36 protein-coding genes are annotated in these 43,418 nt (G+C 63.4%); 17 read left to right on the top strand and 19 right to left on the bottom strand.

Annotated elements, in window-relative coordinates; genetic code table 11:
- Positions 1-766 (bottom strand): T6SS effector BTH_I2691 family protein (locus DM807_RS09970; protein ID WP_280526543.1); only part of this gene is annotated, 766 nt, incomplete at its 3' end.
- 308 nt (positions 767-1,074) lie between these two features.
- Positions 1,075-1,365 (bottom strand): hypothetical protein, encoded by a 291-nt coding sequence (locus DM807_RS09965; protein WP_012271947.1) that lies wholly within the window; start codon positions 1,363-1,365, stop codon positions 1,075-1,077.
- A 164-nt stretch (positions 1,366-1,529) separates the two neighbouring features.
- Between DM807_RS09965 and DM807_RS09960 the strand changes: the two genes are divergently transcribed.
- Positions 1,530-1,958 carry a DUF2231 domain-containing protein gene (locus DM807_RS09960; protein WP_060515304.1) on the top strand — a complete coding sequence of 143 codons (429 nt, stop codon included), beginning with the start codon at positions 1,530-1,532 and terminating at the stop codon, positions 1,956-1,958.
- On the top strand, positions 1,955-3,247 hold the full coding sequence (locus DM807_RS09955; protein ID WP_012271949.1) for a PQQ-dependent sugar dehydrogenase: 1,293 nt from the start codon (positions 1,955-1,957) through the stop codon (positions 3,245-3,247). The genes DM807_RS09960 and DM807_RS09955 overlap by 4 nt, the downstream gene beginning before the upstream one ends.
- A gap of 67 nt (positions 3,248-3,314) precedes the next feature.
- On the opposite strand, the gene DM807_RS09950 is transcribed toward DM807_RS09955, so the two are convergent.
- A complete protein-coding gene (locus DM807_RS09950; RefSeq protein WP_012271950.1) occupies positions 3,315-5,447 on the bottom strand; it encodes a TonB-dependent receptor in 2,133 nt (710 codons plus the stop codon).
- Between the two features lie 225 nt (positions 5,448-5,672).
- Here DM807_RS09950 and DM807_RS09945 point away from each other — a divergent pair, with 225 nt between their 5' ends.
- On the top strand, positions 5,673-6,254 hold the full coding sequence (locus DM807_RS09945; RefSeq protein ID WP_012271951.1) for a hypothetical protein: 582 nt from the start codon (positions 5,673-5,675) through the stop codon (positions 6,252-6,254).
- Positions 6,255-6,258: 4 nt separating this feature from the next.
- Here DM807_RS09945 and DM807_RS09940 read toward each other — a convergent pair whose 3' ends face one another.
- Positions 6,259-7,023: a hypothetical protein gene (locus tag DM807_RS09940; protein ID WP_179027332.1), complete on the bottom strand. Its 765-nt coding sequence runs from the start codon at positions 7,021-7,023 to the stop codon at positions 6,259-6,261.
- Positions 7,024-7,225: 202 nt separating this feature from the next.
- Here DM807_RS09940 and DM807_RS09935 point away from each other — a divergent pair, with 202 nt between their 5' ends.
- A complete protein-coding gene (locus DM807_RS09935) occupies positions 7,226-7,744 on the top strand; it encodes a DMT family transporter (protein ID WP_012271953.1) in 519 nt (172 codons plus the stop codon).
- Here the strand turns inward: DM807_RS09935 and DM807_RS09930 are convergent, their stop codons facing one another.
- Entirely contained in the window at positions 7,745-8,653 is a 909-nt protein-coding gene (locus DM807_RS09930) for a LysR family transcriptional regulator (RefSeq protein WP_012271954.1), read from the bottom strand. It lies immediately after the preceding gene.
- Between the two features lie 138 nt (positions 8,654-8,791).
- On the opposite strand from DM807_RS09930, the gene DM807_RS09925 reads away from it, so the two are divergent.
- From DM807_RS09925 to DM807_RS09915, 3 genes are all read left to right on the top strand, one after another.
- On the top strand, positions 8,792-10,006 hold the full coding sequence (locus tag DM807_RS09925) for a YeeE/YedE family protein (RefSeq protein WP_179027331.1): 1,215 nt from the start codon (positions 8,792-8,794) through the stop codon (positions 10,004-10,006).
- Positions 10,007-10,119: 113 nt separating this feature from the next.
- On the top strand, positions 10,120-11,094 hold the full coding sequence (locus DM807_RS09920; protein WP_179027330.1) for a quinone oxidoreductase family protein: 975 nt from the start codon (positions 10,120-10,122) through the stop codon (positions 11,092-11,094).
- A 41-nt stretch (positions 11,095-11,135) separates the two neighbouring features.
- Positions 11,136-12,056 (top strand): LysR family transcriptional regulator, encoded by a 921-nt coding sequence (locus tag DM807_RS09915; RefSeq protein ID WP_069943323.1) that lies wholly within the window; start codon positions 11,136-11,138, stop codon positions 12,054-12,056.
- Positions 12,057-12,135: 79 nt separating this feature from the next.
- Here DM807_RS09915 and DM807_RS09910 read toward each other — a convergent pair whose 3' ends face one another.
- The gene (locus DM807_RS09910) at positions 12,136-12,465 is read right to left on the bottom strand and encodes a hypothetical protein (protein WP_012271958.1); all 330 of its coding nucleotides are present in this window, start codon (positions 12,463-12,465) and stop codon (positions 12,136-12,138) included.
- Positions 12,466-12,539: 74 nt separating this feature from the next.
- Positions 12,540-13,190 (bottom strand): DUF998 domain-containing protein, encoded by a 651-nt coding sequence (locus tag DM807_RS09905; protein WP_012271959.1) that lies wholly within the window; start codon positions 13,188-13,190, stop codon positions 12,540-12,542.
- 199 nt (positions 13,191-13,389) lie between these two features.
- Here DM807_RS09905 and DM807_RS09900 point away from each other — a divergent pair, with 199 nt between their 5' ends.
- Positions 13,390-14,139, top strand: coding sequence for a FadR/GntR family transcriptional regulator (locus DM807_RS09900; protein ID WP_012271960.1), 750 nt, complete (start codon positions 13,390-13,392; stop codon positions 14,137-14,139).
- A gap of 70 nt (positions 14,140-14,209) precedes the next feature.
- Here DM807_RS09900 and DM807_RS09895 read toward each other — a convergent pair whose 3' ends face one another.
- The 11 genes from DM807_RS09895 to DM807_RS09845 form a co-directional block, all read right to left on the bottom strand.
- Positions 14,210-15,790, bottom strand: coding sequence for an aldehyde dehydrogenase (NADP(+)) (locus tag DM807_RS09895; protein ID WP_012271961.1), 1,581 nt, complete (start codon positions 15,788-15,790; stop codon positions 14,210-14,212).
- A 91-nt stretch (positions 15,791-15,881) separates the two neighbouring features.
- The gene (gene garD / locus DM807_RS09890; protein WP_012271962.1) at positions 15,882-17,435 is read right to left on the bottom strand and encodes a galactarate dehydratase; all 1,554 of its coding nucleotides are present in this window, start codon (positions 17,433-17,435) and stop codon (positions 15,882-15,884) included.
- Between the two features lie 78 nt (positions 17,436-17,513).
- Positions 17,514-18,878 carry an MFS transporter gene (locus DM807_RS09885; RefSeq protein ID WP_069943320.1) on the bottom strand — a complete coding sequence of 455 codons (1,365 nt, stop codon included), beginning with the start codon at positions 18,876-18,878 and terminating at the stop codon, positions 17,514-17,516.
- Between the two features lie 104 nt (positions 18,879-18,982).
- The gene (gene kdgD / locus DM807_RS09880) at positions 18,983-19,894 is read right to left on the bottom strand and encodes a 5-dehydro-4-deoxyglucarate dehydratase (protein WP_012271964.1); all 912 of its coding nucleotides are present in this window, start codon (positions 19,892-19,894) and stop codon (positions 18,983-18,985) included.
- Positions 19,895-20,232: 338 nt separating this feature from the next.
- Positions 20,233-21,042 carry a gamma-glutamyl-gamma-aminobutyrate hydrolase family protein gene (locus DM807_RS09875; protein WP_179027329.1) on the bottom strand — a complete coding sequence of 270 codons (810 nt, stop codon included), beginning with the start codon at positions 21,040-21,042 and terminating at the stop codon, positions 20,233-20,235.
- Between the two features lie 458 nt (positions 21,043-21,500).
- On the bottom strand, positions 21,501-22,283 hold the full coding sequence (locus tag DM807_RS09870) for an amino acid ABC transporter ATP-binding protein (protein WP_179027328.1): 783 nt from the start codon (positions 22,281-22,283) through the stop codon (positions 21,501-21,503).
- A gap of 22 nt (positions 22,284-22,305) precedes the next feature.
- Positions 22,306-23,550 carry an NAD(P)/FAD-dependent oxidoreductase gene (locus tag DM807_RS09865; protein ID WP_012271967.1) on the bottom strand — a complete coding sequence of 415 codons (1,245 nt, stop codon included), beginning with the start codon at positions 23,548-23,550 and terminating at the stop codon, positions 22,306-22,308.
- A gap of 16 nt (positions 23,551-23,566) precedes the next feature.
- Entirely contained in the window at positions 23,567-24,277 is a 711-nt protein-coding gene (locus DM807_RS09860) for an ABC transporter permease (protein WP_012271968.1), read from the bottom strand.
- Positions 24,274-24,993, bottom strand: coding sequence for an ABC transporter permease (locus tag DM807_RS09855; protein ID WP_012271969.1), 720 nt, complete (start codon positions 24,991-24,993; stop codon positions 24,274-24,276). Before DM807_RS09855 ends, DM807_RS09860 begins: the two co-directional genes overlap by 4 nt.
- Positions 24,994-25,166: 173 nt before the next feature.
- A complete protein-coding gene (locus tag DM807_RS09850) occupies positions 25,167-25,919 on the bottom strand; it encodes a transporter substrate-binding domain-containing protein (RefSeq protein ID WP_012271970.1) in 753 nt (250 codons plus the stop codon).
- Between the two features lie 22 nt (positions 25,920-25,941).
- Positions 25,942-26,814 (bottom strand): MurR/RpiR family transcriptional regulator, encoded by an 873-nt coding sequence (locus DM807_RS09845; protein ID WP_012271971.1) that lies wholly within the window; start codon positions 26,812-26,814, stop codon positions 25,942-25,944.
- 141 nt (positions 26,815-26,955) lie between these two features.
- Between DM807_RS09845 and DM807_RS09840 the strand changes: the two genes are divergently transcribed.
- The 9 genes from DM807_RS09840 (at position 26,956) to DM807_RS09800 (ending at position 43,121) form a co-directional block, all read left to right on the top strand.
- Positions 26,956-27,981 carry an Ldh family oxidoreductase gene (locus tag DM807_RS09840; protein ID WP_179027327.1) on the top strand — a complete coding sequence of 342 codons (1,026 nt, stop codon included), beginning with the start codon at positions 26,956-26,958 and terminating at the stop codon, positions 27,979-27,981.
- A gap of 129 nt (positions 27,982-28,110) precedes the next feature.
- Positions 28,111-29,307, top strand: a complete 1,197-nt coding sequence (locus DM807_RS09835) for an aromatic amino acid transaminase (protein WP_179027326.1) — start codon at positions 28,111-28,113, stop codon at positions 29,305-29,307.
- 296 nt (positions 29,308-29,603) lie between these two features.
- Positions 29,604-30,884: a serine/threonine transporter gene (locus DM807_RS09830; RefSeq protein ID WP_012271974.1), complete on the top strand. Its 1,281-nt coding sequence runs from the start codon at positions 29,604-29,606 to the stop codon at positions 30,882-30,884.
- A 167-nt stretch (positions 30,885-31,051) separates the two neighbouring features.
- Positions 31,052-31,552, top strand: coding sequence for a thiol peroxidase (tpx, locus tag DM807_RS09825; protein WP_012271975.1), 501 nt, complete (start codon positions 31,052-31,054; stop codon positions 31,550-31,552).
- A 218-nt stretch (positions 31,553-31,770) separates the two neighbouring features.
- Complete coding sequence (locus tag DM807_RS09820) at positions 31,771-33,081, top strand: MdtA/MuxA family multidrug efflux RND transporter periplasmic adaptor subunit (RefSeq protein ID WP_012271976.1); 1,311 nt, start codon at positions 31,771-31,773, stop codon at positions 33,079-33,081.
- Entirely contained in the window at positions 33,078-36,176 is a 3,099-nt protein-coding gene (locus DM807_RS09815; RefSeq protein WP_060514214.1) for an MdtB/MuxB family multidrug efflux RND transporter permease subunit, read from the top strand. The genes DM807_RS09820 and DM807_RS09815 overlap by 4 nt, the downstream gene beginning before the upstream one ends.
- A complete protein-coding gene (locus DM807_RS09810; protein WP_012271978.1) occupies positions 36,173-39,280 on the top strand; it encodes an efflux RND transporter permease subunit in 3,108 nt (1,035 codons plus the stop codon). Before DM807_RS09815 ends, DM807_RS09810 begins: the two co-directional genes overlap by 4 nt.
- Complete coding sequence (locus tag DM807_RS09805) at positions 39,277-40,767, top strand: efflux transporter outer membrane subunit (protein ID WP_012271979.1); 1,491 nt, start codon at positions 39,277-39,279, stop codon at positions 40,765-40,767. The genes DM807_RS09810 and DM807_RS09805 overlap by 4 nt, the downstream gene beginning before the upstream one ends.
- A 266-nt stretch (positions 40,768-41,033) precedes the next feature.
- Positions 41,034-43,121: a putative bifunctional diguanylate cyclase/phosphodiesterase gene (locus DM807_RS09800; protein WP_179027325.1), complete on the top strand. Its 2,088-nt coding sequence runs from the start codon at positions 41,034-41,036 to the stop codon at positions 43,119-43,121.
- Here the strand turns inward: DM807_RS09800 and DM807_RS09795 are convergent.
- The gene (locus tag DM807_RS09795) at positions 43,118-43,378 is read right to left on the bottom strand and encodes a DUF1652 domain-containing protein (protein WP_012271981.1); all 261 of its coding nucleotides are present in this window, start codon (positions 43,376-43,378) and stop codon (positions 43,118-43,120) included. The genes DM807_RS09800 and DM807_RS09795 overlap by 4 nt on opposite strands.
- Positions 43,379-43,418: the final 40 nt, after the last annotated feature.

The raw sequence follows: 43,418 nt of genomic DNA, 5'->3' as shown, positions 1-43,418 counted from the left end.
GCTGGTAGGCCGAGACCGACAGGCTCAGGTCCAGGGCCATGCCTTCGGCGTCGGCAAGCGCGACCACCACCGGCACTTTCGGCTGGGTGTAGGGGTAGTGCCGCGCCATGGCGACGAGGTTGCCGATAGGCAGGGTTTCGCTGACCGGGTCGCTGCTCCAGGTCAGCGGCATGCGCCGCTCAGTTGGCTTGAAGTCTTCGACCCAGGTTTGCAGGGCGCTCACTGGCAACACATGGGTCTGGGTGGACGGGGCCTGGTTGCCGCTCACCAACTCGGCCATGTCCAGCTGGCGCATGTGCCGCTTGCGCAGGGCTGGCGAACCGGTGATGCGGGCGGTCATGGCGTTGGTCCACAGGTGCGGGCTGTAGCCGATCCACACTTCCTTGGCGGTATCGGGGCAGGTATCGGCCCACACCCAGCCCAGGGTGCGGCTGGAGAGGTAGCGCTCACGCAGGTGGTAGTTCTCCAGCCCTTTGTAGCGCAGCTCCTTGTAAAGGCCTGCGCCAACGTACTCATGAATGACCAGCTTTTCGCCCAGAGGGCCTTTCATGAACACGTAGACATAGCCCTGACGCAGGGCGCGGAGGGTGTAGGCGGAGTGTTGCAGTGGGGCGAAGCCTTGTTCGAGGTTGAGGCCTGCGTCGGCATAGCGGTAGGCGGGGGAGTCGCCGGTGCGCGGCACGATGGCATAGCGCACTGGCAGGATGGGGATGCGTGCACTGCAGGCGGGACCAGAGGTTGCACTGCTTACGGAGGCATTGCTCATGAGAGTTCCTTGCTCGGAGAGCAGCCGTTTCAGACAGGTGTAGAGAGGCCTGTTCCAGTACAGAAAAGACTGAAGGATGATTGGCTGATAACTATGTTGTAGGAAATATCTTACTTGTTATTTGGAGTTGATAGAGTGTTTGGCTTGTGGGGCGATGAGCGAAATACAATGCCTCGATTTCTTCTTTTTGGTCGAGACTGAAAGTGTAATATTTTATTTGGATTTATTTGTACTTCACTGTTGCGTGGAGATTTATAACTAGCTTGTAGGATTCGCCTTACTTAAAGGGTTTGTAGTTATACAGTTATTCAGTTTTTGCACTTGGCCATGACGACTTGGCAAGTTCTCGGTGTGCCTCCCGAGCGACTGGCATAGCGTATGCAGTTGTTCATCGACTTCTGACGGGCAATGCTGAGGGTATTGCCCCAGGCCAGGCCACCCTCGCCGGTCGTGGGGACGGCTTTGGCGAAGCAGTTGGAGCCCACCGCAGGTGTGGCGTAGCGGGGTTTGCTGGAGCAGCCAGCGGTGAGCGCCAGGCTGAGGGCTAGCAGGGTGTTCAGCACCCAGGACTCGATTGGGCGTATCGGTTGTCTGCGCATGTGATCCCCTTGTCCGCTTGGCGGCAAATGCCTTGCAGGATATTTCATTCAAGCCAAACGGTGAACTATCGCGGCGTCAAGGGGCTCCTTTGCTAAGCGCACCCTGCGCTCAACTGATGGTACAAGCCCATCAGCCCCGGGTCACTGAATGAAAAGGAGGCACCGTGACCACATCTGACCAAACCTTCTACCGCTGTACACCCAGCCCGCTGCACGCCTTGTTGCTGGCCGGCAGTGTGCCGTTGTTTCTGGGTGCGCTACTGAGCGATATCGCCTACTACAACAGTTATCAAATCCAGTGGAGTAACTTCGCCGCCTGGCTGATCGCCGGTGCTTTGGTGTTCTGCGGGCTGGCACTGCTCTTCGCGTTGGCCAACCTGATCCGCGCCGAGCACAAGGGCGGGCGCGCAACGCTTTACTTCGCGCTGCTGCTGGTGACCTGGCTGCTTGGGCTGGTCAATGCGTTTGAGCATGCCAAGGATGCTTGGGCAGTGATGCCGTCGGGACTGGTGTTGTCGGTGATCGTAACCGTGCTTGCGGTAGCGGCTGCATGGACCGGTTTGAGTAATCTGCGTTCAGGGGGTGCGGCATGAAGCCTTTACATGCATTGACCCTGTTGAGCCTGACGCTGGCGCTTGGTGCCTGTGGTGGCGACGGTGAGCCGACCCAGGCCCACGGCCCAGACCCGAAGCTGCCGGAGCCGCAGCGCGGCTTGCTGCCGAGCATGAAGATTGCGCAGCCGGTTGCCTGGGGTGAACAGAAACCGACCGTGCCGGAGGGTTTCAGCGTCACGGCCATTGCCACTGACCTGAAGATTCCGCGGCAGAGCCTGGTGCTGCCCAATGGTGACATTCTGGTAGCCGAGGGCAGGGGTGGCAGTGCGGCCAAGCTCAAGCCCAAGGACGTGATTGCCAGCCAGATCAAGGCCAAGGGCAACACGCAGGTAAAGGGCGGCAACCGCCTGACCTTGCTGCGTGATGCCGACGGCGATGGCACCTATGAGGTGCAGACCGTGTTCGCGGAAAACCTCAACGCCCCCTACGGCTTGGCGTTTGCCGACGGCAAGCTGTATGTGGCCAACCAGGATGCGCTGGTGCGCTTCGACTACAAGGAAGGCCAGACCCAGGCCGAAGGCTCGCCCACCAAGGTCACCGACCTGCCGGCCGAGATCAACCACCACTGGACCAAGGCGCTGACCATCAGCCCGGATGGTCGTTACCTGTACGTGGGCATAGGCTCGAACAGCAATATCACCGAGCGCGGCCTGGAGGTCGAGATCGATCGGGCCATGGTCTGGCAGGTCGATGCCGAAACCGGTGCGCACCGGCCCTACGCCACCGGCCTGCGCAATCCGACGGCATTGACCATTCAGCCGCAGACCGGGCAGTTGTGGACGGTGGTCAACGAGCGGGATGAACTGGGCCCCGACCTGGTGCCGGATTACCTCACATCGGTGCGTGAGGGCGGCTTCTATGGTTGGCCTTACAGCTACTGGGGACAGAACGTGGATGACCGGGTGCGGCCGCAGAACCCAGGCAAGGTGGCAGCGGCGATCAAGCCGGATTACAGCCTGGGCTCGCATGTGGCTGCCCTGGGTGTCGACTTCTCGATACCGGCCATGGGGGATGGGTTTTCCGACGGTGTCTTCGTGGGCGAGCACGGCAGCTGGAACCGACCTGACCCGGTGGGCTACAAGGTGATTTTCGTGCCGTTCAGCAATGGCAAGCCTGCGGGAGAGCCGATCGACTTCGCCACGGGGTTCCGAGGTGAGGATGGCAAGACCCGTGGACGGCCGGTGGGGGTGACAGTGGACCCCCGTGGGGCGTTGATCATTGCCGATGATTTGGCGAATACGGTTTGGCGGGTGACGCGCAATCGCTGAATGAACTACCGGGGTTGCGCGATCCGCTGGGCTTGCGCGACAGCGTCTACACGGATCGCGCAGCGCTTCAGAAGCGGTAGTTGAAGCTGGCTTCCAGCGTCCGTGGTGCCCCTGGCGTAACCAGGTCCACCGAGCCGTGCGCCGAGGCATAGTAGTCACGGTCGAAGGCGTTCTTCAGGCGCAGCGCGGCATCCCACTGCGGCACGCTGTACAGCAGTGCGGCGTCGAAGGTGGTGTAGCCCGGCATCACCACTACGTTGTCGAGCGCGGTGTAGCGCTCGTCGACGTAGTTGGCACCGGCAGCCACGCGCCACTCTGGGGTCAGGGTGCGCACCAGCCAGATGTTGGCGCTGTTACGCGGCGTCAGCGTAGGGGTCTGGCCTTCATTGGCCACGCCATTGGTCTTGCTGTTCGACTTGGTGATCTCGGCATCCAGGTAGGCGTAACCGGCGTAGACTTGCCACTTGTCCGAGAGCTGCCCGCTGACGGTGGCTTCGAAACCATCGGTACGTTGCTCGCCCGCCAGTACGGTCAGGTTGGGGTTGGCCGGGTCGGCAGTCTTCATGTTGGTGCGCTCAAGGCGGAACACCGCAGCGGTCAGCGACAGGCGGCTGTCGAGCAGGTCCCATTTGGCGCCGATTTCATAGTTGGTGGTTTCTTCCGGCTCCAGATGCTGGTTGGTCGGGCTGACCGCGAACACTTCGCCCGAAGGCTGGTAGCTGCGGCTGACCGACACGTAGTAGGACTGGATGGTGTCCGGCTGATAGACCAGGCCGGCGCGCGGGCTCCAGGTCTTGTCGGTGCGGTCGAGGTCGACGTTCTGCACGCGGTCGTCGTCGTACTCCTGGCCGAAGATGTCATAACGCACACCCACCAGGGCCTTCCAGTGCTCGTTAAGCTCGATCATGTCCTGCAGGTACAAACCGGTGGTCTGCTGGAAGTTGGTGCCTTTGGACGACAGGTTGGCGGCATGGTCTGGCACCGGCACCAGGGCGTCGCGGTACACCGGCACCTGGGCCACATTGTTTTGGCTCAGCACGCGCTGGTACTTGTCCTGCAAGCCCACTTCCACGCCATACAGCAGGTTGTGCTGCATGCCGGCCACTTGCGCCTGCTGCTTGAGTTCGGTCTGGTTGAATACACCGTACTCGTCACGGGCAACGTTGCCACGGTTGAGCTTGACCAGCAATTCGCCGTTGGGCGCAGTGACGAAGCGTGTCGGGCTGCTGTCGGCCAGGGTGTTGTTGCGGTCCAGGTCGTAGCGGTAGTAACGGCTGGTGTTGGTCAGCGTGAAGCTGTCGTTGATGCGGTAGTCCAGGCTGGCGGTCAGCGAGAACACCTCGCTGCGGGCGTAGTCCTGGTCGGCATCGCCAGAGCCGAAGCGCTTGTCGCGATCGACATCCACCGGGCGGTTGCCCAGGGCCGGGATGCCGAAGTCGATCAGGCGCTTGTCGTACAGGTAGGTGGCGCCCAGGTTCAGTTCCAGGTCGTCCGAGAGGCGGAAGTAGGCCGACGGCGCGATGGCCTTGCGGTCGATATAGCCATCGTCGCGGAAGGTGTCGCTGTCTTCGAAGGCGCCGGTCACGCGGTAGGCCTGGTTGCTTTGCGGGTCGGCCCAACCGGTGTCGAACTGCGTGCGGCGTTTGCCTTCGCTGTCGAAGCTCATGCCCACTTCGCGCTTGGGCGTGAAGCTTGGCTTCTTGCTGATGCTGTTGATCAGCCCGCCCGAAGAGCCACGGCCATACAGCACGGCGGCTGGGCCCTTGATCACCTCGACACGCTCGACGTTGGACAGGTCACGGAAGTACAGGGCATCGTCGCGCACGCCGTCAATGTACATGTCGCCAATGGCGCTGAAGCCGCGGATGGTCACCTGGTCGCGCTGGCCGTCGCCGTTGGACAGGCCGATGCCGGGCACGTTCTTCAGCACGTCCTCCATGGACTGCGCGCCCTGATCCTTGATTACGCTTTCGGGCACGACGTTGACGGTTTGCGGGATATCACGCAGCGGCGCGTCGATCTTCATGGCGCTGCGGCTTTCACTGGCCTTGTAGCTTTGCTGCTCGTAGGCGCTGGTGACGGCAGTGGCGGGCAGGGCGAGGCTACCCTGCGCTTGGGTTTGAACGGCAGCGTGAACAGCAGGCACAACCAGCAGGCCCAGCATGGAAATGGATGCTGGGGCAACAGACCTTTTTGCCATTACAGGTGACTCTTTGTTGTTTTCGAGGTCACGAATAGTAATGATTTGTAAATGTAAAGCAAGTGTAAAGAGTTCGCATTTGCTATTACAAGCGTGGGGTGGCGAGAAGGAGGCGAAACCGGTCGCAGCGGATGTGTGCGGGCAGGGTGGTGGGCAACGTCTATGCTTGTTGGCGCGTGAGCCTTTCGCGCCCTTTTTTGGTCTTGATCACATGGAAGCAGGCCTATGAACCCGATTCGTTCTCTCGCTCGTGCAGTTGCCTTGGCCACACTGGTTTCCGCTGCCAGCCTCACGGCACACGCTGCTGATATCCCGATTGCCAGCGAGGCACTGGAAAGCCACGTCACCACGCAAGTCACAGCCATCGACCTGGCCAACCGCCAGGTGACGGTGAAGGGCCCTGATAACAAGAAGGATGTGACGTTCCAGCTCACGGAAAAGGCCAAGGCCCTGCCTAATCTCAAAGTGGGCGACCAGGTCGATATCTTCGTCACCCGTGCCGTGGCTTATGTGCTCAACACCAATGTGGGTGGGGCGCCGAAGGCCAGTGAGGAGTCGGGGACCATTCGCGCCACTGCGCAAAACCCCAACCCGGGTGGCGAGGCATTCCGCCAGGTCAGGGTCACTTCGCAGATCAAGAAGATCGACCTCAAGCAGCATGAGGTGAGCCTGCTGCCACCAGAGGGCAAGCTGCAGGTCGTCAAGGTCGAGAACCCAGACCTGCAGGCGCGCATGAAGAACCTCAAGGTTGGCCAGACGGTCGACGCGATCTACACCGAAGTGCTGCGCATTGAAACCTCGCGCTGAGCATTCATCGAGGTAGGCTGCGGGTTGCCCGTGTATGTATCCGTCGTGATGCCTTGCATGACGGCGGATGGCGCACGAACAGCTGGATCACCCAATCCGGGCGGGTCTTGCTGGCGTCATTGAGCCAGTTGGCGACCGAGTCCTGAGCGTATTTGTCAGCTTCTGCCAGGCGCGGTACCAGCAGCGGCTCAGCCGCTTCAGGCGTTTGCTTGAGTGCGTTGATGTGCTCGCACCACACCCCACGTGGGCGTAGCACCTCGATGCAGAAGCGCCTTACCAGCGGGTTCAGGTCGCCGGCGTAAGGCCCGAGCAGTGCGAGGGCTGCGTCCAGTTCTTGGGCCAGGCGTGGGCGCAAGGCCATCCACGCCCACTCGCGTACGCCAAAATGCTCATCGCGAGCGAATCGCAACTGCGCCAGCAGTGCAGGCTCCAGCAGTTGCGTGCGCGATAAATGCGCTTGGGCGAAGGCCGCCCAGCTGCGCACGGTATCGGAAGCATGCGAGCTGCACTGCGCCAGCACTTGCTCGCGCATCGGCGAGGCGGCCTGCTCCAACCATTGCCCCAGCGCCAGCCCGATGGCTGCGATCTTCTTCGACAGGCCCAACGAGGCTGTGTCTTCAGCGCAGGCGGTCAAATCGTCGATGAGCGTGGCTGGCAGCAGGGGGGCCAACGAGCCGACCAGGGCTCTCTGGTCCACCGCCAGGCATTCGGCGAGGTTGCGGGTTGGTAACTGCCCTCGATCAAGCAGGGTTTTGCGTTCATCTGTCATCGAATGTGTTCCATCACATCAGCTTTAGGTTTGCTCGTAGCGAGGCCCTTGGGTGTCGCGACGGGACAGGAGCCTAGCTCAATAGGTAGAGAACGTATCTATTCATGCGCCTGGCGAGTAGTGTGCGTGCATGTTTTCGATTTCCATAAGTGTGGGGAATTTTCGATCATGGCGTGAATATTGGTCAGCGATGAGGATTGCCATGTTCAGTAAAACCCTGTGTCTTCTGGTGCTTCCCTTTGCCCTGGCGTTGCTAGCCGGGGCAGTTTTGCCGTTCCAGGCCGCAGGTAATGCCGCCGTCGGCCGGGCGTTGGGGCACTGGCTGTGGGGGGCATTCACGTCGTTGACGGTGAGTTCGCTGGTGGTTGTCGCCGCGCTGTTGATCCTCAGAGTGCCAGTGCCAGACCTAGGCAAGGCCCTGCAGGGGCCTTGGTGGCTTTGGGTCGGGGGAGTGCTGGGGGCGATGTATGTGGCCGGTGCCGCAGCACTTACTCCCAAACTGGGCGCGGCGGGGTTCCTGGTGCTGGTGGTGGCCGGGCAGATCATCACAGCGGTGCTCGCCGACCACTTCGGGGTAATGGGGCTGGGCGGTAAGCCGCTCAGCCTGGCCAGGGTAGCGGGTGTAGTGCTAATCCTGTGCGGCGTGCTGCTGGTGCAGGGTACTTGGGCGCCGGCGCCATCGGCCGATTCCACGGTACCGGTGAAGCAGCAGGAAAACTGATCAGCGCCCTGGCTGGCTGCAGGCCCACACGGTTTCGCGCAGCCAGCGGTGCCCAGGGTCGCTGTCCTTGCGGCTGTGCCAGGCCTGCTGGTAGTCGAATGAGGGAATAGCCAGTGGCGGCGTGAACTGGCGCAGTGTCTTGTGTTGGCGTAACGACCCTACAGCGCGGCTGGCCACCGTCAGGATCAGATCGGTGCCAGCCAGCACTTCGACTGCCGCGCTCCAGTGTGGCAAGGCCAAGGCAATACGACGGCGCAGGCCTTGGGCGGCCAGTGCACGCTCGATTTCATCGAAGGCATCCGGGCGCATGGCCATCAACACATGGGGGCGTGCCAGCCAGTCTTCCAGGGCCAGATCACCGCGAGGGGGCAATACCTGGCGATCGGCAACACTGATGAAACGGTCGGCAAACAGGGGCTGGGCGGTGATGTCCTGGGGCAGGTCTGGGAACAGGCCCAGGGCCAGGTCCAGTTCGCCGTCGAGCAACTGGGCCAGCATCGTTTCGCGGCTGGCCTGGCTGATGGCCAGGTCCACCCCGGGTGCTACCTGGCGCAGATGGCGTAGCAGAGGCGGCAGGATAAGGCGCGAGGAATAGTCAGACAGTGACAGCCGGAAACGGCGCTGGGCCCTGGCGGGTTCGAACAACGGGGTAGCCAGCAGGCCGTTGAGGTTGCCCAGGGCATCTTGCAGGGGTTGGGCCAGTGACTGGGCGCGGGCGCTGAGGGCCATGCCGCCGCCTTGGCGTACCAGCAACGGGTCGTCGAAGTGTTTACGCAACTGCGCCAGGGCGTGGCTGACTGCCGGTTGACTGCGGTGCAGGCGCAGCGCGGCGCGGGTCACGTGCTTTTCGCTGAGCAGGGCGTGCAAGGCGAGCAGTAGGTTGAGGTCGATCTTGCGCAGCTCATCCATGGAGTGAATGATCCTGTAAGAATTCAAAGGCGTGAATCAGCTTAACAAATGATGTGGCCACATGGCCCCCACAAAGGGCTGCGCCGACCTGTCTAGCGTTATACTCCCCGTCCGTTTTACTGTTATCCGAGTATTCCGATGGGTCTTTCCGCAACTGCCACACCCGAACCGCGTCGCCTTGGCGCACCTTTTATCGCCTTGGCCTTGCTGCTGGCTGGCGCCTGGTTCCTCAACTTCAATGCCGGCTTCAAGCAGGTTTTGTTGCTGGTGGTCGGCGCCGCGCTTGGTCTGACGCTGTATCACGCCGCCTTCGGTTTCACTTCGGCCTGGCGAGTGTTCATCAACGAGCGACGTGGCGCAGGCCTGCGCGCACAGATGGTCATGCTGACCTTGGCCGTGCTGCTGTTCTTCCCGGCGCTTTCGGCAGGTAGCCTGTTCGGTAACCCGGTCACCGGTCTGGTAGCCCCGGCGGGTGTCTCTGTGGTGTTCGGGGCGTTCATTTTCGGCATCGGCATGCAGCTGGGCGGCGGTTGCGCATCGGGCACGCTGTTCACTGTGGGTGGTGGTAATGCGCGCATGTTGGTAACCCTGCTGTTCTTCATCATCGGCTCGGTCAGCGCTACCCATCACGCTGATTGGTGGTTCGCCTTGCCGTCGTTCCCGGCCACCTCGATCGTGCAAGCTTGGGGGGTAGGGCCTGCGCTGTTGGTTAGCCTGGCGGTATTCGGGTTGATCGCCTGGGCCACCGTGGTGCTGGAAAAACGCCGGCATGGCGCGCTTGAGGCGCCGGTTGCCAGCGAACACCAGGGCCTGCGCCGCTTCCTGCGTGGTCCTTGGCCATTGCTGTGGGGCGCTGTCGCCCTGGCCTTGTTGAACTACGCGACCTTGGCGCTGGCGGGGCGGCCATGGGGCATTACCTCGGCGTTCGCCCTGTGGGGGGCCAAGGTGCTCAACGGGTTGGGCGTGGAGGTCGGCAGTTGGGTGTTCTGGCAGGCTCCGGCCAATGCCAAGGCCTTGGCGGCGCCGTTGTGGCAGGACATCACCACAGTGATGGACCTGGGTATCGTGCTGGGGGCGTTGCTGGCGGCGGGCCTGGCCGGGCGCTTTGCGCCAAGCCTGAAGATCCCGCTGCCGTCGCTGGTGGCCGCAGTGATTGGCGGCCTGCTGCTGGGCTACGGTTCGCGCCTGGCGTACGGGTGCAACATCGGTGCGTATTTCAGCGGTATCGCCTCGGGCAGCGTGCATGGCTGGCTGTGGCTGGTGGCGGCCTATGCTGGCAACCTGGTCGGCGTGCGCCTGCGCCCGCTGTTTTTCGCTGGTGAGCGGCGCCCTGCGGTACTGAGCGGGTGCTGAAGCACTGATTTGATTGCTGCAAGGGGTGCAGAAATCATCTGCACCTCGCCTGATTGTTCAACGTTTCCTACCTGATTAGCCTGATTCGAACACTCATCCAGCAGGATTCGATCATGGTTACCCGCATCATTCTCAATGGCACCGGCACTGCCGATGTCATGCAGCTCGAACACATGGCGGCGCAAACTCCAGGGCCTGGGCAGGTCTGGCTGGAACAGACCGCCATGGGTGTGAACCCGCTGGACGTGTTGCAGCGCAAGGGTGGGGCAGGGCTGGCATTGCCGTCAGGCCTGGGGCTGGAAGGTGCAGGTAGGGTCACTGCCCTCGGCGATGGGGTTCGCAACGTGCAGGTCGGCGACCGGGTCGCCTATGCGATGGGGCCGGTCGGCGCTTATGCCAGCGGCCGGCTGTTCCCGGCCGAACGGCTGGTCAAGCTGCCGCCGCAGCTGGAGGACGAAGCCGCCGCAGCGGTGCTGTTCAAGGGCATTACGGCGCAATACTTGTTGAAAACCACCTTTGCCGTGGGGCCGGGTACACAAGTGCTGCTATACGGCGCAGCCGGTGCCTTGGGCCAGCTGATGGCACCTTGGGCGCGGCACCTGGGGGCGACGGTGATCGGCGTGGTGTCGCGCCCGCAAAGTGTGGCGAGGGCACAGGCAGCAGGCTGCCAGCATGTGCTGGTGTTCGACGCGGCAACCTTGGCCAGCCAGGTGCGCAAGCTGACCCAAGGGCAAGGGGTGGATGTGGTGTATGACTGCGTGGGCAAGGTGTCGCTGGAGGCTTCGCTGGACAGCCTGCGAGTGCGCGGCCTGTTGGTGTCGTTCGGTGGCACCTCCGGTGCACCGGCGGCTGTCGAGGTGGCCACGCTCAATGCCAAGGGCTCGTTGTACCTGACCCGGCCGTCGTTAGCGGCCCACACCCGCACGGTCGAGGAGTACCAGCAGCGTGCGGCCGATGTGCTGACGGCCGTCGCCGAGGGTATCATCCAGCCTCGGGTGTGGCGTCGCTACCCGCTGGCTGACGCAGCCAAGGCCCACGGGGACCTGGAGCAAGGGCGGTCGGAGGGCGCGTTGGTACTGACTGCCTGATGCCCGATCCTTGACCCCACTGCCCTGAGCCGAGCCTTGCCATGGATGCCTTCGACAGCCGCCGCGCCGATGAACTTGCCACTTTGCTGGCCTTGCATGAGCAGGGCTCGTTTGCTGCTGCCGGGCGACAACTGGAGCGCCACCCCACGGTGCTGTCGAAACGCCTGAGCTCACTGGAAACGCGGCTGGGCATTCGCCTGGTGGAGCGCAGCACGCGGCAGTTGCGCTTTACCGATGAGGGACAGCGGCTGGTAGCCAAGGTACGCGAGGCAAGCCGGCTGATTGCCGAAGCGGAGCAGGAGGCTGCCGAAGGCGCTGCAACGGTGCGTGGGCGCCTGCGTCTGGCGTTACCGGCGGCCATGGGCAGGCGCTGGTTAAGCGGGATGCTTGCCGACTTTGTGCTGGCCTACCCGCAAGTGACGGTGGAGACCGAGTACGCCGACCGTTTCGTTGACCTGATCGGCGAGGGCTTCGACGCCGCGATTCGCATTGGTGAGCTAGCGGACAATCGACTGGTGGCGAGGAAATTATGCGATCACGTACGCATCCTGTGCGCATCGCCTCAGTACCTCGCTCGGCATGGGGTGCCTGCGGAGCCGGAACAATTGCCTGAGCATAATTGTTTAGGTTTCAGTGGTTTACGATCATTTCCTGAATGGCGCCTGAAGAGCGGCGCGCATCAGGTAAACGTCAAGGTTACCGGTAGCCTGCGCAGCAATGACAACGAAGCGCTGCTGGAGGCAGCGCGCCGCGGTGTAGGAATTTTGGCGGGTGGCGACTGGCTGATGGGCGAGGACCTGGCCAGCGGCAACCTAGTACGGGTGCTGCCGCAATGGCAATTGGACGTGGCGGCGGGCATCTACCTGGTGCGACCCACCGCACGCCTGAATACAGCGGCCCTGGGCGCCTTCAAGGCCTGGCTGGAGGACCGTTTCAAGGGCGGCGCCCCTTGGCGGCCCTGAAGCGGTCTTTGTAGGCGCAGCACAAGGTTACGCCTACATGACTTTATGTTTACTTAATAACTTATTGATAAATAAGTAATTATCTTTTTGCTACAGCATGCTGAACACACTGCTCGTAGTAGGTCTGCTTGATCGCGGCAGGCTTGAGTCGCGAGCGGCTATTGTAGGTCTGCTCGGTAATGCCAAAGGCGGTCATGCGCATCCACGGTTTGGGGAATTTGCGTACCTGCAGCTTCTTGCGCGTGGCATACAGGGTTACCCCGGAAAGCTTGGCCTGCTGGGCCTCGGCGGCTATCTGCGCACCCCAGCCGCAGGTGTGGCGATCGTTCTGGCTCAGTGCGCGGGCCTGGGCGCTGAAAGCGAGCGTGGCCAGCAGGCAGCCGGCCATCGTTGCTAGAAGTACTCGCATGTTGCTGTCCTAAGCGTCTGAAAGGAAAAAGAGTTTGCCTTCACTTTCAGTGGCTGGGGGCCAGCAATTTGCCGTCAGAATATGGCCATGCGCAGCGGGCTGGCAGCAGGCTTGCGCAGGCTGATCCACGCCAGGCTGGCGACCCAGATCACCGACACACCATAGTTCAGGCGCTGATACAGGCCGAACAGCTGGCCGCTTTGGGCCGCCTGGCCCATCAGTATGACGGTGACGATCGCCAGCACTACACAGACCAGAGAAAACAGCGCAAATGCAGGCGAGCCAGCAATGCGGCTGCCCTGCCATGCCCAGAGGGCGCTGGCAACGGTCAGGGAGAGGAACATCAGCAAGCCGGACAGGTTATGCAGTTGCTGGGCGGTGGATGGCTGTGTCGGTGCGCAACCCTGATCGCAAGGGAACCACCCGGTTCCCAGGCTGCCGATGCCATGCAGCAACACCAGGCCGGCACTCAGCAGCGCCAGCTTCGAGCCACGCCAGCGTCGGGCGAGGCCCCAGGCAAACAGGCCGAACAACCCGGCCAAGGGAAAATTGTTGAGCAGTGGCGACCAGCTGTGGGTTGGCGAGCCTGTCGCACCCAGCTGGCTCATGGCCTGTTGCAGGTGGTCGTAGCCGGGGTACGCCAGGGCGGTGAGCCATACCCCTGCCAACAGCCAGAGGGGTATCAGCAGGCCGCTGCCGAGCAACAGGCGGTCGAGGGTTTTCATGCTGCGGTGTCCTTCCATGGATGAGTGAGCGTGAGGGCGCACAGTACAGGCTTGCGCGGGGCTTGAGCCAGTGCTTCTGTGGGTTTTTCCTGGGCTGGGGGCCTTCAAAGGTGAGCAATAAATACCGCACCGGGTGTATGTGATCGTACAACCGCTTGCGCTATGATGAGCGCTGTCTTTCAAGGTGAAATACAGGGCAATGACAGAGCAGCAGGTACAGGCAAGGACCCGGCGCAAGCCGCGCAGTCTGGCCCAGGAACTGGTCACAGTGCTGACCGAGCGCATTCGCAGTGGCCAGCTCAAGCGCGGCGACAAGCTGCCGACCGAATCGCAGATCATGGCCGAAGAGGGCGTCAGCCGCACCGTGGTGCGTGAGGCGATCTCGCGGCTGCAGGCTGCCGGGCAGGTAGAGACCCGTCATGGCATCGGCACCTTCGTGCTGGATGCACCGGCAACCGGGGGCTTTCGCATCGACCCGGCCACTGTGGTCACCCTGCGCGAAGTGCTGGCGGTGCTGGAGTTGCGCATTGCCCTGGAGATCGAGTCCGCTGGGCTGGCGGCGCAGCGGCGCAGTGATGAAGCGCTGGCTGGTATGCGGGCGGCGCTGGACGAACTCAACGAAGGGGCCGCCCATGCCACTGATGCGGTGTCGGCGGACTTCCAGTTCCACTTGCGCATCGCCCAGGCCAGCGGTAACCACTACTTCGCCGATATCATCAACCACCTGGGTACCAGCATCATTCCGCGCACCCGGCTGAATTCGGCGCGGCTGGCCCATGATGATCAGGCGCATTACATGAGCCGGTTGATGCATGAGCACGAGGCGATCTATGAAGCGATTGCCCGGCAGGACAGCGAAGGGGCGAAGATGGCCATGCGTATGCACCTGAGCAACAGCCGCGAGCGCTTGCGTCAGGCGCATGAGGCGGCTGAGGCACAAGGGGCCTGAGCCATTTGTCGCCGGTACAGCCAAAAGAAAGCCCCGCCATGTGCGGGGCTTTCTTGTTTCAGGCAACCCGTCAGATCACCTCCTCGCTCCATTGCCCGTTCACCAGCCGACGCAGCCCCAGCGGGTTGCCATCGCGCAGTGCTTCGGGCAGCAACGCCTGCGGATAGTTCTGGTAGCACACCGGGCGCAGGAAGCGGTCGATGGCCAAGGTGCCGACCGAGGTGCCACGCGCATCCGAGGTCGCAGGGTAAGGCCCGCCGTGAACCATGGCATCACACACTTCGACACCGGTCGGGTAGCCATTGATCAGGATCCGCCCGACTTTCTCCTCCAGCAGTGGCACCAACCACGCGTAGGCCTCGAAATCTTCCGCTTCGCCGATCAGGGTAGCGGTCAACTGGCCACGCAGGCCGAGCAGGGCGGCGCGCAGTTGTTCGTCGTCCTGCACTGCTACGGCCACGGTGGTGGGGCCGAACACTTCTTCCTGCAGCAGCGGGTCAGACTGGACCAGCAGGCCTGCATCGGCCTTGAACAGCTGGGCGCGGGCCTGGCTGCCTTCCTGCTTCTGGCCGGCCAGGTGCTGGATACCACTATGGGCATGCAGGTGCTCCAGGCCGCCAACGTAGCTGCGCAGGCCTCCCGCGTTGAGCATGGTTTGCCCGGCCTGTTGGTCCAGATGCTGGCCAAGGTCGGCCAGTAACTGGTTGTACTGCGGCGACTGCAGCCCGATCACCAGGCCCGGGTTGGTGCAGAACTGCCCGGCACCCATGCACACAGAGCCGGCCAGTTCGCGAGCAATGGCCTCGCCACGCTTGGCCAGGGCGCCCGGCAGGATGATGACCGGGTTGATGCTGGACATCTCGGCGAACACCGGGATTGGCTGCGGGCGCTCGGCGGCCATGCGGCACAGAGCGTCACCGCCTTTCAGCGAGCCGGTGAAGCCAACGGCCTGGATGGCTGGGTGCTTGACCAGCCACTCGCCCACGCCGCCTCCGAATACCATGTTGAACACGCCTTTGGGCATGCCGGTACGTTCGGCAGCGCGCACGATGGCGCAAGCAACCAGGTCGGCGGTGGCCATGTGGCCGCTGTGCGCCTTGAACACCACCGGGCAGCCGGCGGCCAGGGCTGCGGCGGTATCACCGCCAGCGGTGGAGAAGGCCAGCGGGAAGTTGCTGGCGCCAAACACAGCGACCGGGCCGACACCGATGCGCATCTGGCGCAGGTCTACGCGTGGCAGGGGTTGGCGTGCGGGCAGTGCCAGGTCGATGCGCGCGCCGAGGAAGTCGCCGCGACGCAGTACCTGGGCGAACAGGCGCATCTGCCCACTGGTGCGGCCGCGCTCGCCCTGGATACGGGCGGCGGGCAGGGCTGTTTCGCGGCAGACGATGGCGACGAAGGCATCGTCCAGTTCGTCCAGTTCGGCGGCGATGGCGTCGAGAAACTCGGCACGACGTGCCGGGGCCAGTTGGCGGAATTCGGCGAAGGCGGCGGCGGCGGCGCTGGCGGCCTGGTCCACTTCGGCCTCGGTAGCTTGGGCGAAGCTGAAGGGCAGGGCTTCGCCAGTGCTGGCGTCCAGGCTCTGCAGGCGCTGAGAACCAGCGGCACTGCGCTGACCGGCGATGAAGTTGTGGCCGAGGATTTCAGGCATGGGGTGCTCCTGTAGGTTGAAAGAAAATCTGGCGGGTTGTCGCATGACCTGTGGGAGCGGGCATGCCCGCTCCCACAGCATGCCCTCGGCATCAGGTAATCGGTGCCGGGTTGAACAGGGTGATGTCGTTGTGTAGCCGGTGCTGCTCGGCCCAGGTCTGCTTGCGGCCGCTGGCCACGTCCAGGTAGTAATGGAACAGTTCCCAGCCCAGCTCTTCGATGGTCGAACGGCCTGTGGCGATGCGCCCGGCGTCGATATCGATCAGGTCGGGCCAACGCTGGGCCAGTTCGGTGCGCGTGCACACCTTGACCACGGGTGCCATGGCCAGCCCGTAAGGGGTGCCTCGGCCTGTGGTGAACACATGCAGGTTCATGCCGGCGGCCAGTTGCAAAGTGCCGCAGACGAAGTCGCTGGCCGGGGTGGCGCAGAAGATCAGGCCCTTGCGCGTTACCCGCTCGCCTGGGCCAAGCACGCCCTGGATAGCGCCGCTGCCCGACTTGACGATCGACCCCAGGGATTTCTCGACGATATTGGACAGGCCACCTTTCTTGTTGCCCGGCGTCGTGTTGGCACTGCGGTCGGCGGCCCCTTGCTGCAGGTAGCGGTCGTACCAGTCCATTTCGCGCACCAGGGCATCGGCAACGTCTTGGTTTTGCGCGCGCGAGGTCAGCATGTAGATGGCGTCTCGTACCTCGGTCACTTCCGAGAACAGCACCGTAGCACCGGCACGTACCAGCAAGTCCGCGGCGTAGCCCAGCGCAGGGTTGGCGGTGATGCCCGAGAAGGCATCGCTGCCACCGCACTGCATGCCGAGGATCAACTCGCTGGCCGGTACGGTTTCGCGGCGGCGCTGGTCGAGCTTCTTGAGGCGGGTTTCTGCCAGCTCCATGATTTGCTCGATCATTTCCACAAAGCCCAGGCTGGCGTCCTGCAGGCGGTACAACCATGGCTCGCTGAGGTCTACCGACGGGTCGTTGTCGTGCATCACCTGGCCGGCCTGCAGCTTTTCGCAGCCGAGGCTGATGACCAATGCCTCGCCACCCAGGTTGGGGTTGCGGGCCAGGTTGCGCACGGTGCGGATCGGGATGTAGGCGTCGCGAGCGTTGATGGCCACGCCGCAGCCGTAGCTGTGGGTGATGGCTACCACGTCATCGACGTTGGGGTACTTGGGCAGCAGTTCGCTGCGAATGCGCTTGACCGCATGCTCCAGCACGCCGGTCACACACTGCACGGTGGTGGTGATGCCGAGGATGTTGCGGGTGCCAACGGTGCCGTCGGCATTGCGGTAGCCTTCGAACGTGAAGCCTTCGAGTGGCGGCAGCGGTTGTGGGACGGCGTCGCAGCGCGGCAAGCTGTCCAGTTCCGGGGCGGCCGGCATGGCCAGTTGGCTTTCCTGCACCCAACTGCCCTGGCGTAGGTCCTCCAGCGCGTAGCCGATGATTTGCCCGTAGCGGCGCACGGGCTCGCCTTTGGCGATGGCCTTGGTTGCGACCTTGTGGCTTTGTGGCACGCCTTCGACCAAGGTCAGGCCGTCGGCGAAGTGGGCGCCTTCGCCCAGGCCGCCGTCGTTGACCACCACCACGACGTTATCGTCGTCGTGCAGGCGGACGTAGCGCGGCGAGTCGGAATGTTCGATCAACTGCATGTTTGGGCCCTACTTGTCAGGTTCTCAGGCTTTTTGTACATCTGCCCGCACCGGTTGCCCCGGGGCGGGCGTGTTCACTCAGTGGCGCGAGCTGGCCAGTTCGCCATTGGCGGCAGGCTCAGCCTGTGGCTTTGGGGCGTCGTCGCGCAGTTCGATACGCTTGATCGGGCCGACGATCACCAGGTAGCTGAACACCGCCACCAGCGCGTTGGCGCCCACGTACACCAGCGCCCATTTGAACGAGCCGGTGGCGCTGATGATGTAGCCGATCACGATAGGGGTGGTGATCGAGGCGATGTTGCCGAAGGTGTTGAACAGGCCACCGGACAGCCCGGCGATCTGTTTCGGCGAGGTGTCTGCCACCACCGCCCAACCCAGCGCGCCAATGCCTTTGCCGAAGAACGCCAGGGTCATGAAGCCAACCACCATCCACTCGGCATCGACGTAGTTGCAGAACACCATGGTGGTCGACAGCAGCAGGCCGCAGACAATTGGCAGTTTGCGCGAGAAGGTCAGCGAGTTGCCACGGCGCAGCAGCCAGTCGGAGATCACGCCGCCCAGCACGCCACCAATGAAACCGCAGACCGCCGGCAGCGAGGCGATGAAGCCGGCCTTGAGAATGGTCATGCCACGTTCCTGCACCAGGTACACGGGGAACCAGGTAAGGAAGAAGTAGGTGATAGCGTTGATGCAATACTGGCCCAGGTACACGCCCAGCAGCATGCGGCTGGTCAGCAGTTGCTTGATGTAGCCCCATTTCGGGCCGTCGTTGCCGCGCTTCTGGTCCATGTCCACCAGGCCGCCGTTATGCTCGATGTGCTCAAGCTCGCTTTGGCTGATGCGTGGGTGTTGGCGCGGGTTGTGGATGGTTTTCAGCCACACCATGGAGAACACGATACCCAGTGCACCCATGACGACAAACACGTGCTCCCAGCCGAAGCTGAACACGATCCAGCCCATTATCGGGGCGAACAGCGCCGTGGCGAAGTACTGCGCCGAGTTGAAGATGGCTGAGGCAGTGCCGCGCTCCTGAGTCGGAAACCAGGCGGCGACGATGCGTGCGTTGCCCGGGAACGACGGGGCTTCGGCGAAGCCAACCAGAAAGCGCAAGGTGAAGAGGGTGACAACCGCCCAGGCAACCGGCAGGCCACCGACAAAACCCTGCAACAGGGTGAACAGCGACCAGGTGAAGATGCTGAAGGCGTAGACGTTCTTGGAACCGAAGCGATCGAGCAGCCAGCCACCAGGAATCTGGCCAGCCACGTAAGCCCATCCGAAGGCGGAGAAGATATAACCGAGGGTTACGGCGTCAATGCCGAGGTCTTTCTGCAGGCTGGAGCCTGCGATGGCGATGGTAGCGCGGTCGGCATAGTTGATCGTGGTCACCAGAAAAAGCATGAACAGGATCAGGTAGCGCACATGCGTCTTTTTAGTCGCTTGCATGCTGGCAATACTCCCACTAGTTATTTTTGTGCGGGCTCACGAATTGTAACCGGAGTGGGGCTGGCCCACTCCGGGCGCGGCATCTGGCAGGCCGCGGACAGGGCTTACTGCGGGCCCATCTTGTCCATCAGCGCGGCGAGCATCTCGTACTCTTCTGCGGTGAGGTCGGTCAGCGGGGTGCGCACGGGGCCTGCGTCGTAACCGGCAATTTTGGCGCCGGCCTTGACGATGCTCACGGCGTAGCCGGCTTTGCGGTTGCGAATGTCCAGGTACGGCAGGAAGAAATCGTCGATCAGCTTGGCCACGGCAGCGTGGTCGTCACGGGCGATGGCGCTGTAGAAGTCCATGGCGGTCTTCGGCACGAAGTTGAACACCGCGGAGGAGTACACCGGCACGCCCAGGGCCTTGTAGGCAGCAGCATACACTTCGGCGGTCGGCAGGCCACCCAGGTAGCTGAAACGTTCGCCCAGGCGGCGACGGATCGACACCATCAGCTCGATATCACCCAGGCCATCCTTGTAGCCGATCAGGTTCGGGCAGCGCTCGGCCAGTTTTTCCAGCAGGTCGGCGTTCAGGCGGCAGACGTTGCGGTTGTACACCACCACGCCGATGTTCACCGATTTGCACACCGCTTCTACGTGTGCGGCTACGCCGTCCTGGCTGGCTTCGGTCAGGTAATGCGGCAGCAGCAACAGGCCCTTGGCACCCAGGCGCTCGGCTTCTTGTGCGTATTCGATGGCCTGACGGGTGGACCCACCAACACCCGCGAGGATAGGAACCGAGGTGGCGCAGGTATCGACGGCGGTCTTGATCACCTGGCTGTACTCGCTGGCGGCCAAGGAGAAGAACTCACCGGTGCCGCCAGCGGCGAACAGGGCGCTGGCGCCATACGGGGCCAGCCACTCCAGGCGCTTGATGTAGCCAGCCGGGTTGAAGTCGCCCTGGGCGTTGAAGTCGGTGACCGGGAAAGACAGCAGGCCGTGGGAGAGGATGGATTTAAGTTCTTGTGGATTCATTGTTGTTGGCATCCTGTGGCGCTTGGGTGAAGGGTGTTGTTCTGCGTTAGAGGTAAGTTATCGTACAACTTAAGCGATGACTAGCCCTCCTTGCAGAAAAATTTGTGTGCGCCGGTCTGGAGGGGGCGCCGCTCGATCTCGCAGGCGCTAAAAATGACACGGCGACCGCATGTTGGTCATCGTATCTCTTAGGTGGGAAGGGGTAAAAAACGATCGCGGAGACAGGCACGAGCCCGCCGCCCGATTCCACGGGAAGTGTTCTGGGACCAGCAGAGGGTGACCGGGGAAACGGGGGCGACCTTGCGCCGCCCCGCGATCAAAGCAGAGGAAACTGAATGTCAGGCAGCGTGCTGGCGCTTGACCTGCGCCTTGCGTACCTGGGCTCGGCAGGCATCGCCGAAAGCCTGGAAGATCTTGATCGAATCAGGGTTCTTCGCCGCTTGCCATTCTGGGTGCCACTGTACGGCGAACAGGAACGGCGAAATGCTCGGCGCGTGAATCGCTTCAACCAGGCCATCTTCGGCATGGGCGATAGCTTCGATACCGGCGCCGAGCTTGTGCAGGCCCTGGCCATGCAGCGAGTTGACGCGAATCTCGTCGGTACCCAGGGTGTCACGCAGCCAGCTGCCCGGCTGGATCTTCACCCCATGTACTTGGGCGTACTGCACTTCAACCGGGTCTTCCGGGTTTTCCCGGTGGTCATTGAAGCCAGGCTCGGCGTAGACCTTCTGGTAGATGTCGCCACCCAGGGCCACGTTGATTTCCTGCATGCCACGGCAAATGCCGAAGATTGGCAGGCCACGCTTGATCGCCGCCTTGACCAGTGGGATGTCGAACAGGTCGCGGTTCTGGTCCTGGCCCTTGCCTGGGGTTTCATTTTCCTGGCCATACAGGGCCGGGTCGATGTTGCTGCCAGCGCCCGTCAGGTACACGCCGTCGGCCATGTCCAGGTAGGTCTCGAGGTCTTCAATGCCGCAGCAGGTGGGCACCAGTACCGGGAGGCAATCGGAAAACTCGACCAGCGGGGTGATGTATTTGTGGGTCATGACCTGATAGTCATGGCCTTTGCGCTCTTGGCTGCCCATGGTCATCAGGACGACGGGTTTGCGCAGGGAAGGTTGCTTGTTGCCAATGTTGCTGTTGGACATATGTCACCTTGGGACAGGTTCAACCTGTCGTTGTTGTGCAGGCGCACGGCGCGGGGCTCTGGGTGCTGCCTGTAGCCCCGAGCACTGCCGGCTCGTCAGAGGCGACGATTCCGGTCGGGGCATGTAGATAGCTTGCCAGAGCCGTTCGATATGTCAAACGACGGAAGAGGGCTTTAATGCGGGGGATGCGCCGGTTTTTGGGGGCTGAAACCGATGCGGGCCTGTGGTGGCGTGGGTTTGGCGGGGGCGTTGGTCAATAATATTTAACGATGCAGTTGGGTCTTTGCAGCGGTGCAATGAGCAAGGCGCTCGAGGCAAGCGCGGTCCTTGCAGGAGCGGCCTTGTGTCGCGAAAGGGCCGCAAAGCGGCCCCGGATTTCAGCACTGATGCACATTGCTGGGGCTGCTGCGCAGCCCTTTTGCGACGCAAAGCCGCTCCCACACGCATCAGACCTCCATTCAGTGCAGTATCTGCGCCAGAAACGCCTTGGCCCGCTCGGTGCGCGGCTGGTTGAAGAACACCTGCGGCGGGTTGTCTTCGATGATCTGCCCACCCTCAAGGAACAGCACGCGCTCGGCTACCTGCCGGGCAAAGCCCATTTCGTGGGTGACGCACAGCATGGTCATGCCCGTGCCGGCCAACTGCACCAGCACATCCAGCACCTCGGCGACCATTTCCGGGTCCAGCGCCGAAGTAGGCTCGTCGAACAGCATGATCCGTGGCTTCATGCACAGCGCCCGGGCGATGGCCACGCGCTGCTGCTGGCCACCGGACAACTGGCTGGGGTACTTGTGCGCCTGGCTTTCGATGCCGACCTTGCTCAGGTACATGCGTGCCCGCTCCTCGGCGTCCTTGCGTGACAGCCCGCGCACGCTGGTGGGGGCCAGCAGGCAGTTGTCGAGCACGCTCATGTGTGGAAACAAGTTGAAATGCTGGAACACCATGCCGATGTCGCTGCGCACCTGCGCGGCCTCGCGCGTGGTGGCTGACAGGTCGATGCCATCCACCTGGATGCTGCCCTGCTGGGCAATCTCCAGGCGGTTGATGCAGCGGATCAGGGTCGACTTGCCCGAGCCGGAGGGCCCGCACAGCACGATGCGTTCGCCTTCGCGCACCTGCAGGTCAATGTCACGCAGCACGTGGAAGGCGCCGTAATGCTTGTTCAGGCCTTCGATACGGATCAGCACCGGGCGCGGGTCGGGTTCGGGGGCAAGGGTGGCAAGGCTCAGTGGTGCGGTCATGTTGTTTTTCTCCCGCGTGGGTTCAGTCGAAACGGGTCGCGCTGTAGGGCGCGGGGTCGGTGAAGGGGCGCTCGCCAGTGAGCAGTTCGGCCAATAGCCGGCCGCTGACCGGGCCCAGGGTGAGGCCGTGGTGGGCGTGGCCAAAGTTGAACCACAGCCCCGGGTGGCGCGGTGCCGGGCCGATCACCGGGCGCATGTCGGGCAGGCACGGGCGACGGCCCAGCCATGGGGTGTCGTCCAGCCGCTCGCCGAGGGCCGGGAACAGCTTGCGCGCCAAGGCTTCGCAACGGCCCAGCTGGATCTGGTTGCCAGGCGCCCCGGCTGCGTCGAACTCGATGCCGGTGGTCAGGCGTACACCGCGCGCCATCGGCGCCAGCACGTAGCCGCCCTGGGTATCGCAGATCGAGTGCTCCAACTGTGCGCCGTCGCGGGTGCTGTAGTGCATGTGGTAGCCACGTTTGATCGCCAGCGGAATCTGATAGCCCAGGCCGCTGAACAGGTCCGCCGACTGCGGGCCGAGGCAGGCCACCACCTCGTCGGCGGTAACCGGGCCACGACGGCTTTCTACCCGCCACTGGCCGTTGGCTTGGCGCAGGCTGCGCGCATCGCCATGCAGGAACTGCCCGCCGCGCTGCAGGAACAGCGCGGCATAGCCACGGGTGAGGGCGCCGGGGTTGTTCACGGTCTTTGGGTCGAGCCAATGAATGCCACCGACCACGGTGGCGTCCAACTGGTGCTCGCGTGCCTGCAGTTGCCCGCATTCGAGTATCTCGAACTGCAAGCCGTAGCGGCTCAGGCCCTTGGCGTCAGTTTTGGCCTGCTCGAACAGCGCAGGGTCGCGGAACACTTCGATCCAGCCTTTGGCCTGCACCAGCCCTTCAAGGCCGGCCGCTTCGATCAGCGCGTCGTGTTCTTCGACGCAGCGTTGTACCAGCGGCAGCATATCGGCGGCGGCCCCGGCCAGGCGGCCGGGCGCCGACTGGCGCCAGTAGCGCCACAGCCACGGTGCGACCTTGGGCAGGTGCGCCAGGCTGTAGCGCACATCGGGCTGGCGGTTCAGGCCATAGCGCAGCAGCGCGCCCAGTTGCCGGGGGAAGGCGTAGGGGATGACGCTGGAGCGCTCGATCAGCCCGGCGTTGCCGTGGCTGGTGCCGCTGCCCGGTTCGTCGCGGTCGATCAGAATCACCTGGCGCCCGCGGGCCTGCAGGTGCAGGGCGGTGCTGACGCCGACGATACCGGCGCCGAGGACAAGGGTCTGGCAATGCATGGAACGTATCCTTCGGTCAGTTCAGGTGGCGGCCCAAGCGGCCTTCCAAGTGTTTCAGCAGGCGCCTTACCAGCTCGACGATCACCAGGTAGAGCACGGCCGCCCACAGGTAGATCTGGAAGTCGAAACTGCGCGAGAAGGCCAGTTTGGTCACGCCCATCAGGTCGTAGATGGTCACCAGCGAGGCAATCGCGCTGGCCTTGATCATCAGGATCAGTTCGTTGCCCAGTGGGCCGATGGCCACGAGCAGCGACTGCGGCAAGATCACCTTGAAGAAGGTGGTCGAGCGTTTCAGGTTCAGCGCCCGTGCCGCCTCATGCTGGCCGGGCGCAACGGCCATCAGGCTGCCGCGGAAGATCTCGGCTTGATAGGCGGCGGTGTTCAGGGTGAACGCCAGCAAGGTGCAGAACCACGCCTCGCGGAAGAACCACCACAGGCCGACGTCCTGCCAGAAGCCCTTGAGCGAGCCCAGCCCGTAATACAGCAGGAACAGCTGCGCCAGCAGTGGCGAGCCGCGGAAGAAGTACACGTAACCGGCGGCCATGCGCTGCAGCACCAGGCTGCGCGACATGCGTGCCAGGGCCAGCAGCAGGCCGAGCACGGCGCCCAGGGTGAAGGAAATGGCCACCAGTTTGGCAGTTACCAGCAAACCGTCGAGAAAGCGTGGGCCGTAGCGCTCCAGCAGGTCGGGGTCGAGTACCAGCGCCAGCAGTTGATCGAGGCTCATGCGCGTGCTCCTAGCAGGTGGCGGTTGCTACGCCGTTCGATGTAGGCGAACACGCGCCCGGACAGTGCCGCGAACAGCAGGTAACCCAGGCAGGCGACGCCGTAGAAGAACATCGGCTCCTTGGTCACGCTGACCGCCAGGTTGGTCTGGCGCATCAGGTCGACCAGTGAGATGGTCGACACCAGCGAGGTGTCCTTGAGCAGCGACAGCCAATTGTTGGAAAGGCCGGGCAGGGCGATGCGGGTCAGTTGTGGCAGCAGCACCTTGAAGAACCCGGTGCGCTTGCTCAGGCCCAAGGCCGAGCAGGCTTCCAGCTGGCCCTTGGGCAGGGTCTTGAAGGCCGCCAGCCAGATCTCGCTGGAAAACGCGGCAAATACCAGGCTGAAGGCAATCATCGCGGCGAGGAAGGTGTTGATCAGGAATTCACCCTCGTAGCCCATGGCGGCGAGGATCTTCTGCGCGGCGATCTGGCAGCCGTAATAGATGATCAGCAAGGTCAGCAGCTCGGGCAGGCCGCGAAACACGGTTGAAAAGGTAGTGGCCCAGGCCCGTGGCAGGCGCTTGCGCGAGCGCGCCGCCAGGGCGACCACCAGGCCCAGTGGCAGGCCGATGGGCAGGCAGGCCAGGGCCAGGGAAACGGTAACCAGCGCGCCGGCCAGCAACGCCTGGCCCCAGCCTCCGCTGGCGAAGGACAGCAAGGACAATTGATCGAGCATGACGAACCCCTAAGATGGGCAACGCGGTCTCTTTGTAGGAGCGGCCTTGTGTCGCGATAGGGGTGCGTAGCGCCCCCACATTTTCAGCTTCGCCGCGAAGAACGCCGGGGCCGCTTTGCGGCCCTATCGCGACACAAGGCCGCTCCTACAGGGATTGCGCAGTTTCCTGAAGATCAGTTGTAGATATCGAAAGCAAAGTACTTGCTGGCGATCTTCTGGTAGGTGCCGTTGGCCACGATCTGTTGTAGCGCGGTGTTCAGGCGCTGGCGCAGGGCTTCGTCGTCCTTGCGCACGGCAATGGCGGCATCGGCCTTGGTGTCGGCCACATCGCCGAGGATCTTGCAGCAGTCCCCGCCGTTCTTGCTCATCCACTCGTGCAGCGGGAATTTGTCGGCAATCACGCCGTCCAGGCGGCCTGCGGCAAGGTCCGCGTTGGCCTCGTCCATGGTTGGGTACAGCTTCACATCGGCACCGGCCTTGCCATACACGTCTTCGGCGTAGATGGCCTGGGTGGAGGACGACTGGGCGCCGACGGTGTAGCCGACAAAGTCGGTCTGGGCGCTGTCGATCTTGCTGTCCTTGGCCACCGCAACGGTCAGTGGCGTGCGGTAGTAGTGGTCGGTGAACGCGATTTTCTTGCGCCGCTCTTCGGTGTCGATCATTGACGCCACCACTGCGTCGTACTTGCGTGCCATCAGGGCGGGGATGATGCCTTCCCAGTCCTGGGCCACCAGCGTGCATTCCACTTTCATCTGTTCGCACAGGGCATGGGTGATGTCGATATCGAAGCCATGCAGCTTGTTATCGGCGTCTACATAGTTGAAGGGCGGGTAGGCACCCTCCGTGGCGAAACGCAGGGTTTCGGCACTGGCGGCACCCGCCAGCAGCAGGGCGCACGCACCCACCAAGGCCATGGACTTGTTCATCTCGCACCTCATTGCACTCTTGCTATTGTTGTTTGCCCGTCGACCACGAGGTGTAGCCGACGAATTCGTTATGTAGAGCGGCAGTCGCTTCCAAGCGTTTTTCAACATCCGGCCCGAGCTTCTTGCAGACCTCGTTGACCATCAGGTGCACCCACGACAGCATCGTCGAGGTGGATTCCCAGAACAGATTGAACTCGGTGGGGATGCGGAACACCTCGTCGGCATTGGCATCGGCCCAGTCACAGAAGGTGTCGGTCACCAGGGTGACCGCAATGCCAGCCTCGCGTGCCTTCTGGCACAGCATCAGGGCGTGGCGGGAATAGCGGCGCGCCTCGAACACCACCAGGGCGCTGTCTTCGGCGCGGCCCAGCAGCACTTCGCCGAAGTGCCCAGCGCTGATGTCGACCAGCTGCACACCATCGCGCAGGTATTGCAGCAAGTGGCTCATGCACATGGCGATGCCACGCTCGGTCTGGAAACCGGCGATGAACACCCTGGGCTTGCTCGCCAGGCGTTGCGCCACGGTGTGCCAGGCCGTGCTCTGGCGGTATTCGTGCACGCGCACCAAGGCGGCGATTTCCAGCTCCAGGCTGCCGGCGTTGTCACTGGCGTCCTGGTTCTGGCGGTAATCTTGCAGGCGATCACCCACCAGCCATGGGCCATCGCCAAGATCGTTCTGCAGGTCTTGCTTAAGCGCCTTGAGGTGGGCATAACCCAATGAGCGGCAGAACCGCCCGACGCTCGATTCGCTGACGCCCAGCTTGGCGGCAATGCTGGCTGAAGTCTGGAACGGCAGTTCGTGCAGGTTGGCGAGCATGTAGGTGGCGATCTTGCGACCCGAGGCAGCGGCCCCTTCGAGGCTGTTTTCCAGGCGTTGCTTGATCGGTTGGCTCATGCTGCGGCTCCAGGGGTAAGGCTTGGGAAGAAAATGAATGTTTTCTGTCATCAAGTCAACATTTGACAGATTGCTGTCACATGCAGGAAAGTTTTTGTCGTTGCAACGCTGTAGCCAATCCAAAACAACAAGGAGCTTCAGATGTCCGCACCCTCCACCAGCACCATTGTGCGCGTGCCCTTTTCCGAGCTGCAGGGCCTGCTGCAGGCCATCTTCCAGCGCCATGGTTGCAGCGAGGCCGTGGCTCGGGTGCTGGCCCACAACTGCGCCAGCGCCCAGCGTGATGGCGCTCATAGCCATGGGGTGTTCCGCATGCCCGGTTATGTTTCGACCCTGGCCAGCGGTTGGGTCGATGGCCAGGCCACACCCAAGGTTAGCGACGTGGCTGCTGGTTATGTGCGTGTCGATGCCGCGGGTGGTTTTGCCCAGCCGGCACTGGCGGCGGCCCGAGAACTGTTGGTGGCCAAGGCGCGCAACGCCGGCATCGCCGTGCTGGCAATCCACAACTCGCACCACTTCGCCGCGCTGTGGCCGGATGTAGAGCCGTTCGCCGAAGAGGGCCTGGTTGCCCTCAGCGTGGTCAACAGCATGACCTGCGTGGTGCCACATGGCGCGCGCAAGCCACTGTTTGGCACCAACCCCATCGCTTTTGCCGCGCCTTGCGCCGAACATGACCCGATCGTCTTCGACATGGCCACCAGCGCCATGGCCCATGGCGACGTGCAGATTGCTGCGCGGGCTGGCCAGCAGCTACCTGAAGGCATGGGCGTGGATGCCAATGGCGAACCGACCACCGAGCCCAAGGCGATTCTGGAAGGCGGCGCCTTGCTGCCGTTTGGCGGGCACAAGGGCTCGGCGCTTTCGATGATGGTCGAGTTGCTGGCGGCGGCGTTGACCGGCGGGCACTTCTCCTGGGAGTTCGACTGGTCGGGGCACCCGGGGGCGAAGACGCCGTGGACCGGGCAACTGATCATCCTCATCGACCCCAGCAAGGCCGAAGGCGAGCGGTTTGCCCAGCGCAGCCGTGAACTGGTGGAGCAGATGCAGGCCGTAGGGCTGGCGCGCATGCCGGGCGAGCGGCGTTACCGCGAGCGGGAGGTGGCCGAGGAGGAAGGGGTGGCGGTGACCGAGCAGGAGTTGCAGGGCCTGAAAGAGCTGCTTGGCTGATCCCTGCACCGTCGGGCCATGCAATGTTGCATAGACAACCTTGCACAATAGTGGATGTTCCTGAGCCTGCACTCCGGGTATGCTCAGGTCTGCCTTTTCGAACTGTCCTGATCCAAGGAGCTGCACGCTGTGTTCAAACATGTCGATGCCTATGCCGGCGACCCGATCCTCTCGTTGATGGAAACCTTCAAGGCCGACCCGCGCGCCGACAAGGTCAACCTGAGTATTGGCCTGTACTACGATGAGGCCGGCGTGGTGCCGCAACTGGCGGCTGTGGATGCGGTGGAAAAACGCATGGCCGGCCAGGACCACGAAGCCTCCCTGTACCTGCCGATGGAAGGCCTGGCCAGCTACCGCCAGGCGATCCAGGCGCTGCTGTTCGGTGCTGATCACCCCGCCGTGACGGGCGGTCGCGTGTCTACCGTGCAGACCGTGGGCGGCTCCGGTGCCCTTAAAGTCGGTGCCGACTTCCTCAAGCGCTACTTCCCGCAGTCCGAAGTCTGGGTCAGCAACCCGACCTGGGACAACCACCGCGCCATCTTCGAAGGCGCAGGCTTCAAGGTGCACTCCTACCCGTACTTCGACCAGGCCACCCGTGGCGTGGACTTCGACGGCATGCTGGCCACCCTGCAGACCCTGCCGGCCAACAGCGTGGTCCTGCTGCACCCGTGCTGCCACAACCCTACCGGCGCCGACCTGGAACAGCACCAGTGGCAGCAAGTGGTCGAAGTGGTCAAGGCGCGCCAGCTGATCCCGTTCCTCGACATCGCCTACCAAGGCTTCGCCGAAGGCCTGGTGGAAGACGCCTACGCCATCCGCGAAATGGCCCGTGCCGGCGTGCCGTGCCTGGTCAGCAACTCGTTCTCGAAAATCTTCTCGCTGTACGGCGAGCGGGTAGGCGGCCTGTCGGTGGTGTGCGATGACGACGCCACTGCCCAGAGCGTACTTGGCCAGTTGAAGGCCACTGTGCGCCGCAACTACTCCAGCCCGCCCAACTTCGGCGCCCAGCTGGTGGCTGGCGTGCTCAGCGATGCAGGCCTGAATGCCCAGTGGGCCGAAGAAGTCGAAGTGATGCGCAAGCGGATCCTCGACATGCGCCAGGCGCTGGTCGATGCCCTGGCCGTGCTGCTGCCAGGCCAGGACTTCCAGTTCTTCCTGCGCCAGCGCGGCATGTTCAGCTACACCGGCTTCAGCGTCGAGCAGGTGCGTCGCCTGCGTGACGAGTTCGGTGTGTACCTGATCGACAGCGGCCGCGTGTGCATGTCCGGCCTGCGTCCGGCCAACCTGCAGCGGGTTGCCGAAGCGTTCGCCGCCGTTCAGAAGTAATCCTCCAGGGGCCCAGCGCGGCCCCTGCATTCGCAGCTTCGCAGCGAGTAATGCCAGGGCCGCTTTGCGGCCCTTTCGCGGCGCAACGCCGCCCCCACAGGTCATTGCTGCAACCCGCGTTTTCAGCCAGCTGCACCTCACTTGTAAAGACAAGTGCAACCGCCCCTCGGAAAAGGGCTTCGCAAGTGCAACCTTTCCGTGCACAATCGCGCCCCTCTTTTCCGGTTGAGTTGGGCGAAGGCACTGTTTCGCCATTCTCAGCCTGTTGCAGTCTTGCGAGTGGAGCTTCACCCGGAATGAATGAGCAGGCCCCAAGCGTTGAACAACGCTTTGCAGAATCGACCCCCGCCACCCTTGGCAGCTGGGCGCGTCACGACACCACCTGGATGCTGGGCCTGTTCGGCACAGCCATTGGCGCCGGAACCCTGTTCCTGCCGATCAACGCCGGCCTTGGCGGCTTCTGGCCGCTGCTGATCCTGGCCATCCTGGCCTTCCCGATGACGTACTTTGCCCACCGTGGGTTGACCCGATTCGTCCTGTCGGGGCGCAACGGTGGCGACATTACCGAAGTGGTCAAGGAGCACTTCGGCAGCACCGCCGGTGCCTCGATCACCGTGCTGTACTTCTTCGCCATCTTCCCCATCCTGCTTATCTATAGCGTGGCGCTGACCAACACCGTGTCCAGCTTCATGGAGCACCAGTTGCACATGCAGCCGCCGCCGCGGGCCATCCTGTCGTTCGTGCTGATCCTCGGCCTGCTGGCCATCGTGCGCTGTGGCGAGCAGGCCACGGTCAAGGTCATGAGCCTGCTGGTGTACCCGTTCATCGTCGCCCTGGCGTTGCTGGGCCTGTACCTGGTGCCGCACTGGACGGGTGGCATCCTCGACAGCGCTACCCAGGTGCCACCGGCCTCGGCCTTCCTGCACACCCTGTGGCTGGCCATTCCGGTGATGGTGTTCTCGTTCAACCACTCGCCGATCATCTCGGCCTTTGCCGTTGACCAGAAGCGCCGCTACGGCGAGCACGCCGATGAGCGCAGCGGCCAGATCCTGCGCCGTGCCCACCTGCTGATGGTGGTGATGGTGCTGTTCTTCGTGTTCAGCTGCGTGCTCACCCTGAGCAGCGCCCAGCTGGCCGAAGCCAAGGCACAGAACCTGTCGATCCTGTCGTACCTGGCCAACCATTTCAGCAACCCGACCATCGCGTTCGCTGCGCCGTTGATCGCCTTCGTGGCCATTGCCAAGTCGTTCCTGGGCCATTACATCGGTGCCAGCGAAGGCCTGAAGGGCATCATCGCCAAGACCGGCGCGCGCCCGGGTGCCAAAACCCTGGACCGCGTAGTTGCCGCGCTGATGCTGGTGGTGTGCTGGATCGTCGCCACCCTCAACCCGAGCATCCTGCGCATGATCGAATCGCTCGGCGGTCCGATCCTTGCGGTGCTGCTGTTCCTGATGCCGATGTACGCCATCCGCCGTGTACCGTCGATGCGCAAGTACAGCGGTGCAGCCTCCAACGTATTCGTTGTGGTGGTCGGCCTGGTTGCGTTGACCTCGGTGGTGTACGGCCTGCTCGGCTGATTCGCTGCCAGAAATAAAGAATGCCCGGGGCGCTTGTCGCAACCTGGGCATTTTTTTGTCCACAAGAATTGTCCGGCAATAGAACAATTTCACCTGCCCCCATAGGCACCCGGCCGCCTTCATGCTTAACTCAGTGTCCTTTTCAAACCCCGTATAAGGATTTCGTCATGGCTCAAGTGACTCTCAAAGGCAACCCGGTTCAGGTCAAAGGCGAACTGCCGAAAGTCGGCGCCCAGGCTCCGGCCTTCTCCCTGGTCGGTGAAGGCCTGGCTGACAAGTCGCTGAAGGACTACGCCGGCAAGCGCAAGGTGCTGAACATCTTCCCGAGCGTCGACACCCCAACCTGCGCCACCTCCGTGCGCAAGTTCAACGCCCAGGCCAATGATGTAGCCAACACCGTGGTACTGTGCATTTCCGCCGACCTGCCGTTCGCCCAGGCCCGCTTCTGCGGCGCAGAAGGCCTGGAAAACGTGAAGAACCTGTCGACCCTGCGTGGCCGCGAGTTCCTCGAGAACTACGGCGTCGCCATCGCCGACGGCCCACTGGCCGGCCTGGCCGCCCGCGCCGTGGTGGTGCTGGACGAGAGCGACAAGGTGCTGCACAGCGAGCTGGTTGGTGAAATTGCCGACGAGCCGAACTACGATGCAGCGCTGGCTGTACTGAAGTAAAGGTTGTGGGGTAGGGCGGGCATCTGCAGCCCACCGTCGCCCCAAGCAACACCCTGTAACGGCCCGGAACGCGTTCCGGGCCGTTTTCATTTAAAATTCCGCGTCTTGGCAACGTCAGGCAAAGGTAAACCTCTGGTAAAGGCCCTTTGCTAAAACGATGGCAGTGCTTATCGTTCACCCTCCCGAAGTCGTCATTCCGAACAAGGTTCGTTCAACCCATGCAAGCGTCCAATTCCCGTTCCCCTCGTCGCTGGCTCGTCGGCCTGCTGATCCTGCTGCTGGTGGCTGCACTGGCCTGGTGGCTTTGGCCTGCAGCAACGCCCGCGCACAAAGAAGCCAGCGGCGGCGGGCGCGGCGGCAAGGGCATGGGCATGATGGGTGGCCGGCCAGGCTTCGGCGGCTCCAGCGACCCGGTGCCGGTGCGCGTCGAACCGGTACGGGTGGGTGATTTTCCGCTGTACTACAAGGCCCTGGGCACCGTCACTGCGACCAACACAGTGAACGTCCGCAGCCGGGTGGCAGGCGAACTGGTGAAAATCCACTTCAAGGAAGGCCAGCAGGTCAAGGCCGGCGACCTGCTCGCCGAAATCGACCCGCGCTCGTACCGCATCGCCCTGCAGCAGGCCGAAGGCACCCTGGCGCAGAACCAGGCACAGTTGAAGAACGCCCAGGTCGACCTGGCCCGCTATAAAGGCCTGTACGCCGAAGACAGTATCGCCAAGCAAACCCTCGACACCGCCGAAGCACAAGTGGCGCAGTTCCAGGGGCTGGTCAAGACCAATCAGGCACAGGTCAACGATGCTCGCCTGAACCTCGACTTCACTCAAATTCGTTCGCCAATCAACGGCCGTGTAGGCCTGCGTCAACTCGACCTGGGCAACCTGGTGGCGGCCAACGACGCCACCGCACTGGTGGTGATCACCCAGACCGAGCCGATCAGCGTCGCCTTCACCCTGCCGGAAACCGAGCTGAGCACCGTGCTGGAGCGCTACCGCAGTGGCGCGAGCCTGCCGGTCGAGGCCTGGGACCGCAGTGACAGCAAGCTGCAGTCCACAGGTGTGCTGGGCAGCATCGACAACCAGATCGACACCACCACCGGCACCCTGAAGTTCAAGGGCCGCTTCGAGAACAAGGACCTGGCCCTGTTCCCCAACCAGTTCGTCAACGTGCGCCTGCTGGCCGACACACTCAAGCAGGTGGTCATGGCCCCGGCTGCGGCCATCCAGTTTGGCAACGACGGCACCTTTGCCTATGTGGTCAACGCCGAAAGCACCGTGAACGTGCGCAAGCTCAAGGTTGGCGCCAGCGACGGCGAGAACAGCGTCATTCTCGAAGGCCTCAAGGCGGGCGACCGCCTGGTGCTTGAAGGCACTGACCGCCTGCGCGAAGGCACCAAGGTGGAAGTGGTAGAAGACAGCTCGCAGGTGCCGACCACGCCCGGCCAGCACCTGCAAGGCCAGGAAGCCAAGGGCTCGGCGCACACAGGTGAAGCACAGCCCGGTAACGCAGCAGGCAAGGCGGGCGCATGAACCTCTCGCGTCTGTTCATCCTGCGGCCGGTCGCCACCACGCTGAGCATGCTGGCCATTGTCCTGGCCGGCCTGATCGCCTACAAGCTGCTGCCGGTGTCCGCATTGCCGCAGGTGGACTACCCGACCATCCGCGTGATGACCCTGTACCCTGGCGCCAGCCCGCAGGTCATGACCAGCGCCGTCACCGCGCCACTGGAGCGCCAGTTCGGCCAGATGCCGGGCCTGGAGCAGATGGCCTCGACCAGCTCCGGTGGCGCGTCGGTGCTGACCCTGCGCTTCAACCTCGACATGAACATGGACGTTGCCGAGCAACAGGTGCAGGCCGCGATCAACGCCGCCAGCAACCTGCTGCCCAGCGACTTGCCGGCACCGCCGGTGTACAACAAGGTCAACCCGGCCGACACCCCGGTGCTGACCTTGGCCATCTCCAGCAAGACCATGCCGCTGCCCAAGCTCAACGACCTGGTCGATACCCGCGTGGCGCAAAAGCTCGCGCAGATCAGCGGCGTGGGCATGGTCAGCATTGCCGGCGGCCAGCGCCAGGCGGTGCGGATCAAGGTCAACGTCGACGCTCTGGCGGCCAACGGCCTGAACCTGGACGACGTGCGTACTCTGATCGGCGCTTCCAACGTCAACCAGCCCAAAGGCAACTTCGACGGCCCGACACGGGTGTCGATGCTCGATGCCAACGACCAACTGCGTTCCCCCGAGGAATACGCCAACCTGATTCTGGCCTACAACAATGGCGCTCCGCTGCGCCTGAAAGACGTAGCCGAAATCGTCGACGGCGCCGAAAACGAACGCCTGGCCGCCTGGGCCAACGAAAACCACGCGGTGCTGCTGAACATCCAGCGTCAGCCGGGCGCCAACGTGATCGAAGTGGTCGACCGCATCAAGGACCTGCTGCCGTCGATCACCGACAACCTGCCGGCTGGCCTCGATGTCTCGGTGCTGACCGACCGCACCCAGACCATCCGCGCCGCGGTCAAGGACGTGCAACACGAACTGCTGATCGCCATCGTGCTGGTGGTGATGGTCACCTTCGTCTTCCTGCGCCGCTTCAGCGCCACCCTCATTCCATCGATTGCCGTGCCACTGTCGCTGATCGGCACCTTCGGGGTGATGTACCTGGCCGGTTTCTCGGTCAACAACCTGACGCTGATGGCCCTGACCATTGCCACAGGCTTCGTGGTCGATGATGCCATCGTCATGCTGGAGAACATCTCCCGACACATCGAAGAGGGCGAGACCCCCATGCAGGCGGCGCTCAAGGGCGCCCGGCAGATCGGCTTCACCCTGATTTCGCTGACCTTCTCGCTGATCGCCGTACTGATCCCGCTGCTGTTCATGGCTGACGTGGTCGGCCGCTTGTTCCGCGAGTTCGCCATCACCCTGGCGGTGGCCATCCTGATTTCCCTGGTGGTGTCGCTGACCCTGACGCCGATGATGTGCGCGCGCCTGCTCAAGCGTGAGCCCAAGGAAGAGGAACAAAGCCGTTTCTACCGCGCCAGCGGTGCCTGGATCGACTGGCTGATCAAGCACTACGGCAGTGCCCTGCAGTGGGTGCTGAAGCACCAACCGCTGACCCTGCTGGTGGCAGTGGCCAGCCTGGCGCTGACGGTATTCTTGTACATGGTGGTGCCCAAAGGCTTCTTCCCGGTGCAGGACACCGGGGTGATCCAGGGTATCTCCGAAGCGCCGCAGTCCACCTCGTTCGCCGCCATGAGCGAGCGCCAGCAGGCGCTGAGCAAGGTGATCCTGCAAGACCCTGCGGTGCAAAGCCTGTCGTCCTACATCGGTGTCGACGGCGACAACGCCACGCTCAACAGCGGCCGCCTGCTGATCAACCTCAAGCCCCACGGCGAGCGCGATGTCACCGCCAGCCAAGTGATCAGCCGCCTGCAGCCGCAAGTCGACCGGCTGGTGGGCATCCGTCTGTTCATGCAGCCGGTACAGGACCTGAGCATCGAGGACCGGGTCAGCCGTACCCAGTACCAGTTCAGTCTGTCGTCGCCGGACGCCGACCTGCTGGCGCAGTGGAGCGGCAAGCTGGTGCAGGCGCTGCAGCAGCGCCCGGAACTGGCCGACGTGGCCAGCGATCTGCAGGACAAGGGCCTGCAGGTGTACCTGGTGATCGACCGTGACATGGCCAGCCGCCTGGGCATTACCGTGTCACAAATCACCAACGCCCTGTACGACGCCTTCGGCCAGCGGCAGATCTCCACCATCTACACCCAGGCCAGCCAGTACCGCGTGGTGCTGCAGTCGCAGGATGCCGCCGTGATTGGCCCGCAGGCGCTGGAGTCAATCCACGTCAAGGCCACCGATGGCGGCCAGGTGCGCCTGTCGGCGCTGGCGCGCATCGAGCAGCGTCAGGCGCAGTTGGCCATTTCCCACATCGGCCAGTTCCCGGCAGTGACCCTGTCGTTCAACCTGGGCCACGGTGCATCGCTGGGCGAGGCGGTGCAGGTGATCGAGCAGGTGCAGAAGGACATCGGCATGCCGCTGGGCGTGCAAACCCGCTTCCAGGGCGCGGCCGAGGCTTTCCAGGCATCGCTGTCGAGTACCTTGCTGCTGATTCTGGCAGCGGTGGTGACCATGTACATCGTGCTGGGCGTGCTGTACGAGAGCTACATCCACCCGGTGACCATCCTCTCGACCTTGCCATCGGCAGCGGTGGGGGCCTTGCTGGCCTTGCTCATCAGCGGCAACGACCTGGGCATGATTGCCATCATCGGCATCATCCTGCTGATCGGCATCGTCAAGAAGAACGCGATCATGATGATCGACTTCGCCCTGGAGGCTGAGCGCCACCAGGGCATGAGCCCGCGCGATGCCATCTACCAGGCGGCGCTGCTGCGCTTCCGGCCGATCCTGATGACCACCCTGGCCGCGCTGTTCGGTGCGGTGCCGCTGATGCTCGCCACCGGTTCCGGTGCCGAACTGCGCCAGCCGCTGGGCCTGGTGATGGTCGGCGGGCTGCTGGTCAGCCAGGTGCTGACGCTGTTCACCACCCCGGTCATCTACCTGTACTTCGACCGCCTGGCCCGCCGCTGGCGCCCGGCCACTGACGTGAAGCAGGCCGAGGCATGAACCTGTCCGGTCCGTTCATCCGTCGCCCGGTGGCGACCATGCTGTTGAGCCTGGCGATCATGCTGCTGGGTGGGGTCAGCTTTGGCTTGCTGCCGGTGGCGCCGCTGCCGCAAATGGACTTCCCGGTAATCGTGGTGTCGGCCAACCTGTCCGGCGCCAGTCCCGAGGTCATGGCCTCCACCGTGGCCACGCCGCTGGAGCGCAAGCTGGGGAGTATCGCTGGCGTCACCACACTCACCAGCAGCTCCAACCAAGGCTCCACCCGGGTGGTGATCGGCTTCGAGATGGGCCGCGACATCGACGGCGCGGCACGTGAGGTGCAGGCAGCGATCAACGCCACCCGCAACCTGCTGCCCAGCGGCATGCGCAGCATGCCCACCTACAAGAAGATCAACCCGTCACAAGCGCCGATCATGGTGCTGTCGCTGACCTCGGATGTGCTGCAGAAGGGCCAGCTGTACGACCTGGCCGACACCATCCTGTCGCAGAGCCTGGCCCAGGTGTCGGGGGTAGGGGAGGTGCAGATCGGTGGCAGTTCGTTGCCGGCCGTGCGCATTGCCGTCGAGCCGCAATTGCTCAACCAGTACAACCTGTCGCTGGACGAGGTGCGCACGGCGGTGTCCAACGCCAACCAGCGCCGGCCCATGGGCTTTGTCGAGGACGCCGAACGCAACTGGCAGGTGCGCGCCAACGACCAGCTGGAAAGCGCCAAGGACTACGAGCCGGTGGTGATCCGACAGCAGAACGGCACCATCCTGCGGCTGTCCGACGTAGCGACCATCACCGACGGCGTCGAGAACCGCTACAACAGTGGCTTCTTCAATGACCAGGCAGCGGTGCTGTTGGTGGTCAACCGTCAGACCGGCGCCAACATCATCGAAACGGTCGACCAGATCAAGGCGCAGTTGCCGGCCTTGCAGTCGTTGCTGCCCGCCAGCGTGCAACTGAACGTGGCCATGGATCGCTCGCCTGTGATCAAGGCCACGCTGAAAGAGGCCGAGCACACTTTGCTGATCGCCGTGGTGCTGGTGATCCTGGTGGTCTACCTGTTCCTCGGCAGCCTGCGCGCCTCGCTGATCCCCAGCCTGGCGGTGCCGGTATCGCTGGTGGGCACGTTCGCGGTCATGTACCTGTGCGGCTTCTCGCTCAATAACCTGTCGCTGATGGCGCTGATCCTCGCCACCGGGCTGGTTGTGGACGACGCCATCGTGGTGCTGGAGAACATTTCCAGGCACATCGAGGACGGCCAGCCGCCGATGAAGGCGGCCTTCCTGGGCGCCAAGGAAGTGGGCTTCACCTTGCTGTCGATGAACGTGTCATTGGTGGCGGTGTTTGTCTCCATCCTGTTCATGGGGGGCATTGTGCGCAACCTGTTCCAGGAGTTTTCCATTACCCTGGCGGCGGCGATCATCGTCTCGCTGGTGGTGTCGTTGACCCTCACACCGATGCTTTGCGCTCGTTGGCTCAAGCCGCACCAGGCCGAGCAGACCCGCCTGCAGCGGTGGAGCGACAAGCTGCATCAACGCATGGTCAATGCCTATGACCGCAGCCTGGGCTGGGCCATTCGCCACAAGCGCCTGACCCTGCTTAGCCTGCTGGCCACCATCGGCATCAACATCGCCCTGTACGTGGTCGTGCCCAAGACGCTGATGCCGCAGCAGGACACCGGCCAACTGATGGGCTTTATCCGCGGCGACGATGGTCTGTCGTTCAGCGTGATGCAGCCGAAGATGGAAATCTACCGTCGCGCCTTGCTTGCCGACCCGGCCGTGCAGAGCGTTGCCGGTTTCATCGGTGGCAACAGCGGCACCAACAACGCCATGGTGCTGGTGCGCCTGAAACCGATCAGCGAGCGCAAGATCGATGCGCAGAAGGTGATCGAGCGCCTGCGCAAGGAAATGCCCAAAGTGCCCGGCGGGCGTCTGTTCCTGATGGCCGACCAGGACTTGCAACTGGGGGGCGGGGGGCGTGATCAGACCTCGTCGCAGTACCTGTATACCCTGCAAAGCGGTGACCTGGCGGCATTGCGCCAGTGGTTCCCCAAGGTGGTCGCGGCGCTGCGTGCGCTACCGGAACTGACCGCCATCGACGCCCGCGATGGTGCCGGTACCCAACAGGTGACGCTGGTGGTCGACCGTGACCAGGCCAAGCGCCTGGGCATCGACATGGACATGGTCACCACGGTACTGAACAACGCTTACAGCCAGCGGCAGATCTCCACTATCTACGACAGCCTCAACCAGTACCAGGTGGTGCTGGAGATCAACCCGAAATACGCCTGGGACCCAAGCACCCTCGAACAAGTACAGGTGATTACCGCCGACGGTGCTCGCGTGCCGTTGTCGACCATCGCCCGCTACGAAAACAGCCTGGCCAACGACCGGGTCAGCCACGAAGGCCAGTTCGCCTCGGAAGACATCGCCTTCGACGTCGCCGAGGGCTACAGCCCCGACCAGGCCATGGCGGCGCTGGAGCGCGCGGTGGCCAAGCTGGGCTTGCCCGAGGAGGTGATTGCCAAGCTCGGCGGCACTGCCGATGCCTTTGCCAAGACCCAACAGGGGCAGCCCTTCATGATCCTTGGCGCACTGCTGCTGGTGTACCTGGTGCTGGGCATTCTTTATGAGAGCTACATCCACCCGCTGACCATTCTCTCGACACTGCCTTCGGCCGGCGTCGGGGCCTTGCTGGCGTTGTACGTCACCGGCGGCGAGTTCAGCCTGATCTCGCTGCTGGGGCTGTTCCTGCTGATTGGCGTGGTGAAGAAGAACGCCATTCTGATGATCGACCTGGCTTTGCAACTGGAGCGCCACCAGGGCCTGTCGCCGGAAGAGTCGATCCGCCGGGCCTGCCTGCTGCGCCTGCGGCCGATCCTGATGACCACCCTGGCAGCCATCCTCGGCGCCTTGCCGTTGCTGTTGAGCCACGCCGAAGGCGCAGAAATGCGCCAGCCGCTGGGCCTGACCATCATCGGCGGCCTGGTGTTCAGCCAGATTCTCACTCTTTATACAACGCCGGTTGTCTACCTGTACCTGGACCGCCTGCGCCACCGTTTCAACCGTTGGCGCGGCGTGCGCACCGACGCCGCCCTGGAAACCCCGCTATGACTTTTGCCCAGACCCCACTTCACCGCGCCCTGCAAGCGCTGACCCGTGGGCGTGGCTCGCGCCTGCTCGGCGCCGGGCTGTGCGTGGCCTTGCTCAGTGCCTGCACACTGAGCCCGGACTACCACCGCCCCGAGCTGAACAGCTCGGCGGCGCAGTTCAAGCACGCCGAAGGCTGGACCCAGGCCTCGCCGTCCGATGCCATCGCCCGCGGCGCCTGGTGGGAAATCTACGGCGATGCCGGGCTCAATGCGCTGGTCGAGGAGCTTAACCGCAGCAACCAGACCGTGGCGCAATCAGAGGCCCAGTACCGTCAGGCCCAGGCGCTGGTGCGCAGCAGCCGTGCGGCGCTGTTCCCCAGCCTGGACCTGAGCGCCAGCAAAAACCGCTCGGCGCAGGGTACCGGCAGCTCCAGTTCGAGCCTTTCCAACAACAGCAGTGGCATTCGCAACACCTACAACGCGCAGTTGGGCGTGAGCTGGGAAATCGACCTGTGGGGCAAGCTGCGGGAAACCATGAATGCCAACGAGGCCAGTGCCGAAGCCAGCTTCGCCGACCTCGCTTCGATCCGCCTGAGCCAGCAATCGGAGCTGGTGCAGAATTACCTGCAATTGCGCGTTATAGACGAGCAGAAACGCTTGCTGGAAGCCACCGTGGCGGCCTACGAGCGCTCGCTGCGCATGAACGAGAACCAGTACCGTGCCGGTGTCGCTGGCCCTGATGCCGTGGCCCAGGCCCGCACCCAGCTCAAAAGCACCCAGGCCGACCTGATCGACCTGATCTGGCAGCGCGCGCAGTTCGAGAACGCCATTGCCGTGCTGCTGGGCAAGGCCCCCGCCGACTTTGCCCTGGCCGACAGCAAGGCGATTCCGGCACTGCCGCAAATACCGGTTTCGCTGCCTTCGCAACTGCTGGAGCGGCGCCCGGACATCGCGGCGGCCGAACGTAATGTGATGGCGGCCAACGCCAACATTGGCGTGTCGCGGGCAGCGTACTTCCCGGACCTCAGCCTGAGCATGAGTGGCGGTTATTCCAGCAGCAGCTTCAGCAACTGGATCGAGCTGCCCAACCGCTATTGGTCGGTAGGCCCGCAGTTGGCGCTGACTCTGTTCGACGCTGGCAAACGCAGCGCCGAGGTCGACCGCACGGTGGCAGTGTATGACCAGACCGTTGCGCAGTATCGCCAGACGGTGCTGGACGGCTTCAAGGAAGTGGAAAACCTGCTGGTGCAGTTGAAGGTGTATGGCGATGAAGCCGTGGTGCGCCAGGAAGCGCTGGATGCCGCCCGCGAGTCGCTGCGCCTGACCGAGAACCAGTACCGCGCCGGGCTGATCGGCTACCTGGATGTGGTCAACGTGCAGACCACGGCGCTGAGCAACGAGCGCAGTGTGTTGAACCTGCTGCAAGGGCGCCTGGTGGCCAGCGTGCAACTGGTGGCCGCGCTGGGGGGCGGCTGGGATGCCGAGCAAGCCTTTGCCGAGCAGGACTGAAGCAATCGCACGCGTTTGTGGGCGCGGCCTTGTGTCGCGAAAGGGCCGCAAAGCGGCCCCAGATTATTCGCGTAACCATTAATATTGCTGGGGCTGCTTCGCAGCCCTTTCGCGACACAAGGCCGCTTCCACAAGGTACAGCGCATAGTTGTATCATCCAGGTATTGGATCCATTCCCATTCGCAAAAACCCCGTGCGTTTCGCTTAAGCTTGAGTACAATCGTCAGCTTTTGCCGGGCACCCTGTCCCGTCGCTGGAATTCCCCAATGTTGACCGGTAGCTACTCCTCTTCGCTGGTGTTGATTTCGCTGTGCGTGGCGATCCTGGCGTCCTATACCGCCCTCGATCTGACCGGCCGTATCGCCACGGCCAAGGGCCGAGCTGCCTACCTGTGGATGGGCGGCGGTGCGCTGGCCATGGGCATCGGCGTGTGGTCGATGCACTTCATTGGGATGCTAGCCTTCAGCTTGCCCATCGACCTGGGTTACGACCTTGCCCTGACCGCGTTCTCGCTGTTGATTGCCGTGCTGTCCTCGGGCTTTGCCTTGTGGTTGGTCAGCCAGCCGAGCCTGCCGGCGCTGCAACTGGGGCTTGGCGCGTTGATCATGGGCGCTGGCATCGCCTGCATGCATTACACCGGTATGGCCGCGCTGCGCATGCTGCCGGGTATCGATTACGACCCGACGTTGTTCGGCGCCTCGTTGCTGATTGCCGTGGGCGCCTCGGCGGCGGCGTTGTGGATCGCCTTCCGCCTGCGCAGGCACACCCCCTATGTGCGGCAGATTCGAGGCCTGGCGGCGGTGGTCATGGGCTTTGCCATCGTCGGCATGCATTACACCGGCATGGCGGCGGCGAGTTTCCCCGAGGGCAGCTTCTGTGGTGCGCTGGGCGGCGGGCTGCAGGGTGAGGGCCTGGTCTACCTGGTACTGATCACCACCCTGGCGGTACTGGCTGTGGCTTTGTTGACCTCGGTGTTGGACGCACGCCTCGAAGCGCGTACGGCCGAGCTGGCCCGTTCGCTGACCTTGGCCAACCAAGAGCTCACCCAACTGGCCCTGCACGACACCCTCACCGATCTGCCCAACCGTACCTTGCTGGCCGACCGTATCGAGCAGGCCATCGCCAAGGTAGCGGAGCAGGGCGGTTGTTTTGCCCTGATGTTCATCGACCTGGACGGCTTCAAACCGGTCAACGATGCCTTTGGCCATCACATCGGCGACCTGCTGCTCAAGGCCGTGGCGGCGCGCCTGCGTGGCCACCTGCACAGCCAGGACACCCTGGCGCGAATTGGCGGTGACGAGTTCGTGCTGTTGGTGGAACTGCAGGAGCCGAATGATGCCATGGACGTGGCGGTCAAGCAGGTCAACCTGGTGTCACGGCCATTTCGCGTGGCCGAGCACGACCTGCAACTGTCGGCCAGCCTGGGCATCGTCCTGTACCCAGGCAACGGCCAGGACCAGCATGAGTTGCTGCGCAATGCCGACGCGGCCATGTACCACGCCAAGAGCGCCGGCAAGAACGGCTACAGCTTCTTCGATGTGTCGATGAACAGCAACGCCCGCCAGCAACTGCAGTTGCTGCAGGACTTGCGCCAGGCACTGGAACAGCGCCAGTTCCGCCTGCATTACCAGCCCAAGTTCGACGCCCAAGCCTGCCAGCCGATCGGCGCCGAGGCGTTGTTGCGCTGGGAGCACCCGCAGCATGGCCTGCTGCTGCCCGACCGTTTCATCGGCCTGGCGGAAAAGACCGGCCTGATCATTCCTATTGGTGAGTGGGTGTTGATAGAGGCCTGCCGGCAGATGCGCCAGTGGCTGGACCAGGGCCACAACGGCTGGCGCATGGCGGTGAACCTGTCGGCCATCCAGTTCTGCCACGCCGGGCTGGTAGAGAGCGTGGCACGCGCCCTGGAGCAGAATGGCCTGCCCGCCAACTGCCTGACCCTGGAAATCACCGAAACCACCGCCATGCACGACGCCGACGCCAGCCTGACCGTGTTGCAGCGCCTGTCCGACATGGGTGTGGACCTGTCCATCGATGACTTTGGCACCGGCTATTCCAGCCTGATGTACCTCAAGCGCCTGCCAGCCAACGAGCTGAAGATCGACCGCGGCTTCGTGCGCGACCTGGAGCAGGACAGTGACGATGCCGCGATCGTTTCGGCCATTGTCGCACTGGGCCAGGCGTTGGGCCTGCGTATCGTTGCCGAGGGGGTGGAGACCGACATGCAGCAGGACTTCCTGACCCGCTTGGGTTGCGATTCGCTGCAGGGTTACCTGCTGGGCCAGCCGGTGCCGGCCGAGCAGTTCATGGGCAAGTTGCGGGCGATGGGCGAGGAAAGTAACGCTGCGGGCTAGACCGCAGCGCGCAAGGTAACCGCGGGTATGAAGGCATCCATCTCCGCCTCGACGGCCTCGATGATGCGTTCTACATCGGCGGCAGCCATGATCGCCGCACAAGGGATGCCGGCAATTGCCAGCAGGGTTTCACCGCTGGCGCGGTCAAACAACCGCGCGACCATGCTGCGTGGCGCATCCATGCTGGCCTCGAAGCCCAGCGGGTGGAAATGCCAGCGCATCACCTGGCAGGCGTTGGGGAACGTCATCTTGTTCATGCCAGCCTCCTTGTCCATGCCTGGACGTGGTGAGCGGGTG

This window comes from Pseudomonas hunanensis, assembly GCF_013393325.1.
In the GTDB taxonomy this organism is placed as follows: Bacteria; Pseudomonadota; Gammaproteobacteria; order Pseudomonadales; family Pseudomonadaceae; genus Aquipseudomonas; species Aquipseudomonas putida_P.
Note: the sequence above shows the minus strand (reverse complement) of the source record. Positions and strands in the feature narration are given on the sequence as shown.

Excerpts from the sequence above, each read along its gene's own strand:
- DM807_RS09820 (WP_012271976.1), top strand. The coding sequence starts at position 31,771 with ATGCAAGCGTCCAATTCCCGTTCCCCTCGTCGCTGGCTCGTCGGCCTG.
- DM807_RS09870 (WP_179027328.1), bottom strand. The coding sequence starts at position 22,283 with ATGACCGCACCACTGAGCCTTGCCACCCTTGCCCCCGAACCCGACCCG.
- garD (WP_012271962.1), bottom strand. The coding sequence starts at position 17,435 with ATGCAGTTGATCGAACATTCCGACTCGCCGCGCTACGTCCGCCTGCAC.
- DM807_RS09830 (WP_012271974.1), top strand. The coding sequence starts at position 29,604 with ATGAATGAGCAGGCCCCAAGCGTTGAACAACGCTTTGCAGAATCGACC.
- DM807_RS09940 (WP_179027332.1), bottom strand. The coding sequence starts at position 7,023 with ATGACAGATGAACGCAAAACCCTGCTTGATCGAGGGCAGTTACCAACC.
- DM807_RS09900 (WP_012271960.1), top strand. The coding sequence starts at position 13,390 with ATGACAGAGCAGCAGGTACAGGCAAGGACCCGGCGCAAGCCGCGCAGT.
- DM807_RS09965 (WP_012271947.1), bottom strand. The coding sequence starts at position 1,365 with ATGCGCAGACAACCGATACGCCCAATCGAGTCCTGGGTGCTGAACACC.
- DM807_RS09875 (WP_179027329.1), bottom strand. The coding sequence starts at position 21,042 with ATGTCCAACAGCAACATTGGCAACAAGCAACCTTCCCTGCGCAAACCC.
- DM807_RS09865 (WP_012271967.1), bottom strand. The coding sequence starts at position 23,550 with ATGCATTGCCAGACCCTTGTCCTCGGCGCCGGTATCGTCGGCGTCAGC.
- tpx (WP_012271975.1), top strand. The coding sequence starts at position 31,052 with ATGGCTCAAGTGACTCTCAAAGGCAACCCGGTTCAGGTCAAAGGCGAA.
- DM807_RS09810 (WP_012271978.1), top strand. The coding sequence starts at position 36,173 with ATGAACCTGTCCGGTCCGTTCATCCGTCGCCCGGTGGCGACCATGCTG.
- DM807_RS09850 (WP_012271970.1), bottom strand. The coding sequence starts at position 25,919 with ATGAACAAGTCCATGGCCTTGGTGGGTGCGTGCGCCCTGCTGCTGGCG.
- DM807_RS09950 (WP_012271950.1), bottom strand. The coding sequence starts at position 5,447 with ATGGCAAAAAGGTCTGTTGCCCCAGCATCCATTTCCATGCTGGGCCTG.
- DM807_RS09910 (WP_012271958.1), bottom strand. The coding sequence starts at position 12,465 with ATGCGAGTACTTCTAGCAACGATGGCCGGCTGCCTGCTGGCCACGCTC.
- DM807_RS09895 (WP_012271961.1), bottom strand. The coding sequence starts at position 15,790 with ATGCCTGAAATCCTCGGCCACAACTTCATCGCCGGTCAGCGCAGTGCC.
- DM807_RS09840 (WP_179027327.1), top strand. The coding sequence starts at position 26,956 with ATGTCCGCACCCTCCACCAGCACCATTGTGCGCGTGCCCTTTTCCGAG.
- DM807_RS09855 (WP_012271969.1), bottom strand. The coding sequence starts at position 24,993 with ATGCTCGATCAATTGTCCTTGCTGTCCTTCGCCAGCGGAGGCTGGGGC.
- DM807_RS09915 (WP_069943323.1), top strand. The coding sequence starts at position 11,136 with ATGGATGCCTTCGACAGCCGCCGCGCCGATGAACTTGCCACTTTGCTG.
- DM807_RS09905 (WP_012271959.1), bottom strand. The coding sequence starts at position 13,190 with ATGAAAACCCTCGACCGCCTGTTGCTCGGCAGCGGCCTGCTGATACCC.
- DM807_RS09885 (WP_069943320.1), bottom strand. The coding sequence starts at position 18,878 with ATGCAAGCGACTAAAAAGACGCATGTGCGCTACCTGATCCTGTTCATG.
- DM807_RS09805 (WP_012271979.1), top strand. The coding sequence starts at position 39,277 with ATGACTTTTGCCCAGACCCCACTTCACCGCGCCCTGCAAGCGCTGACC.
- DM807_RS09930 (WP_012271954.1), bottom strand. The coding sequence starts at position 8,653 with ATGGATGAGCTGCGCAAGATCGACCTCAACCTACTGCTCGCCTTGCAC.
- DM807_RS09955 (WP_012271949.1), top strand. The coding sequence starts at position 1,955 with ATGAAGCCTTTACATGCATTGACCCTGTTGAGCCTGACGCTGGCGCTT.
- kdgD (WP_012271964.1), bottom strand. The coding sequence starts at position 19,894 with ATGAATCCACAAGAACTTAAATCCATCCTCTCCCACGGCCTGCTGTCT.
- DM807_RS09845 (WP_012271971.1), bottom strand. The coding sequence starts at position 26,814 with ATGAGCCAACCGATCAAGCAACGCCTGGAAAACAGCCTCGAAGGGGCC.
- DM807_RS09920 (WP_179027330.1), top strand. The coding sequence starts at position 10,120 with ATGGTTACCCGCATCATTCTCAATGGCACCGGCACTGCCGATGTCATG.
- DM807_RS09945 (WP_012271951.1), top strand. The coding sequence starts at position 5,673 with ATGAACCCGATTCGTTCTCTCGCTCGTGCAGTTGCCTTGGCCACACTG.
- DM807_RS09800 (WP_179027325.1), top strand. The coding sequence starts at position 41,034 with ATGTTGACCGGTAGCTACTCCTCTTCGCTGGTGTTGATTTCGCTGTGC.
- DM807_RS09925 (WP_179027331.1), top strand. The coding sequence starts at position 8,792 with ATGGGTCTTTCCGCAACTGCCACACCCGAACCGCGTCGCCTTGGCGCA.
- DM807_RS09795 (WP_012271981.1), bottom strand. The coding sequence starts at position 43,378 with ATGAACAAGATGACGTTCCCCAACGCCTGCCAGGTGATGCGCTGGCAT.
- DM807_RS09815 (WP_060514214.1), top strand. The coding sequence starts at position 33,078 with ATGAACCTCTCGCGTCTGTTCATCCTGCGGCCGGTCGCCACCACGCTG.
- DM807_RS09935 (WP_012271953.1), top strand. The coding sequence starts at position 7,226 with ATGTTCAGTAAAACCCTGTGTCTTCTGGTGCTTCCCTTTGCCCTGGCG.
- DM807_RS09860 (WP_012271968.1), bottom strand. The coding sequence starts at position 24,277 with ATGAGCCTCGATCAACTGCTGGCGCTGGTACTCGACCCCGACCTGCTG.